General features: G+C 71.0%; 46 protein-coding genes and 4 pseudogenes (1 of these 50 only partly in view). 13 read left to right on the top strand and 37 right to left on the bottom strand.

From position 1 onward, the window contains the following. The 9 genes and pseudogenes from ACFZBB_RS00250 to ACFZBB_RS00210 form a co-directional block, all read right to left on the bottom strand. Positions 1–1259 carry the 5' portion of an FtsK/SpoIIIE domain-containing protein gene (locus ACFZBB_RS00250; RefSeq protein ID WP_391116272.1) on the bottom strand. 1006 nt of this gene lie to the left of the window's left edge, so the window shows 1259 of its 2265 coding nt (coding positions 1–1259); it begins with the start codon at positions 1257–1259; its stop codon lies off the left edge, out of view. A gap of 87 nt (positions 1260–1346) precedes the next feature. Continuing rightward, the gene (locus ACFZBB_RS00245; protein WP_391116270.1) at positions 1347–1544 is read right to left on the bottom strand and encodes a DUF6257 family protein; all 198 of its coding nucleotides are present in this window, start codon (positions 1542–1544) and stop codon (positions 1347–1349) included. Positions 1545–1837: 293 nt separating this feature from the next. Beyond that, positions 1838–2248, bottom strand: a pseudogene (locus tag ACFZBB_RS00240) (NUDIX domain-containing protein); the annotation flags it as partial. A gap of 372 nt (positions 2249–2620) precedes the next feature. Further along, positions 2621–2812, bottom strand: coding sequence for a hypothetical protein (locus tag ACFZBB_RS00235; protein WP_391116268.1), 192 nt, complete (start codon positions 2810–2812; stop codon positions 2621–2623). A gap of 1 nt (position 2813) precedes the next feature. Next, entirely contained in the window at positions 2814–3122 is a 309-nt protein-coding gene (locus tag ACFZBB_RS00230) for a hypothetical protein (protein WP_391116266.1), read from the bottom strand. After that, positions 3119–4030: a protein spdB gene (locus ACFZBB_RS00225; RefSeq protein ID WP_391116264.1), complete on the bottom strand. Its 912-nt coding sequence runs from the start codon at positions 4028–4030 to the stop codon at positions 3119–3121. Before ACFZBB_RS00225 ends, ACFZBB_RS00230 begins: the two co-directional genes overlap by 4 nt. Then, the gene (locus ACFZBB_RS00220) at positions 4027–4299 is read right to left on the bottom strand and encodes a hypothetical protein (protein WP_391116262.1); all 273 of its coding nucleotides are present in this window, start codon (positions 4297–4299) and stop codon (positions 4027–4029) included. The genes ACFZBB_RS00225 and ACFZBB_RS00220 overlap by 4 nt, the downstream gene beginning before the upstream one ends. Continuing rightward, positions 4296–4595 (bottom strand): hypothetical protein, encoded by a 300-nt coding sequence (locus ACFZBB_RS00215; RefSeq protein ID WP_391116260.1) that lies wholly within the window; start codon positions 4593–4595, stop codon positions 4296–4298. The genes ACFZBB_RS00220 and ACFZBB_RS00215 overlap by 4 nt, the downstream gene beginning before the upstream one ends. Positions 4596–4687: 92 nt before the next feature. Further along, positions 4688–5164, bottom strand: coding sequence for a transcriptional regulator (locus ACFZBB_RS00210; RefSeq protein WP_391116257.1), 477 nt, complete (start codon positions 5162–5164; stop codon positions 4688–4690). 769 nt (positions 5165–5933) lie between these two features. On the opposite strand from ACFZBB_RS00210, the gene ACFZBB_RS00205 reads away from it, so the two are divergent. Beyond that, positions 5934–7064, top strand: coding sequence for an XRE family transcriptional regulator (locus ACFZBB_RS00205; protein WP_391116255.1), 1131 nt, complete (start codon positions 5934–5936; stop codon positions 7062–7064). Positions 7065–7068: 4 nt separating this feature from the next. On the opposite strand, the gene ACFZBB_RS00200 is transcribed toward ACFZBB_RS00205, so the two are convergent. Together ACFZBB_RS00200 and ACFZBB_RS00195 are read right to left on the bottom strand one after the other, a co-directional pair. Next, a complete protein-coding gene (locus tag ACFZBB_RS00200; RefSeq protein WP_391116253.1) occupies positions 7069–7836 on the bottom strand; it encodes an NUDIX domain-containing protein in 768 nt (255 codons plus the stop codon). A 115-nt stretch (positions 7837–7951) separates the two neighbouring features. After that, positions 7952–9013, bottom strand: coding sequence for a Shedu anti-phage system protein SduA domain-containing protein (locus tag ACFZBB_RS00195; RefSeq protein WP_391116252.1), 1062 nt, complete (start codon positions 9011–9013; stop codon positions 7952–7954). Between the two features lie 335 nt (positions 9014–9348). Here ACFZBB_RS00195 and ACFZBB_RS00190 point away from each other — a divergent pair. Continuing rightward, positions 9349–9435, top strand: a pseudogene (locus ACFZBB_RS00190) (glutamine synthetase); the annotation flags it as partial. Positions 9436–9468: 33 nt separating this feature from the next. Here ACFZBB_RS00190 and ACFZBB_RS00185 read toward each other — a convergent pair. The 4 genes and pseudogenes from ACFZBB_RS00185 to ACFZBB_RS00170 form a co-directional block, all read right to left on the bottom strand. Next, positions 9469–9606: pseudogene (locus tag ACFZBB_RS00185) on the bottom strand (glycoside hydrolase family 3 N-terminal domain-containing protein); the annotation flags it as partial. A gap of 20 nt (positions 9607–9626) precedes the next feature. Beyond that, a complete protein-coding gene (locus tag ACFZBB_RS00180; protein WP_391117433.1) occupies positions 9627–10646 on the bottom strand; it encodes a TolB family protein in 1020 nt (339 codons plus the stop codon). 20 nt (positions 10647–10666) lie between these two features. Next, a complete protein-coding gene (locus ACFZBB_RS00175) occupies positions 10667–11989 on the bottom strand; it encodes an MFS transporter (protein ID WP_391116250.1) in 1323 nt (440 codons plus the stop codon). Between the two features lie 3 nt (positions 11990–11992). After that, positions 11993–12877 carry an alkaline phosphatase family protein gene (locus tag ACFZBB_RS00170; protein ID WP_391116248.1) on the bottom strand — a complete coding sequence of 295 codons (885 nt, stop codon included), beginning with the start codon at positions 12875–12877 and terminating at the stop codon, positions 11993–11995. Positions 12878–13870: 993 nt separating this feature from the next. Between ACFZBB_RS00170 and ACFZBB_RS00165 the strand changes: the two genes are divergently transcribed. Next, on the top strand, positions 13871–16897 hold the full coding sequence (locus tag ACFZBB_RS00165; RefSeq protein ID WP_391116246.1) for a bifunctional [glutamine synthetase] adenylyltransferase/[glutamine synthetase]-adenylyl-L-tyrosine phosphorylase: 3027 nt from the start codon (positions 13871–13873) through the stop codon (positions 16895–16897). Positions 16898–17542: 645 nt separating this feature from the next. On the opposite strand, the gene ACFZBB_RS00160 is transcribed toward ACFZBB_RS00165, so the two are convergent. Then, the gene (locus tag ACFZBB_RS00160; RefSeq protein WP_391044258.1) at positions 17543–17818 is read right to left on the bottom strand and encodes a winged helix-turn-helix transcriptional regulator; all 276 of its coding nucleotides are present in this window, start codon (positions 17816–17818) and stop codon (positions 17543–17545) included. A gap of 159 nt (positions 17819–17977) precedes the next feature. Here ACFZBB_RS00160 and ACFZBB_RS00155 point away from each other — a divergent pair, with 159 nt between their 5' ends. Beyond that, entirely contained in the window at positions 17978–18817 is an 840-nt protein-coding gene (locus ACFZBB_RS00155; RefSeq protein ID WP_391116244.1) for an acyl-CoA thioesterase domain-containing protein, read from the top strand. Here ACFZBB_RS00155 and ACFZBB_RS00150 read toward each other — a convergent pair. The 6 genes from ACFZBB_RS00150 to ACFZBB_RS00125 form a co-directional block, all read right to left on the bottom strand. Continuing rightward, positions 18805–19701: a phosphatase PAP2 family protein gene (locus tag ACFZBB_RS00150; RefSeq protein ID WP_391116242.1), complete on the bottom strand. Its 897-nt coding sequence runs from the start codon at positions 19699–19701 to the stop codon at positions 18805–18807. The two genes, ACFZBB_RS00155 and ACFZBB_RS00150, sit on opposite strands and share 13 nt — an antisense overlap. Before the next feature lie 37 nt (positions 19702–19738). Then, the gene (locus ACFZBB_RS00145) at positions 19739–20830 is read right to left on the bottom strand and encodes a substrate-binding domain-containing protein (RefSeq protein WP_391116240.1); all 1092 of its coding nucleotides are present in this window, start codon (positions 20828–20830) and stop codon (positions 19739–19741) included. Between the two features lie 34 nt (positions 20831–20864). Further along, complete coding sequence (locus tag ACFZBB_RS00140) at positions 20865–22712, bottom strand: alpha-amylase family glycosyl hydrolase (protein WP_391116238.1); 1848 nt, start codon at positions 22710–22712, stop codon at positions 20865–20867. A 104-nt stretch (positions 22713–22816) separates the two neighbouring features. Continuing rightward, entirely contained in the window at positions 22817–23737 is a 921-nt protein-coding gene (locus ACFZBB_RS00135) for an ABC transporter permease subunit (protein WP_391116236.1), read from the bottom strand. A 13-nt stretch (positions 23738–23750) separates the two neighbouring features. Next, positions 23751–24731 (bottom strand): carbohydrate ABC transporter permease, encoded by a 981-nt coding sequence (locus ACFZBB_RS00130; protein WP_188283291.1) that lies wholly within the window; start codon positions 24729–24731, stop codon positions 23751–23753. Between the two features lie 122 nt (positions 24732–24853). Next, entirely contained in the window at positions 24854–26152 is a 1299-nt protein-coding gene (locus ACFZBB_RS00125; protein ID WP_391116234.1) for an extracellular solute-binding protein, read from the bottom strand. Between the two features lie 450 nt (positions 26153–26602). On the opposite strand from ACFZBB_RS00125, the gene pulA reads away from it, so the two are divergent. Together pulA and ACFZBB_RS00115 are read left to right on the top strand one after the other, a co-directional pair. Then, the gene (gene pulA / locus ACFZBB_RS00120; RefSeq protein ID WP_391116231.1) at positions 26603–32068 is read left to right on the top strand and encodes a pullulanase-type alpha-1,6-glucosidase; all 5466 of its coding nucleotides are present in this window, start codon (positions 26603–26605) and stop codon (positions 32066–32068) included. A gap of 157 nt (positions 32069–32225) precedes the next feature. Further along, on the top strand, positions 32226–32738 hold the full coding sequence (locus ACFZBB_RS00115; RefSeq protein WP_391116229.1) for a GNAT family N-acetyltransferase: 513 nt from the start codon (positions 32226–32228) through the stop codon (positions 32736–32738). An 18-nt stretch (positions 32739–32756) separates the two neighbouring features. Here ACFZBB_RS00115 and ACFZBB_RS00110 read toward each other — a convergent pair whose 3' ends face one another. Both ACFZBB_RS00110 and glnII read right to left on the bottom strand, forming a co-directional pair. Then, the gene (locus tag ACFZBB_RS00110; protein ID WP_391116227.1) at positions 32757–34763 is read right to left on the bottom strand and encodes a hypothetical protein; all 2007 of its coding nucleotides are present in this window, start codon (positions 34761–34763) and stop codon (positions 32757–32759) included. 125 nt (positions 34764–34888) lie between these two features. Beyond that, on the bottom strand, positions 34889–35908 hold the full coding sequence (gene glnII / locus ACFZBB_RS00105; protein WP_391116225.1) for a glutamine synthetase: 1020 nt from the start codon (positions 35906–35908) through the stop codon (positions 34889–34891). 666 nt (positions 35909–36574) lie between these two features. Here glnII and ACFZBB_RS00100 point away from each other — a divergent pair. Further along, positions 36575–37441, top strand: coding sequence for a Gfo/Idh/MocA family oxidoreductase (locus ACFZBB_RS00100; protein WP_391117431.1), 867 nt, complete (start codon positions 36575–36577; stop codon positions 37439–37441). Positions 37442–37480: 39 nt separating this feature from the next. Here ACFZBB_RS00100 and ACFZBB_RS00095 read toward each other — a convergent pair. The 3 genes and pseudogenes from ACFZBB_RS00095 to ACFZBB_RS00085 form a co-directional block, all read right to left on the bottom strand. Beyond that, positions 37481–37794, bottom strand: a pseudogene (locus tag ACFZBB_RS00095) (methyltransferase type 11); the annotation flags it as partial. A gap of 123 nt (positions 37795–37917) precedes the next feature. Beyond that, positions 37918–39144 carry a cytochrome P450 gene (locus ACFZBB_RS00090; RefSeq protein WP_391116223.1) on the bottom strand — a complete coding sequence of 409 codons (1227 nt, stop codon included), beginning with the start codon at positions 39142–39144 and terminating at the stop codon, positions 37918–37920. Between the two features lie 208 nt (positions 39145–39352). Then, on the bottom strand, positions 39353–39826 hold the full coding sequence (locus tag ACFZBB_RS00085) for a group II truncated hemoglobin (RefSeq protein WP_391116221.1): 474 nt from the start codon (positions 39824–39826) through the stop codon (positions 39353–39355). Between the two features lie 235 nt (positions 39827–40061). Between ACFZBB_RS00085 and ACFZBB_RS00080 the strand changes: the two genes are divergently transcribed. After that, on the top strand, positions 40062–41078 hold the full coding sequence (locus ACFZBB_RS00080; protein WP_391116219.1) for a zinc-binding dehydrogenase: 1017 nt from the start codon (positions 40062–40064) through the stop codon (positions 41076–41078). Positions 41079–41295: 217 nt separating this feature from the next. Further along, complete coding sequence (locus ACFZBB_RS00075) at positions 41296–42081, top strand: helix-turn-helix domain-containing protein (protein ID WP_391116217.1); 786 nt, start codon at positions 41296–41298, stop codon at positions 42079–42081. A 21-nt stretch (positions 42082–42102) separates the two neighbouring features. Here ACFZBB_RS00075 and ACFZBB_RS00070 read toward each other — a convergent pair whose 3' ends face one another. Together ACFZBB_RS00070 and ACFZBB_RS00065 are read right to left on the bottom strand one after the other, a co-directional pair. Next, the gene (locus tag ACFZBB_RS00070; RefSeq protein ID WP_391116214.1) at positions 42103–42573 is read right to left on the bottom strand and encodes a Clp protease N-terminal domain-containing protein; all 471 of its coding nucleotides are present in this window, start codon (positions 42571–42573) and stop codon (positions 42103–42105) included. Positions 42574–42581: 8 nt separating this feature from the next. Further along, complete coding sequence (locus ACFZBB_RS00065) at positions 42582–42785, bottom strand: helix-turn-helix domain-containing protein (protein WP_188283279.1); 204 nt, start codon at positions 42783–42785, stop codon at positions 42582–42584. 89 nt (positions 42786–42874) lie between these two features. Between ACFZBB_RS00065 and ACFZBB_RS00060 the strand changes: the two genes are divergently transcribed. Beyond that, positions 42875–43360, top strand: coding sequence for a DUF5990 family protein (locus tag ACFZBB_RS00060; RefSeq protein ID WP_391116212.1), 486 nt, complete (start codon positions 42875–42877; stop codon positions 43358–43360). Positions 43361–43412: 52 nt separating this feature from the next. On the opposite strand, the gene ACFZBB_RS00055 is transcribed toward ACFZBB_RS00060, so the two are convergent. Continuing rightward, positions 43413–44585: a serine hydrolase gene (locus ACFZBB_RS00055; protein ID WP_391116210.1), complete on the bottom strand. Its 1173-nt coding sequence runs from the start codon at positions 44583–44585 to the stop codon at positions 43413–43415. Between the two features lie 294 nt (positions 44586–44879). On the opposite strand from ACFZBB_RS00055, the gene ACFZBB_RS00050 reads away from it, so the two are divergent. Next, positions 44880–46862, top strand: a complete 1983-nt coding sequence (locus ACFZBB_RS00050) for a discoidin domain-containing protein (RefSeq protein ID WP_391116208.1) — start codon at positions 44880–44882, stop codon at positions 46860–46862. Between the two features lie 42 nt (positions 46863–46904). On the opposite strand, the gene ACFZBB_RS00045 is transcribed toward ACFZBB_RS00050, so the two are convergent. From ACFZBB_RS00045 to ACFZBB_RS00015, 7 genes are all read right to left on the bottom strand, one after another. Then, a complete protein-coding gene (locus ACFZBB_RS00045) occupies positions 46905–48149 on the bottom strand; it encodes a serine hydrolase (RefSeq protein WP_391116206.1) in 1245 nt (414 codons plus the stop codon). Positions 48150–48287: 138 nt separating this feature from the next. Further along, the gene (locus ACFZBB_RS00040; RefSeq protein ID WP_391116204.1) at positions 48288–50147 is read right to left on the bottom strand and encodes a hypothetical protein; all 1860 of its coding nucleotides are present in this window, start codon (positions 50145–50147) and stop codon (positions 48288–48290) included. A 300-nt stretch (positions 50148–50447) separates the two neighbouring features. Continuing rightward, positions 50448–51128 (bottom strand): LuxR C-terminal-related transcriptional regulator, encoded by a 681-nt coding sequence (locus ACFZBB_RS00035; protein ID WP_391116201.1) that lies wholly within the window; start codon positions 51126–51128, stop codon positions 50448–50450. Between the two features lie 591 nt (positions 51129–51719). Beyond that, complete coding sequence (locus ACFZBB_RS00030) at positions 51720–52664, bottom strand: DNA-formamidopyrimidine glycosylase family protein (RefSeq protein ID WP_391116199.1); 945 nt, start codon at positions 52662–52664, stop codon at positions 51720–51722. 90 nt (positions 52665–52754) lie between these two features. Continuing rightward, the gene (locus ACFZBB_RS00025) at positions 52755–53546 is read right to left on the bottom strand and encodes a VOC family protein (RefSeq protein ID WP_391116197.1); all 792 of its coding nucleotides are present in this window, start codon (positions 53544–53546) and stop codon (positions 52755–52757) included. 297 nt (positions 53547–53843) lie between these two features. Further along, the gene (locus tag ACFZBB_RS00020) at positions 53844–54467 is read right to left on the bottom strand and encodes an NAD(P)-binding domain-containing protein (RefSeq protein WP_391116195.1); all 624 of its coding nucleotides are present in this window, start codon (positions 54465–54467) and stop codon (positions 53844–53846) included. Between the two features lie 33 nt (positions 54468–54500). Next, positions 54501–55235 carry an SDR family oxidoreductase gene (locus tag ACFZBB_RS00015; RefSeq protein ID WP_391116193.1) on the bottom strand — a complete coding sequence of 245 codons (735 nt, stop codon included), beginning with the start codon at positions 55233–55235 and terminating at the stop codon, positions 54501–54503. Between the two features lie 143 nt (positions 55236–55378). Between ACFZBB_RS00015 and ACFZBB_RS00010 the strand changes: the two genes are divergently transcribed. Beyond that, positions 55379–55972 carry a TetR family transcriptional regulator gene (locus ACFZBB_RS00010; RefSeq protein ID WP_391116191.1) on the top strand — a complete coding sequence of 198 codons (594 nt, stop codon included), beginning with the start codon at positions 55379–55381 and terminating at the stop codon, positions 55970–55972. Positions 55973–56136: 164 nt separating this feature from the next. Continuing rightward, on the top strand, positions 56137–56673 hold the full coding sequence (locus ACFZBB_RS00005; protein ID WP_391116189.1) for a DinB family protein: 537 nt from the start codon (positions 56137–56139) through the stop codon (positions 56671–56673). The last annotated feature ends 453 nt before the right edge of the window (positions 56674–57126 follow it).

The following is a 57126-nucleotide window of genomic DNA, read 5'->3' as shown; positions in this document are numbered from 1 at the left end:
AGGGCCAGCCACAGCGCCAGCGCCCGAAGCGAGGCGGTCTTGCCCTGGTTGGACAGGCCCGTGATGAGCATGTGCTTTTGCCACAGGGAGACCAGCACCGCGTCCCCGCGCAGGTCCACACCCCACGGGGCCCGCCCGTGGCGCATGTCGGCGCCTGTGTCGGGGTCGGTGACCAGCGGGGAGGGGCCGATCGGCTGGTCCAGCGCGCCGGAGTCCGCGATCCAAAGGCGCACGGTCCGCGCGGCCGGCGGGATCGTCATGTGCAGCTCGTGCTCGTGGCGGTTGAGGTTCTCCGCGAGCTTGCGCCGCTTGCCGAGCACTTCCTCGGTGCTCACCCCGGACGGCAAGGTGACATCGACTTCCACCCCGCACCCGGCCAGGGTGATCGGGCCGAGCATCCCGGCCGCGCCCTCGGCCATCTCCTTCACGGCTTTGCGCAGCGCGGAAATGCCCAGGTCGGACAGGGCTTTGACGACAACCGACGGGGTGACCGGCACATCGTCCATGACCCCGGAGGCGGGTCGGGCCCAGGCCGGGGCCGTCTGCTGACGCTGACCGACCCGCCACAGGTGGGACAGCGCGGCCATCAGCGCCACCATCAGGGCCGGGCCCCAGGCGACGCCGACGAACCAGCACAGAGCGCGGATCGCATCGACCGCCGCCAGCGTCGGCACCACCACGTCGTGCACGTGATGGTCATGCACGGCCATGCAGGCACCGAGCAGCAGCAACGCACCTTCGGTGCCCGCGGTGCCGATGGCCGCGGACTTGACCATGTGCGGCACACCCGTGATCAGGTCCATCCGGCGCTTGTGCCGGTCGGCGCGGAACCGGTCGGCCTTCTCCTGCCACTCAGCCGCAAGCTCGTGGTTGCCCGCAGCCACCGCAGCGGCACGCATCTGGTGATGCACCGCAACCGTCCGCCCCTGCCATGCCCGCTTGACCACCACGCCCGCACCGCCCACCACATACGCGCTGTGCCGGGCGACCAGGCGGGCACCGGTCTTGGTGTGCTCATGGGTGATGACGTGCCGCGTCACACTCGCGGCACGCTGCAACCGGGCCGCGTGACGCAGTCCGGCGCGGCCCGCGGCTTCCTTGCCCGCACCGGGGATACCGGAGGGGATGACGACCCCTTCGAGCACCCGCGGCGGCGCGTCCGCGGCGGTGTCGGTGCTAGCGGTCGGGGTGGTGTCGTGTTTGATCAGATCGGGGGCGGGCCGGGCCCGCCGTGTGCTGATGTCGATGATCTCGGTCATGCTGGGGTCTCCTGCTTCCTGCAAGGGGAGTGAAGGGGCCCGGACCGGCCGGCGTCTTGGCGGATAGGCGGCCGGTCCGGGGCGAAGTCACTTACGGGCCGCAGCGGCGGCCTTGTCGGCGCGCTTGCGGGCGCCGTCCAGGATGCGGTCCAACTTGCGCTGCAAATCGGCCTGGTGGACGGCCTCGCCCGCGATGCCGCGTTTGGCCATCCGCGCGATCAGCCACGCGACCTTGGCGGCTTCCGCGCCGGTCAGCGGCGGGTCGTTGGGGTGGGTGCGGATCACCGGAGGCCACCTCGCATCCAGGTGTAGGGCGGGAGGGCGGCGGCGGTCTTGAACACGCGAATGGCGGCGCCTTCGGGGGCGTCGGGCAGGGCGTAGACGCGTGCTCCGGTGAGGGAGGCCAGCATGCGAGCGGCGTGGTGCTCGCAGCCGTCCACCCCGGCTCCCTTGCTGTCCACGACGGTGACCGCGATCGGCCCGCCGCAGCCGGACGGGTCGCCGGGGTGGGCCGCGTGGCACCGCCCACCGCTGGTCTCCAGCTCCACCTGTCGGGCGTAGACGGCGGCGGCCTGGTGGCGCCTCGCGTCGGTAATGATCCTGGCGTGGTCGAACGCCAGGTCACCGCCGGCCGCATCCAGGAGCGCCCAGCACGCGGCGGCAGCATCATCCCCGGCCGTCGCGGTGGTGCCGTCGGGCACGGTCACCGCGTAGGCGACGGTGACGTACCGGCCCCGCGGGTCCCGTCCGGGCGCGTCGTACACGCCGACCATGGCCAGGTCGCCGGGGGCGACACGGACGCCGGTCTCCTCCAGCAACTCGCGGGCCGCGGCGTCGCGAGAGGTCTCTCCGGGGTCCACGTGCCCGCCGGGCAGAGCGAGGCGGCCCTGGTAGGGGGGCCAGCCGCGTTCGATCAGCAGGACACGGCCGTCCGGTGTGGTGGCGACCACGTCGGCGGTGTAGCGGATAGTTTCGATAGTCTCGGTCATGCTGGTGGTTCCTCCGGTTCTTCACGGAAGCGGTGAGCGACCCGGGGCGCTGTTGGACGCGCGCACGCCCGGGTTGCGGATCATGGTTGCCCCAGCTCAAAGGGCCAACAGGCCCTTTCTGAAGGGAAGTTGCATTACTCGTCACGACGCCGGTAGCGTCCGCGGACAAGAGGGTTTCGATCTTGAACGCAAGGGCGTGGCTGAGTGATAGGTGTGAAGACGGCGGTCGCCTGTATGGCGACGGCGGTTGTGCTGGTCGTCGTGATGGCGGGAACGGCGTCCGCGGTGTGCATGCCGATGAAGGGCGACAGCCCGGCGCCGGCCGGACGGAGCGTCAGCGTGACCGGCCCCGCGGCCTTGGCGGTTTCCGGGTCACAGCTTGCGCAGTTCGCTGGTGGCGCATAGGACCGGCCCGATCAGCGGGCCGATGCGGTGGACGGTCCACCGCCCGCCGGTCAGCGCTCCGGGCGGTACCTCGTCAACGATCCGGCCGGTCCTGCCGGCCGCGCGGGGGTCATCCGCACACGACACGATCAGGACCATGTCGCCCGCGTGGAACGGCATGTCAGCGCTTCCGGATGTCGCGGTAGATCCCGTAGACCACCAGTGCCACCAGCGCCACCGCCGCTGAGGCGATCGCGAGGGCGACCGCGGCGAACGCGACGGTGATCATGAGCATGGAGCCGCCGACCGCGATCGCGAGCCACTTGCCCGCGGTGCCGGTCTGCTGGACCACGACGGGTGCCGGCGGCGGGACCGGCTGCTGTGCTTGGACGATCTGCGCGGCCTTGACGGCGGCGAGGATCATCGCGAACTGCTCGCCCTGCCGGGCGGCTTCAACCGCCTCGGCAGAGGCTTTACTGACATCGGTCACGGCTGGATACCTCCGGTCTGCTGGTCGGTGTCGGCGGTGCAGCGCTTCCATGCCGCGCGCAGTCGCATCTCGGCTGCGGTGTGGCCAGCCGTGCGGAAGCGGGAGGCCATCTCGCGGTACGACAGCGGCGGTGTCTGACCGGCCAGGATTGCGGCCACGATCGCGTCAAGTGCGTCGTCGCTGAGCGCTGGCGCGTCCAGGGCCGGGACCGGCTCGACCGGGCCCCACACCGGGAGTTCCCAACGCCCGTGTGACGCGGGTGTGGTGCGGCTGGTCACGCTGGTCAGCGCGTCGGCGGCGCTCTCATTCGCGCGGGCCTTCTCCAGCACCGCCCATGCCTCCGACAGCGCGGCGGCGGTGGCGGCCTGGACGCGGGCGACACGCGAACCAGCGGTGGTCACGGCCAGCAGCCGGGTTTCCTCCGTGGTGGCGTCCGCGTGCAGCCGGGCGCGGGCGACGGCTGCGGTGTCGCGGGCTTCCTGCTGAATGCCCGCGATGGCCTCCAGCGCGGCCGGGGTGAGCGCGGTGCGCTCCCACATGCCATGCACCAGCCACAGCGCCTTGGCGGCGACCGGCAGCCACGCCACGGCCAACCACGCACCCGCGGACGCTTCCGCAAGCATGGCGTGCGCCACCAGAACGCCCGTGGCGACCAGACCGAAGCACCAGCCGACCGCGGTGACGGCGCGGGAGTGGTCGCCCTGCGCGGCAAGACGCCGTTCGTAGGCCAGGGTTGCCAGCCAACCGCCGTCCAACCCGAGACCGACGACCAGAGCGACCGGCCACGGCATCGCCGTACCGAGCCACATCACGACCACGGCCAGCGTGAGCACCATCGACACCAGCGTCATCGCGACGGCGGGTGCGACGGTCAGCAGCCGGCGCAGGTTCCTGCGGGTGCGGTTCATCGCCGCTCACCCCCGGTGGGTGCCTGGTAGTGGGTGTAGGTGGTGGGCGGCTTGGACGCGAGTTGCTTGCGCAGGTAGGCGGTGTTCCACGCGACGCCGATGGCGTCGCTGATCGGTTCAGCCAACGCGGCGCGCAGCGCCAACACGGCGTCCAGCACGCGGTCTTCCAGCAGCCGGGAAAACGCCGGGCCGTCCCCGACGGTGGCGGGCGAGGGAATGTCGATTGCTTCCAGCACCGCTTCCAGCAGTGCGCGCACCTCGGGGTTCATGCCGCGACCCCCTTGCGGCGGGTCCGGCGGCGGGGGAGCGGGATCGGGCGGGGGGCCGGGGCGAGGTTCAGCAGTTCCGGCATGGTGCGGCCGATCGTCTCCACGGCGAGCGCGGTGGTGCGGTCGTAGAGGGTGGGGTCGTCGGCGAGGATGTCGCGCGCCGCGGCGAGCCGCGCGGCCCGCTCGGTGTCGCTCTCGCCGTCCTCGCCAAGCCACAGTTCCAGCGGGGTGCCGAGGGCGAGTTCGAGGAAGTCGGTCGTGGTGGCGGCCCGGTGGGGGCCGATGAAGTCATCCATGGGGTTGCGTCTCCGAACGGAAGCGAAAGGGGCCCGGACCGGCCGGCGTCGTGGCGGATGGACAGCCGGCCCGGGGCAAGAAGGGGTGAGGGTCAGAGCAGGGTGATCAGCAGGGCCGCGACCAGCAGCCACAGATGATGGAAGGACTGGTCCAGCGCGTAGGCGCCGGTCCCCAGATGCGCCGCCGGCGTGCCGTCCACGGTGACCGGATGCGCCGGGTGGGCCGCGGTACCGAGTACGTAGAACTCGGTCTTACCGGTCACCCGCGCCAGCGCGGCCAGCGTGGTGCGCCGGTCGGCCCACCAGTGCGTGACCGCGTCCACGGCCATCCCGGCCAGCAGACCGACCAGCGACAGGCCCAAGCCGAGCAGCGCTGCCACGGGCAGCAGAACGGCGAGCTTGGTGGCGGTCAGCGTGACCACGTGCCGGGTGTCGGCGAGCCGTCCCGGCCAGCCGGGACGGCCCTTGGCCGCCGACTGGGCCGAGGTCTGCACCCAGTGATCACCCACACTGTGGGCGACATACAGCGCCGCGAACACCGCAGCGAACGTGCCGGCCGCGGCGCTCACCGGCCACTTCCGTTCTCAGAACGCTTGTTGGCCTCGCCGACCTTGCGCCACAAATCCTCGCGCTCGACATCGGTCAGGCCGATGATGGTGAACACAGGTTCCTCCCAAGGGTTCCTGTACAGCGGCGTCCGGGAGGCAACCCGGACGCCGCACCTGTTTGTGGCTGGTCGATTCGAGCAGCCACGGACCGGAGCCGCCCCGTCGTGGGACGGCAGCGACGCCGGACCGTGCGCGCTCGACACGCACCCGTGACGCCAGCCGCTATCCGGCCGTTTCGGCATCACGCAATGACGCAAAGGGCCGCGACCGGCAGGTCAGCACCGGTAGCGCCCAAAGGACTTCGCTGGAACATGTGCACCTCGCAGATCAACGAACGGTGCTTGACGTGCTTGTTTGTCTCCTTCAGGACTGCGGCTCCCGTACGAGGTAGAGCCGCCATGGCCTGCTTCAGGCAGAGACGTGACCTTTCGGTCTCGTGCCCTCCGGATGCAAAGGCTCCGGGCGCCTCCCCCCGACCAACGCGGGGCTCCTGCGCTTCAGACACCGACCCACTCGACATCTGGTGCGCACCAGAAGGTTGGCATCTGGTGCGCACCAGAGTCAAGTGATTCTCGCTCGCTGTCTCGCTGCGCAGTTCCAGAAGACCGCTGCGGCGGCGCTCCTGGTAGGCAACAACTCTTAACTCCAGTCCCGTTAACCCCTGTTGACCTGCTCTGTTGTGAGGCATGCTGGTCAGAGTCGGCCAATGCCGAGCAATGGGCGGTGACTTGTGAGTGAAGGACTTCGCACAGCGCGGAAGGCGCGCGGCTGGTCGCAGGAGCGACTGATACGGGAGGTCGAGCGCTACGCGCGGCAGCACCTCACAGACGTTGCATCGACCGCGAGCCTGAAGGTCTATGTGTCCGAGTGGGAGAACGGGAAGCGGCCCATCTCGGAGCGCTACGCGCAAATCCTCCGGGCGCTGCTTGGCGTCACAGACGCAGAACTTCGCGGCGGCTCAACACTGTTGGCTCGGGCGACAACTGATGGGTATGACGATCTGCTCGCCCGAATCGACTCCGCGAGCACCGTCAGCCATTCCATGGTGAAGACACTCAACGATCAGACAGAGTTGCTTCGCACGATGGATCGGCAGATGGGTGCCGTCGGCCTGGTCGATCAGATGACAGGCCATCTCTCTGCCCTCGAAGACGCACTCAACTTTGCAGTGCTTCCGGAGACGCGCCGCCCCGTTGCGCTTGCACTAGCCGGGGCGTCCACGCTCGCAGCCTGGCAAGCGCTTGATACGGGGGCCGTCGAACGAGCCTGGCGTCATTACGAGATGGCGAAACGTGCCGCCCAAGATGCGGATGCGCCCATGTACCTCGCACACGCCATGGCAGAGCAGGCATACGTTCTGTGCGAGGCGGGCCGACCTGCACTCGGAGTGGCCTTGGTGCGCGACGCCCGTAGGACAGTTGGCCGGCGGGCGTCCCCTCGGTTGTTGGCGTGGCTCTACGCGGCCGAAGCGGAATTGTGTGCACAGGCCGGGATGCCTGATGACAGCCGCCGGGCGCTGGAATCGGCTTTGACGAGCATCCCGGATGGACCTGAAGACCGAGACCCGGACATGTTGAGCATCTTCCTCAATGGCAGCCACCTCACCCGATGGCATGGCAATGTCCTGGCCTTGCTCGGTGACGATGAGGCGGTGGGCCGCCTCTACGACGCCCTCGAAGTCGTTGACGTGTCATTTGTCCGCGCGCAGGCAGGACTGCGCTCCGACCTCGCTCATGCTCACCTCTCACGAGGGGAGTACGACCAAGCAAACGCCCACCTACGGCAGGCGCGCCTACTCGCAAACCGCACCGGATCAGCGCGGCAACGTCGCCGTATCGACCTGCTCAGCACACGGTTGTAGCGCTCTACTTTCCCCGATTGGCGAGGATGTGCAGCAGGGCCACCAGGGTGCCGGACCCCATGAGGTCACCGCGCCCCATCAGGCCAGGAATGTCGGCTAGCGGAACCCACTCCACGTGCCCCGCTTCCTCAAGGTCCGTCGGCGAGCCAACCCGTTCAGCGCCGCGACCAACGAAGATCTCGTGAGGCGAATCCACCATGCCGACCATCGGCTGAAAGGTCACGACGTGCTCAAGTGCCGTCGGACGCCAGCCCGTTTCTTCCTCGACTTCACGCAAGGCAGTCGCGTTGCCGTCCTCGCCAGGGTCCACGATGCCACCGGGGAGTTCCCACCCCCACTGCTGAGGAACGAACCGGTACCGCCAAAGCATCAGGACACGATCCTGATCGTCCAGAACGGCCGCGATGGCAACGCGTTGCAGCGTCACGACATGATGCTCGAACCGCTCAATGCCGGGCGGCTCAACATCCCACAGCTCAACCTTCGCCCAAGGGTTGTTGTAGATCTCTCGCTTGCCGTGGATCTGCCAGGGCTCCAGTCCAATCGGCGCCTGGATGCTCACCCCGCCGGGCACGCGGTAGGAACTCCGGCCGTGAACCTCAAGCGCTCCCTCAGCCACCAGTCGCGCCAGGACTTGCCGCAGCGCGGTGCGGCCGATGCTGAGCTTGTCCACCAGTGCTCGTTCAGAGGGAAGCCTGTCGCCGGCCGCTAGCTCGCCGTTGGCGAGCCACTCGCGAATCGTCTCATAGACCTTCGCCGTCTTCGGGCCCATCTACGGCACACACTCCGTTCGCTCGTCGGTGACAACAGGGTATATGGGGTCGGAGTGGACTGGCGAGTTGGGCTGAATGATGTGATCCAAGGCCCCGGATGGCATCGAGCTGAGCCTAACCCAATCTCTCAAGCGATTCCTCTTCGAAGCGCAGATTCATTTCCGCTCGGTCTAGTAAGTCTTCATATGTCAAAACTTGAACTCGACTCAGGTGTGAATTGAACGTTCGGATCGTTTGGTCGACTATTTTCTTGGCGTGATTAGGGACGTGATGAGAGTGGCCAATCACCACGGTCCCGCAGAGTCGACTCATGTCGTATTCTACTCCGTGTTCATTGCGGAAGATCTGTTCCATTGCACTGCCGGATTGGTCTAGCTGCTTGATGTAGTTCATTAGCTGACCGACCGCTGAGTGTACCTCGTTGCCGACTATGAGATGGCTTCGATGCCTCTTTATGAGGTCTCGAACATTTGGCCCTTTTAGTTCAATTATGTGCAGAGCGCCAGAGGATTCGACCAGAGGGATGTCGTATTCGTCTAGCATTACGAGACTGCGACGGTGTGCGATACCCACGTATTGCCCACCGAATATCCAGGTATGTCCTTCGAGAGCCTTCTGCATGACGGTCTCGTTCGATTCTGGTTGCACGGCGAGTTGCTTCAGGAATGTAATCACCCCGCGTCTCCGGGCGATTACGGCCGCCTCAATTGCATTTAGTCCCGACGATGATGCCGTTAATGCCGATAGTACTTCCTTTAGATCCCCGTGCTCCGCTAGGGCCTCTCCTAGTTCTGCGGCATTCACGTCTCCATTATCGAGTAGCGATAGAAGAGTTGCGGATGCGGAAGCCGTGTCCACGAGTCGATATCTGCCCGCCACGTTAAACGAGCCTGAGAGGAATGCTGCAAGTTTCTCAATTTCGACATCCTCGCAGAACCAGTTCTGTTTCGGGTTGTCAAAATCGAAATCGTTCGAGCCGATTTTGCGAGCAAAACTTTTAAGACGCAACTCCTCTTTTTTGATCTCGCCGGTTTCGGGATCTCCAAATCTAGAGAAGGTTGCAGTCTTAAGTACATCCCTTCCTCTCTTTATGTCGATGCTGCGTGTGCCAAAGAGACCGTCTTCCTCTCTGGGGTCCAGTCCCCAAGCCCTTACTTCCTCGGCTCCGTCGACCATGTCGGCCTCCCGACTGCTGAATATGGTGGCTGGGATCATTTCACGGTAAGGAGGGGATGCGCTGGGACTTTGGGTATTCGACATTTTTTCGAACGCTTATCCGATGTGTATTGTGGCGGTTGTGTAGTACTGATTCAGGCGGGGCGTTAGCAGCTCGGTACGTTGCTTCTGCGTGCGGCCGGGATCCGCTTGTCTGGTTGGCGGACGTCTTGGGCCGTCCCGGGGCCGTGCGGGGTCGGCCATCGTGCACCAGCAACGACCATCGCCGACCCCCACAGCGCAGGTGGCCGTAGGGTTCGCCGATGAACGTGCAGGTCAACCCGGCGGGGCTTAAGTTCCTGCGCAACAAGAAGCAGGAGTGGGAGGAGTACCGCTCCGAGGTCACCGCCTTCGAGCTGCGGAAGAACCTCCCCAACCTGTAGCCGAGAGGAGCTGCTCGGCGACGCCGCGATCGCCCGGACCGACGCCTCGGGCAGCCCCGCCACATCGCTGATGCCGCGCATCTCCAGCGCGTCGGTGGTCACGACCCCGTCGTACCCGAGCTCACCGCGCAGCAGACCCGTCAGAACCGCAGGGCTGATCGTCGCGGGCACCGTGTCGAGCACCTCCGGGGTCAGGGCAGCCAGGCGGGGGCCAGGGCTGAGGGGGTGAGGAGGCGGGGGGCGCCGGTGCCGTCGGCGGGGGCGGTGTACAGGTCGGATCCGTAGTCGCCGGGGAGGGAGTAGGCGACGGTCGCGTTGTCGGACCACACGGCCTGGTCGTCGACGCTGCGGGTCTCGGCCAGCGGCCACTCGCGCGAGGTGGCCAGGTCGAGGACGTAGAGGCGCCAGGGGGCGTCGGCGGGCAGGCCGGGCACGCGTTTCTTGAAGGCGATCCGGGTGCCGTCGGGGGAGAGCGACGGGCACTCGACGTTGGTGCGCAGCGTGGTGACGGTACGGGTGGCGATGTCGCCGCGCACGAGGTAGGTGTGGCCGCCGGTGGCGAGCGTGGCGTAGAAGTGTTGGTCGTCGGCGAAGGTGACGCCCCAGAAGTTGACGTCGGCGGCGCGCACGCGATGCCCGTCGCGGGTGACGGCGTAGTCCTCAAGGGACGACTGGAGGGTCCCGGCGCGGGTGTCCAGGATCGAAGTGCGGGTGGAGAAGTCGGTGCCCGCGTACGAGTCGCCGCCGACGAAGACGGTCCAGGCGGCCATCCGCCCGCTGGGCGAGACGCGGGCGCGGGTCGGGATGCCCGCGAGCGGCACACGGCGGGTGGCGCGCAGCGCCGAGTCCAGGACGACCGCGTCGTACGAGTCGTTGACGGCGCCGCGCTTGGCCTGGAGGCAGATGCCGGTGCCGCCCGCCGCGTAGAAGCGCAGGCACTTCACGCCGGACGCGACGCGGGGCCCGTCCGGCGCGGAGGCGGGCACCGAGGCCAACTCGTCGCGGTGCGGCCCCCACGCCATGGAGCGGAAGACGATACGGGGGCCGCCGACGGCCAGCGAGACCGTACCGGCGCGCACGGCGGGGCCGCCCGCCTGCACCTGGTTCCTGCGGTCGGCCCGGTCGGCGGCCCGCCACACCGCGACCCCCGCCACGCACGCCAGCACGGTGATGCTGGCCAGTAGCACGAGCAGCCGGTTGCGCATGCTCATGCCGCCCTCGACCCGCCCGCTCATGCCGTCGCCTCCGGCGCCGTGGGAGTCCGTGACGGCCGCAGCCGGACCGACAGCGCGACGCTCGCCGTCAGTGCCAACGCAGCCCCCGTCAGGGCGGATTGGTCGCCCCACGCGGTCCACGCCGCCCCGAAGGCTAGGGAGCAGAAGAAGCGCGCGGCGGCCTGCCCGGTCTGTACGAGCGCGAGCCCGCTGGAGCGCAGCACCGCCGGTACGGAACCGGCCGCGGCCGCCATCAGCACACCGTCCGTGGCCGCGTAGAAGGCCCCGTGCAACGCCAGTACGGCGTACGGCAGTACGCCCGCCCGCAGGTGGGCGAGGAGCAGCCCGTACGCCAGGAGCAGCGCGAAGTGGCCGCCGACGAAGACCCGCCAGCGGCCGACTCGGTCCGCCCAGCGGCCCAGCGGCACGGCGAGCAGCAGGAAAGCGGCGGCGGTGCCCAGCGGGAGGAGCGCGAACCACCGGTCGGGGACGCCGAGTCGGCGTTGCAGCAGCAGATAGACGAAGGAGTCGCTGACAGTGGCGAGCCCGAGCGCCACCGCGCACAGCGCCAGCCCGCGCAGCTCCCGCCGCCCGAGCAGCCCCACGGCGGCCCGTAAGGACGGCCGGTCAACGTCCTTTTCAGTGAAGGGAGTTGACCGCCGTACGTCCGACGGCACGAACAGCAGCAGCACGACCACACCGACCGCCGCCACACAGAAGCTGACGGTGAAGACCGCGTCGTACCCCTCCGCCGCCTGACGGAGAATCAGAAAGGCGGCCAGCGGCCCGAGCAGCGCCCCGGTGGTGTCCATCGCGCGGTGCACACCGAACGCCCGGCCCCGCGACTCCGGCGGCGCCGACAGCGAGATGAGCGCGTCGCGCGGCGCGGTCCGCAGGCCCTTGCCGGTGCGGTCGACGGCGAGCACCGCGCCGATCAGCGGCAACGTGTGCACGGCCAGCAGCAGCGGCTTGCACAGCGCGGACAGCCCGTACCCGAAGGCGGCCACCGCCTTGTGCCGCCCGCCGCGGTCGGCGAGATGCCCGCCGACCAGCCGTACCACCGCGCTGAATCCGTTGTAGACGCCGTCGAGCAGACCGAAGCCGAGCGGGGAGAGCCCGAGCCCGGTGACCAGGTACAGCGGCAGCACCGCGGTGACCATCTCCGACGACACATCGGTGATGAGGCTGACCGCGCCGAGCGCGAGCACCGTCGAGGTGACCGCGGACGACCGCCCGGGGCGCGGGCCCCGGGCGGTCGTCGGCGCTGTCGGCGGGCTGTCCGCCGCGCTCGTCGGTGCGGGTGTCGCGGGCGTGCTGCCGCGGCTCTCGCTGACGTACATCGGTCAGTTGGTCCAGATACCGGTGATGTCCGCGGCGGACGCGGCGTTGCCCGCGTGCCCCGAGGTACCCGCCAGATCCTCCAGCGTGCGCAGCAGGTTGTAGTGGTTGTAGTTGGTCGCGGACGAACTGCCCGCGGTGACCGGCTGACCGTAGAAGACGGTCGGAATCCGGTTGCCGCTCAGCGAGTTGTCCTCGTCGAAGGTCACGACCAGCACGCTGTTGTGGGTCTTGGCCCATGTCGCGTACGCGCCCAGGTTGTTCTTGATCCAGGTGTCGCCGGTCGCCACCGAGCAGTCGTGCATGTCGCTGCACAGGTTCGGTACGACGAAGGACATCCGCGGCAGCGTCGAGTAGTCCGTCGGGAACTGCGCGAAGGTCTTCGCGGTCGACGTCGGGACATTGCCGAAGCCGAACCACGGGTTGTGCTTCTGCGCGTAGTTGCCGCTCTTGCAGGTCGTCGAACCCTGGCTCGGCAGCGTCTCGTTGTAACTGCCGAAGGTCTTGCCCGCGGCGATCACCTCGGAGCCGAGATTCGCAGCCGAGCTGAAGCCGATCTTCACGCAACTGTCGTCCGTCACGCCCTGCGTGGACCCGGAGAACAGTGCGTAGTAGTTCGGCTGGCTCGGGTGCGTGATCGCGTGGCTCTGCGTGAGATTCGCGCCGCCGGTCGCCAGCGAGTTGATGTACGGCGCGCTCGAACTGCCGATGACCTGGCTGTACGCGTGGTTCTCCATGACCACCACGAGGGTGTGGTCGGGGGTGGGCACAGAACCGGCCGCGTGCGCCGAACCGCCGAGACCGGTCCACAGACCCACGGACGCGGCGGCGAGGCCGATTGCGGACAACAGAGCGGTGCGGCTGCGGCGGGGCAGAGTCCAGCCGTGCACGGCGTACCTCCGGTAGTGGGGGGAAGGACGAGGAACCGCTGTACATGACAATTTTAGGAGCCCGGTCGCGTCAGGGCGAGCGGGCGCCGGGTGAAATGAAGGCGAACACCGAGGTACGGCCTGCCGCCGGCTCCCACGGCCCTCCTGCCGGGGGCACCGCGCCCCTGCCCCCACCGGGCAGCCCGCCGCCACGCGCCAGGTCCAGCGTGTGCCGGGCTCCACGGCCGAGTCCGTGATGTCCCCCCGCGCCGCGGGGGCCTCGGGCCGGGAGGCGGGGTGGTGCGGTCGGTGGGGCGGCGCTGCGCGCGCCGTGCGGTGCGGGTCATGTGGTTGCGCCCACACCGTGCGGGGCCTCGGGCCGGGAGGCCGCGGTGGTGCGGCTGGTGGGACGGCGCTGCGCGCGCCGTACGGTCCGGGCCGCGCCGTGCGGTGCGGTGCGGGCCGTGCGGTTGCGCCCACGGCGCGGGGGCCTCGGGCCGGGAGGCGGGGTGGTGCGGTCGGTGGGGCGGCGCTGCGCGCGCCGCGTGGTGCGAGTCATGCGGATGCGCCTACGCCGTGCGGGTCGTGCGGATGCGCCTACGCCGTGCGGGTCGTGCGGTTGCGCCCACGCCATGCGTGCCGTGCGGTGCGGGTCATGTGGTTGCGCCCACGCCATGCGCGCCATGCGGTCCGGGTCGCGCCGCGTGGTGCGGGTCGTGCGGTTGCGTCCACGCCCGTGCGGGCCTCCTGCCCGCTGGGGCGGGGCGGTGGATCGGGCCCGTGTGCTGGCCCCGGCATCGGGGCCGGGTGGCCTGGCGGCCGCGCTCCGGCTCCCGAGCCCCCCGCAGGGGGTTACGCTCAAACCGAAGCCTTGATCGATCCTGGCTTGCGCGGGACCGTTCCGGGGTACGGGACACGCGCCACGGGTCTCGGTCACGCGCCACGGCGAAGCCAAGCCGAGCCAAGCCAGTCGAGCGTCACCCCGCCACACCACATGACCCGCCGGGAGGGCCGATGCAGGGACGCCGGAGCAGTACGTTCACGCGGCTGCTGCGGCACGGCTTCACGGACCCGGCGGCGGCCGAGCGGCTGCTGGAGCTGCCCGAGCTGTCGACGGTCAGGACGGACCCGGTGCTGCTGGAGGCGCTGGGCGCGACGGCCGACCCCGACCAGGCGCTGATCAGCCTGGTACGCCTGGCGGAGGCGCTGGACCCGGCGGAGCGGCGGACGCTGCTGGACACCGTCATGACGGCGAAGCCGCTGCGCGACCGCCTGCTAGGCATCCTCGGCGCCTCCGAGGCCCTCGGCGACCACCTCGCCCGGCACCCCGCCCACTGGCACGCGCTGGTGATGTACGAGTCCGCCGACCTGCACCCGGGCGTCGCCGACTTCGTCCGGGCCCTCTCGGGCGCCGACACCCCCGACGCGCTGCGCGTCGCCTACCGCCGCTGCCTGCTCGGCATCGCCGCCCGCGACGTGTGCGGCACCAGCGACCTGGTGCGTACCGCCGGAGAACTGGCCGACCTCGCCACCGCCACCCTGCGCGCCGCGCTGGCGATAGCCGCCGCCGAGAGCCCGCAGGACGCCGCCGTCTGCCGGCTGTCCGTCATCGGCATGGGCAAGTGCGGCGGCCACGAGCTGAACTACGTCTCCGACGTCGACGTCGTCTACGTGGCGGAACCGGCCGAGGAGACGGCGGGCCAGGAGGACGCGGAGGGCACGGCCGTACGCGCCGCCACCCGGCTGGCCGCCCGGATGATGCAGATCTGCTCCGACACCACCGCCGAGGGCACGATCTGGCCGGTCGACGCCAATCTGCGGCCCGAGGGCAAGAACGGGCCGCTGGTCCGTACGCTCTCCAGCCACCTCGCCTACTACCGGCGGTGGGCGAAGACCTGGGAGTTCCAGGCGCTGCTCAAGGCCAGGCCGGTCGCCGGGGACGACGCGCTCGGCGGGGAGTACCTGGCCGCGATCCGCCCGCTGGTCTGGCAGGCCGCGGAGCGCGAGAACTTCGTCACCGACGTGCAGCAGATGCGCCGCCGCGTCGTGGAGAACATCCCCGCCGCCCAGATCGACCGCGAGCTGAAGCTCGGCCCCGGCGGCCTGCGCGACGTCGAATTCGCCGTGCAGCTCCTCCAACTCGTGCACGGCCGCACCGATCCGTCGCTGCGCAGCGGCACCACGCTGACCGCGCTCGCCGACCTCGCCGCGGGCGGCTACGTCGGCCGCACCGACGCCGCCGCGCTCGACGACGCCTACCGCTTCCTGCGGCTGATGGAACACCGCATCCAGCTCCAGAAGATGCGCCGCACCCATCTGGTCCCCGACGACCAGGCGGGACTGCGTCGCCTCGGCCGCGGCCTGGGCTTCCGCGCCGACCCGGTCGCCGAGCTGAACCGGGAGTGGAAGCGGCACGCCATGGAGGTACGGCGGCTGCACGAGAAGCTGTTCTACCGGCCGCTGCTGGACGCGGTCGCCCAGCTCGGCGGCGAGGAGACCCGGCTCAGCACCGACGCGGCCCGCCAGCGTCTCCAGGCGCTCGGATACGCCGACCCGGCCGCCGCCGTCCGCCACCTGGAGGCGCTGGCCAGCGGCGTCAGCCGCAAGGCCGCCATCCAGCGCACGCTGCTGCCGGTGCTGCTCGGCTGGTTCGCGGACTCCGCCGACCCCGACGCCGGGCTGCTCGGCTTCCGCAAGGTCTCCGACGCGCTCGGCAAGACCCCGTGGTACCTGCGGCTGCTGCGCGACGAGGGCGCGGCGGCGCAGCGGCTGGCCCGCGTCCTCTCCTCGGGGCGGCTCGCCCCCGACCTGCTGATGCGTGCCCCCGAGGCGGTCGCGCTGCTCGGCGCCGCCGACGGTCTCGTGCCGCGCGACCACACCGCCCTGGAGCAGGAGGTGCTGGCCGCCGTCGGCCGCGCCGACACCCCCGAGCAGGCCATCGCCTCGGTACGGGGAGTACGCCGCCGCGAGCTGTTCCGTACCGCCGCCGCCGACCTCATCGACACCTACGGCGACGACGAGGAGGCCCAGGAGGAGACACCCGAGGAGCCGCCGGACCCCGCCGCGCTGGTCGACCGCGTCGGCACCGCCATCTACGGGCTCACCGCCGCGACGCTCGCGGGCGCCCTGCGCGCCGCCGTCAACCACGTCACCGGCAACGACGCGCATCCGCTGCCCACCCGCTTCGCCGTCATCGGCATGGGCCGCTTCGGCGGCCGGGAGCTGGCCTACGGCTCGGACGCCGACGTGCTCTTCGTCCACGAACCCCTCGACGGCGCGGACGAGGGCGAGGCCACCCGCGCCGCGCTCGCCGTCGCCGACGAGCTGCGCCGCCTGCTCCAGATCCCCACCGCGGACCCGCCCCTGCTGGTCGACGCCGATCTGCGGCCCGAGGGCAAGAGCGGGCCCATGGTCCGCAGCCTCGCGTCGTACGCCGCCTACTACCGGCGCTGGGGGCTGATCTGGGAGAACCAGGCGCTGCTGCGCGCCCTGCCGGTCGCGGGCGACGCGGATCTCGGCGCGCGGTTCACCGCCCTGGTCGACCCGCTGCGGTACCCGGAGAACGGCCTCGAAGAAGAGGCGGTCCGCGAGATACGGCGCCTGAAGGCCCGGATGGAGACCGAGCGGCTGCCGCGCGGCGCCGACCCCACGACGCACGCCAAGCTCGGGCGCGGCGGGCTGTCCGACGTCGAGTGGACGATCCAGCTCGTGCAGCTCCAGCACGCGGGGCGGCTCCCCGCCCTGCGCACCACCGGCACCCGCCCGGCCCTCGCCGCCGCCCGCGAGGCCGGGCTCGTCGACCCCGAGGACGCCGCCGTCCTCGACGACGCCTGGGTGCTCGCCACCCGCGTCCGCAACGCCGTCATGCTCGTCCGCGGCCGCCCCGGCGACACCTTCCCCAGCGACGGCCGCGAACTCGCCGCCGTCGGCCGCTACCTCGGCTACCCGCCCGGCCACGTCGGCGACATGCTGGAGGACTACCGCCGCCGCACCCGCCGCGCCCGCGCCGTCGTCGAACGCCTCTTCTACGCCTACGAGTAGCCCGCCTCGGACCGGCTCGGGTCGGGCCGGCTCGGGTCGTTCGGGGGTCGTGGGTCGGGGGCTGCGGGAGAGGGGTTCGAAATCCGTATATTTACGGCACTTCTGGTACTCCGTATCCGGTGACCTCTCCTGCGCCACAAATATCCGGCAGCATTTCGCCCCCCTCCACCCCCACCCCCTCCACCCCCGCAAGGGGGAGGGGGCGGAACGCGGGGGCGCCCCTGCGGTCTTGACGCCCCCGCAGTCACGGCGGAGGAAGGGCGGAACGCGGGGGCGCCCCTGCGGCCTTGACGCCCCCTCAGTCACGGCGGAGGGAGGCTGGGACGTCGGGGCGCCCTTGGGGTCTTTGAGACCCGAGGAGCGAGGAGCTAGCCCCGGCCCCCCGTAGACCGTCGGGCGCCGAGGCACCCCAGCCCGCCCACCCCCTTCCCCGGAACCCCCCACCGGCAGGCGGACGCCGACGTACCGGAAGGGGACGGGCCGGGGTGCCCCCGCAGAAATACGTCAACAGGAACGGCACCGAATCCCCAGGACCAGGTGAGACGGATTTCGAGGAGGTGCCCCGGCCCGGCACCGACCAGGCACAAGCGGCACCCGCAGACGACAAAACACCCGCACGGGTGGGCGGGCGGGCAAGAAAAACCCCTAGTCGGAAAGCGTCTCCGCCCACGTACGGGACCAGTGGTCCAACGGCGCGATGGCCTCGGCCAGGCCCGCACCGAGAGGCGTGAGCCCGTAGCGCCCCTGATCGCCCTGCGCGAGCAGCCCGGCGGCGGCCAACTCCCGCAACCGCTGATAGAGAACGCTCGGCGACATCGCGTCGCACCGTTCCCGCAGATCGCGGGCCCCGACCGGCCCGTCCCGCAGCTCCCAGAGAATGCGCAGCGCCCAGCGCCGCCCCAGTAGATCGAGCGCGGCCATCAGGGGGCGCCCGGTGCGGGAGCCACGGACCTCGCCGCCCGGCCGGGGGCCACCCGTGCCACCCGCCATCCGACCCTCCTTGACGCTTCTGATTCCGTAATCATACGGTGGTGTCAGGCGTTACGGAATGCGAAACGTGCACGAGCTGGAGGAGCAGGGATGGGCGAACCGACCGCTTTCTACGAGCCCGACCCGGACGGGTCCTTCGTGGCGACGGACGCCACCCAGGGCCCCTGGTCGCCCGACCTCCAGCACGGCGGCCCGCCCAGCGCGCTGCTGGTCCGCGAGTTCGAGGCCCTGATCGCGGCGACGGCACGCGACGGCGACTCCGACGGCGGCCCCGAGGGCCGGCCCGACGGCCACCTCGCGAAAATCGCCATGGACTTCCACGGCCCCGTCCCCGTCGGCCCGGTCCGCGTCCGCGCCTCCGTCCTCAAGCCCGGCAGGCGCGCCCAACTCCTCGCGGGCGAGCTGAGCGTCGACGGCCGGGTCGTCCTGTCGGCCCGCGCCTGGTGGCGCCGCCGCTCACCCGGCCTCGTCCCGGACGTCCCCGTCCAGGCCCCGGCGCTGCCGGACCCCGACGACGTCGTCCCGGCGGACCCGCTCCCCGGCCACTTGGACCATGGCTGGATCGCGTCCATGGACTACCGCTACCTCGCCGGATTCGTCACGACGCCGGGACCGGCCACGGTGTGGGTACGCCCGAAGTTCCCGCTCGTGGCGGGCGAGACGACCTCCGGCACCCAGCGGGCCGTCCTCGTCTCGGACGGCGCCAGCGGCTTCAGCGCCGCGCTGGACTTCCGCACCCACCTGTTCAGCAACCTCGACCTCGTGCTGAGCTTCCTGCGTCCGCCGGTCGGCCCCTGGGTGGCGCTGGACGCCGTGTCAGCCCTGGACGGGGCGGGCGGGGGTACGACCAGCACCCGCCTCGCCGACACCGCCGGTTACCACGGCTTCGCGCTCCAGACGCTGTACGTGGCGCCGCATCATGCCGTCTGAGGGTCCGACGCCCGGGCCGACACCGCGTCCACCGGCTGGCGCGGCATCCGGTACAGCCAGCGCCCGTAGACCAGGTACGAGATTCCGTAACCGACCGCCAGGCACACCACACCGCCGACCGCGTCCAGCCAGAAGTGGTTGCCGGTGGAGATGATGACGGTGAGGGTGAACACCGGGTACAGCGCGCCCAGTGCCTTCGCCCAGGTGTGCTTGGCCAGCATCGCGATGGTGATACCGCACCACAGGGACCAGCCGATGTGCATCGACGGCATGGCCGCGTACTGGTTCGACACATGCGCAAGGTTGCCCGAGGACAGCGAGCCCCAGGTGTGGTGCACCTCGACGGTGTCGATGAAGCCGCCGCCCGTCATCAGCCGGGGCGGCGCCAGCGGGTAGAAGTAGAAGCCGACCAGAGCCATGGCGGTGGTCACGAAGAGCACCAGACGGGCCGGCCCGTACCGCCCCGGATGGCGGCGGTAGAGCCACACCAGCACACCGATGGTGATGATGAAGTGCAGCGTGGCGTAGTAGTAGTTCATGATGACGATCAGCCAGGTCGCCGAATTCACGGCGTGGTTGACGGACCGTTCGATCGCCAGACTGAGGTGGTTCTCGAAGGACCACACCGACGCGGCGTGTCGCAGGGCGACGGTCTTCTGCTCCGGAACCGCGTTCCTGATCAGCGAGTACACCCAGTAACTGACGCCGATCAGCAGGATCTCGAACCAGAGCCGGGGTCTGCGGGGTGTGCGGATGCGCCTGATGAGGGTGTGGCGCGGCTCCGTGCGGGCCACGCCGGTCGCTCCATCCGGGGGAGTGGAACCGGTGGAGCGCGGCGAGGCGGTCGTACGGCCGCCCATAGTCTTCGCAGTCGGTTCCCCCATGGGACACCAGTCTGCCAGATTCGCCCCGTATCGCAGGTCAGCCTTCGGTCGGATCCTGCGTGCCGCCCGTCCCCCTTGAGGAGGGTTTCTGTGCGGGCACGGGCGTGTTCCGCGCGGTCGGCGCGGCGGCTGTTGAACCTCGAACGACCAGCTCGGGCAGGAAGACGAATTCGCTGTGCGGCGCCGGTGTGCCGCCGATCTCCTCCAGCAGCGCGTTCACCGCGGCCTGGCTCATCGCCGCGACCGGCTGCCTGATGGTGGTCAGCGGCGGATCGGTGAAGGCGATCAGCGGCGAGTCGTCGTAACCGACCACCGACACGTCCTCCGGCACCGACAGGCCCTGCTGCCTGGCCGCCCGGATCGCGCCGAGCGCCATCATGTCCGACGCGCAGACGATCGCGGTGCAGCCCGAGGCGATCAGCGCCGTGGCCGCCGCCTGGCCGCCCTCCAGTGTGTACAGCGAGTGCTGGACCAGTGTCTGCGCCTCGTCCTCCGCCAGGCCCAGCACGTCCGCCATGGACGCCGTGAAGCCCTCGATCTTGCGCTGTACGGGGACGTACCGTTTCTGCCCGACGGCCAGGCCGATCCTGCGGTGGCCGAGCGCCGCGAGATGGGTGACGGCCAGTCGGACCGCGTCCCGGTCGTCCGGCGACACGAACGGCGCGTCGACCTTCTCCGAGAAGCCGTTGATCAGCACGAACGGCACGCCCTGGCCCTGGAGCCTGGCGTAGCGCTCCATGTCGGCGGCCGAGTCGGCGTGCAGACCGGAGACGAAGATGATCCCGGCGACCCCCCGCTCGACCAGCATCTCCACCAGCTCGTCCTCGGTGGACCCGCCGGGCGTCTGGGTGGCCAGCACCGGGGTGTACCCCTGGCGGGTCAGCGCCTGTCCGATGATCTGCGCGAACGCGGGGAAGATCGGATTCAGCAGCTCGGGGGTGATCAGCCCGACCAGTCCGGCGCTGCGCTGGCGCAGCCGGACCGGCCGCTCGTACCCCAGGAGGTCGAGCGCGGCCAGTACGGATTCACGGGTGGTCGTGGAGACACCGGGTTTGCCGTTGAGTACCCGGCTGACCGTCGCTTCACTGACCCCCGCCTGGGCTGCGATGTCAGCGAGCCGCGCGGTCACAGCACCGGATGCTAGGGGACGGAACGCCACCACGTCAGATCGCCCACCAAATTGCCGTGTCTGCGGAGATAGTCAGCTCAATGCTGCCATTCTCCGTGTTCGGGACGCCCGCCGTCGAGCCGCCGCTGACATCGCTGTCAGCGCTGACGTCACCGCCGCCGGAGCCGGGGCCGCTGGTGGAGTCGGAGCCGGTGCCGGTGCCAGTGCCCGCGTGAAGGCCGCTGTCGCTGGACAGCAGCATCCGCCCGGGGCCGGGAAGCGTCACCGTCACCGGCTCGCGGGTCAGGTTGACCGCGCAGACGAAGCTCCCGGCGCCGGGCTCGTCCCCGCCGCCCCTGCGGAAGGCCAGTACGCCCTCGGGCGCGTCCAGCCACGTCACCGCGGCGCCCGCACCCAGCGCCGGGTGCTCCCGGCGCACCGCGAGGGCCGCCCGGTACAGCTCGAGAGTCGACGCCGGGTCGCCCGTCTGCGCCTCGACGCTCAGGCCCGCCCAGCTCTTCGGCTGCGGCAGCCAACTCGGCCCGCCCGCCGGACCGAAGCCGTACGGCGCCTCGTCGCCCGACCACGGGATCGGCACCCGGCAGCCGTCGCGGAAGCCGTCCTGCCCGGCCGCGCGGAAGAACGACGGGTCCTGCCGTACCTCGTCCGGCAGGTCCGTCACGTCCGGCAGGCCCAGCTCCTCGCCCTGGTAGAGATACGCCGAACCCGGCAGCGCCAGCATCAGCACGACCGCGGCCCGCGCCCTGCGCAGCCCCAACTCCCGGTCACCCGGCTCACGTTGCTGCGTCCCCAGCTCCGGCGGATTGCCGAAGCGCGTCGCGTGCCGGGTCACGTCGTGGTTGGACAGCACCCACGTGGCGGGCGCACCCACCGCGCTCATCGCGGTCAGCGACTTGTCGATGACCTTGCGCAGCTCCGGCGCGTCCCAAGGGGTGCTCAGATACTCGAAGTTGAACGCCTGGTGCAGCTCGTCGGGGCGCAGGTAGAGCGCGGCCCGCTCGATCGTCGGCGTCCACGCCTCGGCGACCGCGATCCGGTCTCCCGCGTACTCGTCCAGGATGCGGCGCCAGCCGCGGTAGATCTCGTGCACACCGTCCTGGTCGAAGTACGGCATCGCCGCCGTGCCCAGCAGCGTGAGCTGCTCCGCGTGCCCGATGTCCGGCAGGCCCTCGGCCTTCACCAGGCCGTGCGCGACGTCGATCCGGAAGCCGTCGGTGCCCAGGTCCAGCCAGAAGCGCAGCACGGAGCGGAACTCGTCGTGCACCGCCGGGTGGTTCCAGTTGAAGTCGGGCTGCTCGGGCGCGAACAGGTGCAGGTACCACTCGCCGGGCGTGCCGTCCGGGTTGACCGTACGGGTCCAGGCCGGGCCGCCGAAGATGGACTCCCAGTCGTTGGGCGGCAGTTCGCCGTCCGCGCCCTTGCCGGGCAGGAAGTGGAAGCGGTCCCGCAGCGGCGAGCCCGGTCCCTCGTGCAGCGCCCGCTTGAACCACTCGTGCTGGTCCGAGCAGTGGTTGGGCACCAGGTCCACGATGACCTTCAGGTCCAGCGCGTGCGCGGCCCTGATCAGGTCGTCGGCGTCGGTGAGGCTGCCGAACATCGGGTCGACGGCCCGGTAGTCGGCCACGTCGTACCCCGCGTCGGCCTGCGGGGAGGCGTAGAACGGCGACAGCCAAACCGCGTCCACACCCAGCTCGCGCAGGTACGGCAGCCGGGCGGTGATCCCGGGCAGGTCGCCCATGCCGTCGCCGTTGCCGTCGGCGAAGCTGCGCGGGTAGACCTGGTAGATGACCGCGTCGCGCCACCAGTCTCTGCGCTGCGCCCCGGCGTCGCCTGCGGCGTCGGCAGTGGCGGAGCTGGGCGCGTGGGTGAGGTGCTGGCTCATGGCTTCCTTCATTGTTCCGGGCCTTCGGCGGCGGGGGAACGACAACTGGCTTACGTACGTGGTGCGGTGCGGACGGTCGGGCCCTCGCGGGGCCCTCGCGGGCCTCAGCCCTTGGTGCCTCCGGCGGTGAGGCCGGCCACCAGGTGGCGCTGGACGAGCAGGAAGACGATGCCCGCGGGGATCGCGATCACGACCGAGGCGGCGGTCATGCTGCCCCAGTCGGCGCGCTGGTCGGAGGCGAAGGTGCGGATGCCCGCCGCCAGCGTGGAGTGCTTGTTGCTCATGAACTGGCTGGAGTAGGCGACTTCGCCCCACGCGGTGAGGAAGCTGTAGAAGGCGGTGACCGCGAGGCCCGGCCGGGCCAGCGGCACGATCAGCCGCCAGAAGGTGCCGAACGGGGTCAGGCCGTCCACCCGGCCCGCCTCGTCGATGTCGCGCGGGATCGTGTCGAAGTACCCCTTGAGCATCCAGGCGCAGAAGGGCACCGAGATCGTGCAGTAGACCAGGACCAGGCCGAGGTAGGTGTCGATCAGGTCGAGCTGCGCCATCAGGTTGTACAGCGGCACGATCAGCACGGCCACCGGGAACATCTGCGTGATCAGGAAGGTCCACATCAGCGACTTGTGCCCGGGGAACTTCATCCGGGAGATCGCGTATCCGGCGCTGGAGGCGATCAGCACGCCGAGCACCGTGGTGGCCGCGGCCACGATCACCGAGTTGAGGAACCACTTGGGGAAGTTGGTGTGGAAGAGCACGAACCGGTAGTTGCCCAGGCTCAGATGGCGCATGACCTCGCCGGGCTGCTGCCACGAGGTGCTGGGGCCCAGCGAGATGAAGACGATCCACAGCACGGGGAAGACCGCGACGGCGCTCGCCACCAGCAAGGTGGCGTGCAGCGCGAGCGAGGCGCCGCGGCTGCGGGTGCCGCGCGGGCGGTACTTGCGGCGCGCGGCGGACCCGGGGGCCGCGCCGGTACGGGTGGCGGGGGCGGTGGCGGCCGGGCCGCTGTGGGTGGTGGCACTCATGGTGATCCGGCTCCTATGCCTGCTCGGACTTCAACTGGCGGCGGTAGAAGGTGGAGAAGGCCACAAGGATGAGGAGGATGACGATGCCGTAGGCCGCGGCGCCCGAATAGTCGGACACTCCGGTGAACGCCTTCTCGTAGGCGTACGTCACCAGGATGTCGGTGTCCCCTGTGGTGTTGTTGCCGAGCAGCAGGAAGATGATCGGGAACATGTTGAACGTCCACACGGTGCTCAGCAGGATCACCGTGCTGGTGACCGGCCGCAGGCCCGGCAGCGTCACGTTGAGGAACCGCTGCAACGGCGTCGCGCCGTCCATCTCGGCCGCCTCGTACAGCTCGCTGGGTATGGACTGGAGGCCGCCCAGGGTCGCCACCATCATGAACGGCACGCCGCACCAGACGTTGACGATGATGACCGCGATCTTCTGCGCGAAGGGGGTGCCCAGCCAGTCCTGGGCGGGCATTCCCATGTGCGTGATGATGTCGTTGAAGACGCCGTACTGCGAGTTGAACATCAGCCGCCAGGCGAAGACGCCGATGAAGGCGGGGACCGCCCACGGCAGGATCAGCGCGAGCCGGTAGAAGAGGCGGAAGCGCACCGGGCGGTTGAGCAGCATCGCCATGCCGAGGCCGATGGCGTAGGTGATCGCGACGCAGGACACGGTCCAGATGACCGTCCACTGGAGCCGCGGGTAGAAGTCGCCGTCCTTGCCGGAGATGATCTGCCAGTAGTTGTGCAGGCCCACGAAGTCGTACGTGGCGCCGATGTGGACCGGGCCGATGTCCTTGGCGACGTTCATCTCGGTCGCGTTGGTGAGCGACAGGTAGATGCCGTACACCAGCGGGTAGAGGACGAGCACGCCGATGACGATGAGCACCGGGGCGACCATCACCCAGGCGTACCAGTACTTGTCCCAGGACCGCCGCAGCGACGTCCTGAGGCCCGGCCGGGGGGCCTTGCCCCGGGCGGGGGTGTCCATGGTGGCGGTGGTCATCGCTCCTCGGCTCTGTCGGGTCTTGTGGCTGTTCAGGAATGGACCGGACCGGCCGGCCGGGCGCGTGGGCCCCGCCTGTTCAGGTGGCGGGGCCCCGGCCGGCCGGCCCGGAGAAAAGGGGGCTACTGGACGGTGAATCCGGGCAGCAGCTTGCCGAACTCCTTCGCCGCCGTGTCGAGCCCGTCCTTCACGGAGGTCTCACCCTGAAGGATCTTGATGTACTGCTGCTGGAGCGGCGTGAACAGGCTGCCGACCTGGGGCAGCGCCACCCGCGGCCGGGCGGTGTCCATGATCGGCTTGAACCCGGCGATCTGCGGGTTCTTGGTGACCTCGGCGGTGTACGCGGACGTCCGCGTCGGCAGCGTGCCGTTCTTCAGCGCGATCTGCTGCTGGCTGCTGGAGGAGGTCATGAACTGCGTGAACAGGTACGACGCGTCCAGGTTCTTCGAGCCCTGGTAGACCGCCAGGTCGTGACCGCCGGTCGGCGCCAGCGCCTTGCCGGTCGAACCGGCCGGGACCGGCGCGTACCCCAGGTTGCTCTCCTTGCCCTGGAAGGCGCTGCCCGCCAGGTCGTCGCTGACCGACCAGGGGCCCTGGATCAGCATCGCGACCTTGCCGGTCTTGAAGGACGTCTGCATGTTGTCGTACGCGCTCGCGAAGTCGACCTTCAGCGAGGAGGTGTCGTAGACCTCCTTGGCCTTGGTCACCGCCTTGACCGCCTCGGGCGAGTTGATCGTGATCTTCTTGCCCGCCGGGTCCGCCAGGTCGGCGCCCTCGCCGAACAGCAGCGGGAACAGGAAGTACGAGTCAGGGTTCACGTACGTGCCCGCGACCCCCGGCACCTTCTCCTTGATCTTCTTGGAGTCCGCGATCAGCTCGTCCCACGTCTTCGGCGGCGCGGTGATCCCCGCCTTCGCGAAGATGTCCTTGTTGTAGAGCAGCCCGAGGGTGTCCGTCACCGACGGCACCCCGTAGGTCTTCCCGTCGTACTTCGTCGTGTTCAGCGGCCCCGCCAGGAAGTCGCCGGTGTCCGTCAGCGCGGCCGTGCCGTCCAGCGGCGCGATGTAGTGCAGCGACGCGTACTCCGGGATCAGGCCGACGTCCGCCCTGATCACGTCCGGCGCGCCCTTGCCGCTCTGCGCCGCCGCCTTGAACTTCTGCTCCACCGTGGTGAAGTCCACGTTCTGGTAGTTCACCTTGATCTTCGGGTACTTCGCCTCGAAGTCCGCGATCAGCGCCTTGTACGTCGGAGCCTCGTTCTTCGCGTCCGAGGTGTCCCAGTACGTGATCGACCCGGTCACCGCCGCCGGGTCCTTCGCCGCCGACGCCTTGTCATCCTTGCTGTCACTGCTACCGCCACAGGCGGTCACCCCGAGAACGATGGCCGCGGCCATCGCCACGGCGGATATGCCGCGTCGCATACCTGACTCCTTGAAGAGGGAAGTGCCCGTTCGCCCAGATCCGACTGGCTCCACTGCTCGGGCTGGGCAGGAACGTAACAGCGATGCAATCCCTTGCGAAAGTCCTTGCAAGCAACTTTCTGCAAGAACCCTTCCAATGTGACGAACGCGTTACCACCGTGCGACGCCCGCTCGGGGAGGCGGAACGCGGTGCGGGCCGTGGACGGCCGGGGGATGCCGGACGGCGGGAAGACCTGTACGGAAGGGGAGTTGGGGAGCGTTACCCGGCGGATCGCGGGCTGGAATCCCTTACAAGGCCTTGCTGTAAGCAGCCCTACGGGGATACGGTCCCGGTCAAGTTCGTTCCGGCGCCGATGCCGGAGCTGCACCGGGTTTTCATGCGCGTGGGGCCCCGGCGCGAGGCTGTCCCCTGTCCGCCGTCAGGCGGAGTAGTCGCAAGGAGAACCGCCCGTGGCCCTGCCGTTCAGGCTGCCCGCGTACCGGTCGCGGACCGGTAGACGTATCAGAAGCACCGCCGTCGCCACGGCGCTGGCCGCGCTCGTGGCGCTGGCCGTACCGGCCGCGTCCGCACACGGCGTGCCCGCCCCGCCACCACCGCCGTCGGACAAGGCGCTCGCCGGGCAGGCCGCGCGGCACGACGCCACGCGTGAGCAGTTCTACTTCGTGATGCCGGACCGCTTCGCCGACGGGGACAAGGCCAATGACAAGGGCGGTCTGACCGGCGGCAGGCTGACCACCGGGTACGACCCCACGGACAAGGGGTTCTACCAGGGCGGTGACCTCAAGGGCCTGACGCAGAAGCTGGATTACATCAAGGGCCTGGGCACCACCGCGATCTGGATGGCGCCGATCTTCAAGAACCGGCCGGTGCAGGGCACGGGCACGGACGCCAGCGCCGGGTACCACGGCTACTGGATCACGGACTTCACCCAGGTGGACCCGCACTTCGGGACCAACGACGACCTGCGCAGGCTGATCACCGCGGCGCACGCCAAGGGCATGAAGATCTTCTTCGACGTGATCACCAACCACACGGCCGACGTCATCGGCAACGCGGAGAACACGTACACCTACCTGTCCAAGGGCGCGTTCCCGTACCTCGCCGCGGACGGCACCCCCTTCGACGACAGCACCTACGCCGACGGCGGGAACGGGGCCGGGAAGGCGACGTTCCCCAAGGTCACGACCGCGTCGTTCCCGCGCACGCCCACCGTGCCCGCGGACCAGAGGAACGCGAAGGTGCCGGCCTGGCTCAACGACCCGACGATGTACCACAACCGCGGCGATTCGACCTTCGCGGGCGAGAGCGCGGACCAGGGCGACTTCAGCGGCCTGGACGACCTGTGGACGGAACGGCCCGAGGTCGTCAGCGGCATGGAGCGGATCTACGAGAAGTGGGTCAAGGACTTCGCGATCGACGGCTTCCGGATCGACACGGTCAAGAACGTCGACCTGCCGTTCTGGACGCAGTGGGCGACCGCGCTGGACGACTACGCGGCCAAGCACGGCCGGCCGAACTTCTTCATGTTCGGCGAGACGTACTCCGCCGACCCGGCGATCACCTCGCCGTACGTCACACGGGGCCGCCTCGACGCGACGCTCGACTTCCCCTTCCAGGACGCGGCCCGCGCCTACGCCTCGCAGGGCGCGGCGCCCGCGAAGCTCGCCGGGGTCTACGGCCAGGACTACCGCTACACGACGGACAAGGCCAACGCGTACGAGCAGGTCACCTTCCTCGGCAACCACGACATGGGCCGGATCGGCTCCTTCCTGAAGCAGGACAACCCGGCGGCGGACGACGCCGAGCTGGTGCGACGGGACCGGCTGGCCAATGAGTTGATGTTCCTCGGCCGGGGCAACCCCGTCGTCTACTACGGCGACGAGCAGGGCTTCACGGGCGCGGGCGGCGACAAGGACGCCCGGCAGACGATGTTCGCCTCCCAGGTCGCGGACTACCTCGACGACGACGAGATCGGTACGGTGCGCACGCACGCCAGCGACGCGTACGACCCGACGCACCCGCTCTACCGCGCCATCGCCGCGCTGTCGAAGCTCACCAAGGACCACCCGGCGCTGCGCGACGGTGTCCAGACCGAGCGGTACGCGGAGCCCGGCACGGCGGCCGGTGTCTACGCGTACTCCCGCACGGACGCGAAGACCCGTGACGACTACCTGGTCGCGGTCAACAACGCGACGGCCGCGAAGACGGTCACGATCCCGGCGGCCGGCGCGGCGAAGGCCGCGTACCGGGCGCTGTACGGGACGACCGGGACGCTCACCACGGGCGCGGACGGTTCGCTCAAGGTGACGGTGCCCGCGCTGAGTTCGGTGGTCTACCAGGCCGCGAAGCCGCTGCCCGCGCCCACCGCGAAGCCGACGATCACGCTGGCCGCACCCGAGGCGGGCGCCACCGGCACCGTCGAGCTGACGGCCGACGTCAGCGGCGGCGGCCTCAACCGGGTGGTCTTCGCCGCCCAGACCGGCAACGCCACGTGGCAGGTGCTCGGTTCTGCCGACCACGCCCCGTACAAGGTGACGCAGACGATCGACCCGAAGACGGCGGCCGGAACGCCCGTACGCTACAAGGCCGTTGTGGTGGACGCCGCCGGACGTACGGCCGCGGCCACCGCCGCGACCAGCACCGGTACGACCCCGGTCACCCCGCCGCCCACCGCGATCAGCCACGACTACGCGGTGGTCCACTACCAGCGGACCGACGGCGACTACGCGGACTGGGGCCTGTACACCTGGGGCGACATCGCCGACGGCGAGGCCACCACGTACCCGGCGGGCCACGCCTTCACCGGCCGTGACGCGTACGGCGCCTTCGCCTATGTGAAGCTCAAGTCCGGCGCGTCCAATGTCGGCTTCATCGTCGTGAACAAGGACGGCGTCAAGGACACCGACGGCGACCGCGCGATCGACCTCACCGCGACCGGCGAGGTGTGGATCAAGCAGGGCAGCCCGGACGTGGCCACGACCGCGCCGGACGGCGCCTACCCGCCGCAGGACACCGGCAAGGCCGTCCTGCACTACCACCGCGCGGACGGCGACTACACCGGCTGGGGCCTGCACGTCTGGACCGGCGCGGCCACCCCCACCGACTGGTCGTCGCCCGTCAGGCCGGCCCGGACCGACTCCTACGGCGCGGTGTACGAGGTCCCGCTGGCCGCGGGCGCCACCTCGCTCAGCTACATCCTGCACAACGGCGACGCGAAGGACCTGCCCAGCGACCAGTCGCTCGACCTGACCGGGACCGGCCACGAGGTGTGGCTGCTCGGCGGCACGGAAAAGTATCTGCTGCCGCAACCCCAGGGATCAGGAGCTGACTTGGACCTCACCAAGTCGCAGGCCCAGTGGATCGACCGTGACACCGTCGCCTGGCGGACCTCCGCCGCGGCGGCGTCCCAGCAGCTCGTCTACGCGCCCGACGGCGGCATCACCGTCAAGGACGGCGCGCTGTCGAGCGAGGGCAAGTGGCTGCGGCTGACGAAGGTCGCGACCGGTCTCACCGACGCCCAGCTTGCCAAGTACCCGCAGCTCAAGGGGTATTCGGCCTTCACGATCGACCCGCGCGACCGGCCCCGCGCCACCGACGCGCTCAGCGGCCAGATCATCGCCACCCAACGCGCCGCCAACGGAGCCCTGTTGGCCGCGACGGGTGTCCAGACCCAGGGCGTGCTCGACGCGGTCTACGGCGCCGCCGCCGCGAAGGACACCCTCGGCCCGGTCTTCACGCACGGCACCCCGCGGCTGTCGCTGTGGGCGCCGACCGCGCACCGGGTGAGCGTGGAGATCGACGGCAGGACCGTACCGATGCGGCGGGACAAGGCCAGCGGCGTCTGGTCGGTGACCGGCAGCCGGTCGTGGACCGGGAAGACGTATCTGTACGACGTCACCGTCTGGGCGCCCAGCGTCCAAAAGCTCGTGGTCAACAAGGTCACCGACCCCTACTCGGTCGCGCTGACCACCGACTCCAAGCGCAGCCTGCTGGTCGACCTGGACGACCCGAAGCTCGCCCCCAAGGGCTGGGAGCGGCAGGCCAAACCGGCCGCGGCGCCGATCGGCCGGGCGCAGATCCAGGAGCTGCACATCCGCGACTTCTCGGTGGCCGACAGCACCGTCCCGGCCGCCGACCGCGGGAAATACGCCGCCTTCACCGACACCTCGTCCGCGGGCATGACCCACCTCAAGGCGCTCGCCGCGGCAGGCGTCAACTACGTCCACCTGCTGCCCGCCTTCGACTTCTCGACGGTGCCCGAACGCGAGCGGGACCAGGCGAAGCCCGCCTGCGACCTGGCCTCGTACGCGCCCGACAGCGAGCGGCAGCAGGCGTGCGTGACCGCGGCGGCAGCGAAGGACGCCTACAACTGGGGTTACGACCCCTACCACTTCACCGTGCCCGAGGGCTCCTACGCCAAGAACCCCGACGGGCCGCAGCGCACCACGGAATTCCGGCAGATGGTGCAGGGCCTCAACAACGCGGGCCTGCGCGTGGTCATGGACGTCGTCTACAACCACACCTCGGCGGCGGGCCAGGCCGACACCTCCGTCCTCGACAAGATCGTGCCCGGTTACTACCAGCGGCTGATGCCGGACGGCTCGGTCGCCACCTCCACCTGCTGCGCCAACACCGCGCCCGAGAACACCATGATGGGCAAGCTCGTCGTGGACTCGATCGTCACGTGGGCCAAGGAGTACAAGGTCGACGGCTTCCGCTTCGACCTGATGGGCCACCACCCCAAGGCGAACATCCTCGCCGTCCGCAAGGCGCTGGACGCGCTGACGCCCGGTCACGACGGCGTGGACGGGAAGAAGATCATCCTCTACGGGGAGGGCTGGAACTTCGGCGAGGTCGCCGACGACGCCCGCTTCGTCCAGGCCACCCAGGCCAACATGGCGGGCACCGGTATCGCGACCTTCTCCGACCGGGCACGCGACGCCGTACGCGGCGGCAGTCCGTTCGACGAGGACCCCGGCGTGCAGGGCTTCGCCTCCGGCCTCTACACCGACCCCAACTCCTCCGTGAACAACGGCACTCCGGCCGAGCAGAAGGCCCGGCTGCTGCACTACCAGGACCTCATCAAGGTCGGACTCACTGGCAATCTCAAGGAGTTCGGCTTCACCGACTCGGCGGGCAAGCGGGTCACCGGAGCCGAGATCGACTACAACGGCGCACCCGCCGGATACGCCGACGCGCCGGGCGACGCCCTCGCCTATGTCGACGCCCACGACAACGAATCCCTCTACGACGCCCTCGCCTTCAAGCTCCCCGTCGGCACCTCGGCCGCCGACCGGGCCCGTATGCAGGTCGTCGCCGAGGCGACCGCCGCGCTCTCCCAGGGCCCCGCGCTCTACCAGGCGGGCTCGGACCTGCTGCGCTCCAAGTCCCTCGACCGCAACTCCTTCGACTCCGGGGACTGGTTCAACGCGATCCATTGGCAGTGCGCCGACGGCACCGGCTTCGGCCGGGGACTTCCCCCCGCGGCCGACAACCAGGCCAAGTGGCCTTACGCCAAGCCGCTGTTGACGCAGCCCCAGCTCAGCCCCGGCTGCGCGCAGATCACCGCGGCCTCCGCCGCGTACCAGGATCTGCTGCGGATCCGCACCGCCGAGCCCGCTTTCCGGCTCGGCACCGCGGCCCAGGTCCAACAGCAGGTCTCCTTCCCGCTGTCGGGCCCCGACGAGACGCCGGGCGTCATCACCATGAAGGCCGGTGACCTGGTGATCGTCTTCAACGCGACGCCGACGACGCAGAAGCAGCGGGTGGAGGCGGCGCGCGGAACCTCGTACGCCCTGCACCCGGTGCAGGCGGCCGGGACCGACCCGGTCGTCAGGACCTCGACGTACGCGGCGGGGACCGGGACCTTCACCGTGCCGGGGCGGACGGTGGCGGTGTTCAGAACCGGTCGCTGAGGACCGTCGGGCGCCCGTGAGGGGAGCCCCCGATCCGGCCGTTTCCGCACTGAATCGCGGACGGCGGGAACCGCGGGCTCCCCTTGGCGCGTCAAGTTTTACGGCCGGGTCGTACGCCGGAGGGAACCAATGTTGCCCTGGATGCGTCCACGCCCACATGAGCTCCCCGCACATCAGGGTCCGCCCTGCCACGCCCGAAGACCTGAGCGCGATATCGGACATCCACGCCCGCGCCCGCGCCAGCTACTACGCGGGCCACCTCCCGGCCGAGGAGTACAGCGGTCCCGCGGAGTTGGAACGACAGCGCGTGGGTACGGCCAGGGCCATCTCCTCGGACGACCGGACCGTGCTGTGCGCGGTCAGGGACGACCGGGTGGTCGGCTTCGCCGTGCTCGCCGCCCGGCACGACGAGAACACCCTCTTCCACTTCCACATCGACCCCTCCGTCTGGCGCACCGGCACCGGCACCGCCCTGCACCGCGCCTGCGTCGCGGTCTGGCAGGCCGCGGGCCTCACCACCGCCCGCCTCGAAGTCTTCGCCCCCAACGCCCGTGCCCGCGCCTTCTACACCCACCAGGGCTGGCAGGAAGACGGCCGCACCGGCGACCACGTCCGCATGCGCCTCACCGTCCCCACCCCAGCCCCCACCCCCCAACCGGCCCACGAATAGCCCCGGTGGACGCGGGCGTTACGAGGCGGGCAGGGGGGTCAGGGTGGCGCCGGTGGTGAGGTGGGCGGTGAGGGTGGCGCGGGTGCCGCGGGGGGCGCGGGTGGAGAGGTAGGGGCCGTCGGCGGAGGCGTGGACGCCCGCCGTGGCGGTGATCCGGGTGACATCGCGGCTGCCCGCGGCGACGAGGTACCAGTGGGAGCGGGGGGACTGCCACATGACGCCCGCCATGACGTGCTGGCCGAAGCGGCTGCACGCGTTGCCGTCGGTCTGCCGGCCGGCGACGGTGCCGGGCGCGGCGGCGGGGGAGGACGGCGGGACGAAGGTCACGGTGGCCTGCCCCGGGCCGCGCCAGGTGTCGGCGCGGGCGCAGGTCCAGGACGCCTCGCCGCCGCCCTCGGGCAGCGGGGTACGGGCGAACTCCCAGTTGTTGACGGCCTTCACGCCCTGCCCGCGCAACTCGCCCAGATAGCAGGCGTTGTGCGCCCAACTGACCAGTGCCTGAGCCCCGGTGGCCTCACGCGGCTGCCGCGCCGGGACACCGTCGCCCGGAGGCGGGGTGTACGTGAGGTGGACCGGCGACAGGTCGCCGAGGTCGGTCAGCAGGAAGGTGTGGCTCTCCACGATCCTCGAGGACGACGTGAGCTGCACCACCGGCCAGGCGCTGCCGCACGCACCCGCGGCGGCCCCCGCGCCCGGCATCCGTACCGGATCGGTCACCCCGTCCGCGTCGCGGTGCAGCGGTGCGCCGAGGACGTTGGGCCGCATCAGATCGCGGGTCTGCGCGTCCGCGATCCACGGGGCGGTCAGAAAACGGGTGTTGCCGTCCACCCGGTCGACCACGACCGCCGCCGCCGTCGTCACATCGGCGTCCTGCACCTGCGCGAAGTCCAGCGCGGCGCGCCCCGAACCGCTGCGCGGCTGCGCGTAACGGACGATCCGCAGACCGTCGTAGAAGATCACCACCGCCGCCGCGTCGACATTCCCCGCGAAGAGCAACTGCGGTGGCTGGGCAGGGGCGTTGCGCGGAGTGCCGGGCGTCGAGGAGACGTCCACGTCCGCGCCGGGGTGCGCCCACACCGCGAGCGCCCGGCCGAGCAGCGCCTTGTCGTCGGCCCGGCCGCCGCGCGCGGGCCACGCCGTGAAGTCCATCCGCGCGGTCGACGCCCACAGCGCCGCGTCCGGCCGTACGAGAGCGGCCGGATCGAGCGCGCGGGCGTCCCCGGCACCGGATGCGGGAGAGCCCGGCGCCGCGTACGACGCCGTACCCCCGTCGCCGCCGCTGCCCCACACCGCCCAGCCGGACACCAGCACGGCGGCCACCGCGACGGCCGCCCCGGTCACCAGACCCGCGCGCCTGCGCTGCCTGCGCCGCAGCAGGTCGGTCGGCCCCACCTGGAGCGTGCAGGGATCGAACTCACCGCCCGTCAGCAGGTGTTGGCCGCCCTTGACGGCCGCCGCCGCCCGCATCGCGCCGCGCGGATCGGCCGCGCCCGCGGCCCTCAGCACGGCCAGCACCTCGGCGTCGGCCAACTCCTCGACCCCGCGCAGCGCGAACGCCGCCCGCGCCTCGGGCGCCAACTCCGCCAGCGCCCGGTCCAGCGCCAACTCCTCGCTGCCGCCCGCCCGCGGATGCAGCCGCAAGCCGACGACCTGCGGCAGCGCCGTACCACCGGCGGCGGCCGTACGCACACGCTCCCGCCGGCCCCCACGCCCGCCGCAGTGCCGCCCGTAGGCCAGCGCCTCGCGCAATACCTCGTGCCGCAGCAGCGCGTACGCCTCACCGCGCGGCCCGTCCGTCGCGCCCGCCGTCTGCGGCGGATACCGCCGGTCGCGCGGCAACGACCGCTGCACCAGGCGGTGCGCGGTCAGCACTCTGCGATGCGTGCCGAGCGCGGTGGGCAGCGCCAGATACGCCAGCCGTACCAGGCGCGGGTAGTGCTCGACGAGCGCCGCCTCCGCCTCTTCCACAGCGACCGGGCCGGGCTCGTCATCGGCGGAATCGCTTTCTGCTGAGCGCGTGTTCACGCCCCGTCAAACGAGTGGATCATCCGATGGTCACGAGATACCGCTCCGCGCGCGGCGGTCCCGCCGCGCGTGGGCGCCCGTCACCTGACCGTGACGGGCGCCCTGTACAACGGAGTTGACGCAGTTCAGACCAGTCCGGCCTTCTCCAGCGCCGTACCGCACGTGTCCACCATGAGCCGCGTCACCACGTACGGGTCCATGTTCGCGTTCGGGCGGCGGTCCTCGATGTAGCCCTTCTGGTCCACCTCGACCTGCCACGGGATACGCACCGACGCGCCGCGGTTGGAGACGCCGTAGCTGTACTCGTTCCACGGAGCCGTCTCGTGCGCGCCGGTCAGCCGCGCCTCGACGCCGACGCCGTAGTTCTTGATGTGCTCCAGCGGCTTGTCGTCGCGGCCCAGCGACTCGGCGGCCTCAATGATCGCCTCGTAGCCCTCGCGCATCGCCTTGGTCGAGAAGTTCGTGTGCGCGCCCGCGCCGTTCCAGTCGCCCTTGGCGGGCTTCGGGTCCAGCGTCGCCGAGACACCGAAGTCCTCCGCCGTGCGGTACAGCAGCCAGCGCGCCATCCACAGGTGGTCGGAGACCTCCAGCGGGCTCAGCGGCCCGACCTGGAACTCCCACTGCCCCGGCATGACCTCGGCGTTGATCCCCGAGATGCCCAGGCCCGCGGCCAGGCAGTTCTCCAGGTGCTTCTCGACCACCGGACGGCCGAAGATCTCGTCCGCGCCGACCCCGCAGTAGTAGCCGCCCTGCGGCGCCGGGTACCCGCCCTCGGGGAACCCGAGCGGACGCGAGCCCTGGAAGAACGTGTACTCCTGCTCGATGCCGAACAGCGACTCCTGCGCCGCGAACTTCTCCGCCACCTCGCGCAGCGCGGCCCGCGTGTTGGACTCGTGCGGCGTCCCGTCGATGTTGAAGACCTCGCACATCACCAGGACGTCGTCCCCGCCGCGGATCGGGTCGGGGAACGAGGAGACCGGCTTGAGTACGCGGTCGGACGCGTGGCCCTCCGCCTGGTTGGTGCTGGAACCGTCGAAGCCCCAGATCGGGAGCTCGGCGCCGTCGGCCAGGATGCGCGTCTTGGAACGCAGCTTCGCGGTCGGCAGGGTGCCGTCTATCCAGATGTACTCAGCCTTGTAGGTCACGGGACGCCATCCTTAACGAACAGTCTTCGCGGGTGCTGGCCGAGCTGCGCTGATCGAGCCACCCGCAGCGTCGCAAAATCCCTTTTCCCGACTGTTGCCCACGTGTTAACCCACTGTGAACGCCCCCACGTGACCAGCGGCAACGCCCCAGGAGCCCCGCCTGTCACCGCTGCGCGGTGGGGTTCACCGCTGGGGGGCGTTTTGCACGAGGGGCTGCGCCCCTGCGGCACCGCTGCGCGGTGGGGTTGGCCGCTGGGGTGTGTTTGTGCGTGGGGCTGCGCCCCTGCGGAACGGCTGCGCGAGGTGGGTTCGCCGGTAGCCGGCGAGCCGAAGGGCGCGCCGGTGTTGAAAGGGAGAACGCGCACAGAGAGCGAGGAACGAGCGAACGAGCACGATCGACCGTCGACACCGGATCTAAGCGCCCGGAGGCGAGAGGGCGGCAAAAAAAAGGGCATCGCGGTGAGCTGACGCAAGGCGGCTCCCACGCACGTTCAGCCGCGAGGGTGAGCCGGCGCGGGAGGGTGCCCACCCAAGGTGAGCCACCGGCGAACCCCACCGCGCAGCGGTGCCGCAGGGGCGCAGCCCCTCGCGCGCACTCCCCCCCCCGGCGAACCCCACCGCGTAGCCGTGACCGGGCGGGACGCCGGTAGGCTCGCCGTCATGACCATGCGCTTCGGACTTCTCGGCACCGGCCCCTGGGCCCGGCTCGCCCATGGACCCGCTCTCGCCGCCCATCCGGAGGTGGAATTCGTCGGGGTCTGGGGCCGGAGGCCGGAGGCGGCGGCTGAGGTGGCGGCGCAGTTCGGTGCGCGGGCGTACGGGGACGCGGAGGCGCTGATCGCGGATGTGGACGCGGTGGCGGTCGCGCTGCCGCCGCATTTGCAGGCGCCGTTGGCGGTGGCGGCGGCCCGCGCGGGCCGTCACGTGCTGCTGGACAAGCCGGTGGCGACGACCGTGGAGGACGCGAAGGCGGTGGCCGAGGCCGTCACGGCGGCCGGAGTCGGGTCGGTGGTCTTCTTCACCCTGCGCTTCGACCCGGCGACAGCCGGGTGGATCGAGGAGCAGGCGGCGCGCGGCGAGTGGTACACCGGCCGCGCGGACTGGTACAGCGCCGTCTTCACCGGAGACGAGAACCCCTTCGCGGACTCGCCGTGGCGGCGCGAGAAGGGCGGCCTGTGGGACGTCGGCCCGCACGCGCTGTCCGTCCTGCTGCCCGTACTCGGGGACGTCACCGCCGTCACCGCGGCCAACGGCCCGGGCGACACCGTACATTTGACGCTCCGTCACGACTCCGGTGCCTCCAGCACCTCCACCCTGACGCTGACCGCGCCGCCCGCCGCCGCGGGCGTGGTCATCGAACTGCGCGGGGACCAGGGCGTCGTGACCTACCCCGACGGCGTCGCGGGCGAGGCGACGGCTTCCCTGGCCCACGCCATCACCGCGCTCACCTCCGGCGCTCCGCACGCCTGCGACGCCCGCTTCGGCCTGCGCGTCACCGAGATCCTGGCGGCGGCGGAGTCGGCCCTGGCCTAGGACCTGTCCAGCGGATCACTCGGCTCCGCCGCCGGACGGTCACCGCGGCCGGTAGGCGGTGGCCAGGACGGAGACGGTCACGTGTCCTGGCAGCGGGCCGCTCCCGACGTCCGCGCGGCTCACGTGGCGGGCGCTCGGTGACATGCCCACCAGGTCCAGGGCGTCGGACCGGTGAGCGGGGCGAGGTAGTCGACCCGCTCGGTCCTGGCGGCCATGAAGTGGGGGTCGACGGCGTGGTGCAGGCGCTGTTCCTTGGCGGGGTCGACGGTGACCATGGCCCGTACGCGGTGCCGCAGTTCGGCCAGGTGCCGGTCGGTCGGACGGACGACGATCAGGCGGCCCGTCGGGCGCAGTTACGGCCTATTCGCCGGAGTCGGAGCCGGAGCCGGAGCCGGAGCCGGAGCTGGAACCAGAACCAGAACCAGAACCCGACCCGGAGCCGGAACCCGAGCCGCTCCCGGAGTTGCGTACCTGAGTTAAGAACCCGAGCCCGAACCGGAAACCCACAGTTCGCTGGCGCTGTTGATGATGAACGACTGCACCGGGCACCCCGACGGCCGTGACAACCGCAGTTTCGGGAAGTGCTCGAACAGGACGCTCAACGCGATCTCGCCCTCCAGCCGCGCCAGTCCGGCGCCAATGCAGAAGTGCTGGCCGTTTCCGAAGGAGAGCTGGCGGGAATTGGGGCGCGCGACGTCGAAGCTGTCGGCGTCGGGGAACTGCTGGTCGTCACGGCCGGCCGCGGCGTAGGAGGCGAGCATGGCCTCGCCGCGCCGGATCACCACGTCGCCGACCGGGATGTCCTCAAGGGCGTAGCGCAGCGGGAAGTGGCCGACCGGGCAGTCGTAGCGCACGACTTCCTCGATGACGGAGCCCCAGGAGACCTCGTCGGACCGGGCCCGTGCCAGTTGTCCCGGGTTGGCGAGCAGCGCCCTGACCGCGTTGGTGATCAGGTTGACGGTGGTCTCGTGGCCGCCCACCAGCACGGTGAGCATGATGACCACGACCTCGTCCTCGCTCAGCCGGTCGCCTTCCTCGCCGGCGGCGATCAACGCGCTGGTCAGGTCGTCGCCGGGGCTCTCGCGCTTGGCCTGTGCCGCCTCGGCGAGCAGGACCAGGAGCTGGTCCTGGGCCTCCTGCGTCTGGTTGCCCTTGGCCGCGGGGTGGCTGCTGAGCACGGCGTCGGAGAGCGTACGCAGCCGCTCGCCGTCCATCGGCGGCAGGCCCAGCAGTTCGGCGATCACCTTGACCGGCAGCGGGAGCGCGTAATCCTCGCGCAGGTCGAACTCGTCGCCGCGCGCGGCCGCTTCGTCCAGCAGGCGGTGGGCCAGCTCCTCGATCCGCGGGCGCAGCGCGGCCGTTCGGCGGGGCGTCATCGCCTGACCCGCGAGCGCGCGCAGCCGCCGGTGCTCGGCGCCGTCGCGCGTGAGTATCCCGGGGAGGCTGACGAAGTTCAGCAGGGGCCAGTCCTCGGGCAGCCGCCCTTCGGTGTTGCGGGGCCACTGTCGCGGGTCCTTCGACACCCGCGGGTCGACCAGCAGTTGCCGCAGCGTCTCGTGGTGCGTGACGGTCCAGGCCGGCACCCCGCCGGGCAGTTCCACCAGCGCCACCGGGCCGAGCGCGCGCAGCTTGACGTTCTCCTCGTGCTGGTTCTGGCCGAAATGATCGAGCAGTAACGGTGTCAGCGTTTCGGAGGTTTTCATGCCCGGCACCATAACAAGCGCGCTCGCCGGACGAACAGCTGCCCAAAAGGGCTACGACTCCGAACTCGACCGTCCCGTAAAGGGGTTGAGCGGTGAATGCGGAAACGTCCACCTGCCGATTCCCGTCGGAGAGAATTTCGGACGGGGTTACTTCGAATATTCCCGCCGGGGCCGTTGGCGACGAATTTTTGCTTACGGAATACCCGGGCTACCGCGCCAGCCCGTCCCAGCCCCAGTGCGGTACGGGACCGGGGTCGCCGAGATCGGAACTCTCCTGGTTGGAGACCGACATGGCGATCCGCGTGCCCCACTCGATGTACTCGGCGAAGCGCTGCCGCAGCAACGCGTCGGCGGGCAGCTCCTTCACGGCGGTCGCGAGCATCAACTCCACCCAGCGCGCCCGCTGTTCCTCGGTGATCCGCAGGCCCAGGTGCTGGGAGAGCAGGGCCTGGTGGCCGCCGAGGCGGGCGGTGTACTCGGCGGGGCCGCCGAAGACCTCCGTGAGCCAGACGACGACATGGTCGATGTGGGCCCGGGTGAAGTGCACGAAGACCGGGGCGAGGAGCGGATCGACGAGGACCTGCTCATAGAAGCTGTCGATGAGGCGGCGCAGGGCGTCACTGCCGCCGACCGCTTCGTAGAAGGTGCCGGTGCGGTCGACGGGGGAATCCGGAGTGGTCATGGGCGCTCCAGGTCGTGCCGGTGGTCGCGGCCAGGGACGTCCCGGCCGCGTCATGTTCGCGGCCAGGGGCAGCCCGGCCGGTGGTTCCGGCCAGAGTCGGCCTGGCCGGTGCTTTGCGGCCAAGGATCACCCGGCCGCCCGGCGGGCACCGGGATTTACGCGGCGGGCGGATCAAATGGAGCAGTGGATTCCGGCCACGGGGAAGAAACGGGCGGGCACGTCACTTGTACGCGGTATGAAGGCGATCACTTACACCAGCAACGGCGGCCCCGACGTCCTCACGCTCACCGAGCGCCCGGTCCCGGAGCCGGGGCCGGGCGAGGTACGGGTCCGCGTCCATGTCTCCGGCGTCAACCCGACGGACTGGAAGTCGCGGCGCAGCACCGCCCCCGCCTCGGCGCAGGTGCCGAACCAGGACGGCTCCGGCGTCGTCGACGCGGTCGGTTCCGGCGTCCCCGAGACGCGGATCGGCGAGCGCGTCTGGATCTGGGAGGCCGCGTACGGCCGCGCGGACGGCACCGCGCAGGAGTACGTGGCGCTGCCCGCGGGCCAGGCCGTCGCCCTGCCCGACCACGCCTCCTTCGACCTCGGCGCGAGCCTCGGCATCCCCGCCCTCACCGCGCACCGCGCCCTCACCGTCGCGGACGGCGGCCCCGAGCGGCTCGCCCCCGGCGCCCTCGACGGACGTACGGTCCTGGTCGCGGGCGGCGCGGGCGCCGTCGGCAACGCCGCGATCCAGCTCGCCCGCTGGGCCGGGGCCACCGTCGTCAGCACGGTCAGCGGACCCGCCAAGGGCGACCTCGCGCGGGCCGCGGGAGCCCATCACGTCGTGGCCTACCGCGCCCAGGACGCCGCCGCCGAGATCCGCCGGATCGCCCCGGACGGCGTCGACATCGTGGTCGAGGTCGCCCCGGCCGCCAACGCCGCCCTCGACCGGGCCGTCGCCGCCCCCGACGCCGTCATCGCCTTCTACGCCGACGACGACGCCTCGGCCACCGTGCCGGTCCGCCCGTCCATGGCGCTCAACCTCCGCTGGCAGGGTGTCCTGGTCTATACGGTCCCGCCCGCCGCCAAGGCCCACGCCGTCGCGGCGGTCACGGCCGCCGTCGCAGACGACGCCCTCCACGCGGGCCCCGACGCCGGGCTGCCCTTCCACCGTTTCTCCCTTGCCGAGACCGCCCAAGCCCACCAGGCGGTTGAGGACAGCGTCATCGGCAAGGTGCTCATCGACGTGGCCGCGCCCACCGACTGACGCCTCGTCACACGAGCAGCCGGTCCAACCGGCCCGGGCCCGCCGTCCGTTGCGCGGGTCCGGGCTCGGGGCCGAAGGACGGTTCCCGCCGACGGTCGAACCCGTACCGACGCCCGTCTCCGTACCGACGCCCGTCCCCGTACCGCCTCGGACCCCGCGCCCTCCCGCCCCCGACCTTTCGGTGGCCGCCGAAACGTCGCGGGGCGAGGATGGGGGCATGACCGCCCGCACCAGGACCCCGGGGGCGCCGAGGACCGGCGACCCCCGTACCCCCGCGCTCGCCGACCCCGCCGTCCCCCGGCTCGCGGCCCTCGCCGCGCTCCTGGCCGACGAGACCAGGGCCGCGGTCTGCCTGGTGCTGCTGGACCAGCGCGCCTGGACCAGCGGGGAACTGGCCCGGCACTGCGGGGTCGCGCCGTCCACCATGAGCGAGCACCTGACCCGCCTGGTCGACGGCGGACTGCTGGCCCGCGAACACCAGGGGCGGCACCGTTACGTACGCCTGGCCGGCCCCGAAGCGGCCCGATTCGTCGAGGACATGGCGGAACGGGTGGCCGTCGCCGTACCCCGGACCACCGGCGCCGGGCTGCGGGCGCACAGCGCGGGCCGGGCGATGGCGCGCGGCCGTACGTGCTACGACCACCTCGCAGGTCGGCTGGGCGTGGCCCTCACCGACGCGCTGACCGGCAACGGCCTGCTCCGGCAGGACACCGGCTTCGCCCTCACCGACGACGGCGTGGCCTGGTTCACCGACCTCGGCGCGGATCTGTCCGGGTCGCCCTCGTCCCGCCGTCCGCTGGCGCGCCCCTGCCTCGACTGGACCGAGCGGCGCCCCCACCTGGGCGGCACCGCGGGCGCCGAACTCTGCCGCCTCGTCCTCACCCGCGCCTGGGCCACCCGTATCGGCACCGGCCGCGCGGTGAAGGTCACGGCGCTCGGCGAGCGCGAACTCCACCGGGTCCTGGGCATCGAGCCGCACGATCTGGCTCCGGCGGAGGCGTAGGACCGCCCGGCGGGGGTGGGCTCAGCAGCCCGCCAGGCGTTCGCGGACGGTGGCGGGGTCGAGGTCCAGGGCGCTGAGCAGCGTCGCGGCGGGGTCCGGGTGCGGGGCGGGCAGGAGCGCGAGCAGCAGATGGCGGGGCTCGATACGGCGTCCGCGCCGCTCCCGCTCGGCCTCGTGCTTGGCGGCGACGACGGTCGCGCGGGCGGCCGAATTGAGGGTGATACGGCGCCGGCCGCGGACCGGCGGCGGGGCGAGGGGGATGTCGAGGTGGATGCCGAGCGAGCCGAGGGCGGCCCGGTCGAGGGCTTCGAGGGCGGCGTGCCCCTGGGCGAGGGTGACGCCGAGGGCGCGGGCGGGCTGGGCGGACTCGTCGCGGAGCAGCGCGAGCAGCAGGTGATCGGTGCCGATCCGGCGGTCGCCGCGCCGGGCGGCCTCCTCGCCCGCCTGCTCCATGACGAGCTTGAACCGGGCGTGAGCGGTGTTCTCCGGCATCGGGCGCCTCACTTTCCGTACTTCGCGTGCACCGACTGACGCGACACCCCGAGGGCGTCGCCGATCTGCTCCCACGACCAGCCCTGCCTGCGGGCCAGCGCCACATGCGCGGCCTCGACCTGTTCGGCGAGCCGGTGCAGCGCGCCGACGGCCCGCAGGCCGACCGCGGGGTCGTCCGAGTTCACGGCCGCGGAGACACTGTTGGTATCCATGGATGTCAGGCTAGGCTGACACGCGGTATCGCGTCAATCCAAACTGACAAACCCGTCCGGCCGGACGCGCGCGGTGCCAGAATGACCGCATGGCCCCAGCGACGCCCGGCACCTCCACGCCCGTCACGCTCCGCATCGAAGGCACCGGCCTTCCCGGTCGCGCGTGCGCCGCGGCCCCCGGCTTCCCCGGATACACGGACATCCACGTCGCCGTTCAACGGCGCGCGAAACCAGGGGAGTTGCTCGACCCGACGCCCGGCGACGCGGACCGCGCCGTATGGACGCTGGAGTGCGTCGCGCGGACGGTCGAGGACGGCACCGAGCTGACCGGCCCGTGGGTGCAGGGCGGGCCGGGCGGGCGCTTCGTCTATCTGTCCTGGGGCGCGGTCGGCGCGGACGGGACCTTCGCGATGTTCCGTCGCGCCAAGCTGCTGCTCGAAGCCGTCGAGCCGGACGTGCTCGCCGCCGCCGTACGGTCCGGGCGGCTCACCGGGCGCCTCGGCCTCACCGACGCCAAGGGGCACCCGCTGTGCGCCCGCGTCGTACCGCCGGTCATCGCCTGGTCGGCGGGCTGAGCGCCGGAGTCCTGGGCACCCCTGGGCGGCTTCCTGCGGGACGGCCTTCTTCCTACGTCACGGCCTTCGCCGCCGCCTGCGCGACCCGCTCCACCAGCGCGATCCCGTCCTGCTCCGACACATGGCCGCCGGACAGCACCGCGACCAGCAGCGTATGGGCGTCGTGCTCGACCTTCCCGATGCTGTTGACGTCCCACAGGCCGGTGGCGCTCCGCGGCAGCCAGCCGTTCTTGAGCGCGTAGTCGCCGCCGCCGGAGTCGGCCGCCGACACGCCCCACCGTTGGTCGGCGGTGACCGCGTGCATCAGGTCCGAGATGTAGTCACGTGAGGCGGCGCTGAGCGGGGAGTCGTCGCCGTCGCCGTAGACCGCGCGCAGCAGGGTGATCTGGTCGGCGGCGGTGGTCTGGGTCAGGCCCCACAATTCGCCGCTGCCGGGGGTGGTGTGGCTCAGGCCGAGCGAGGCGTTGGCGGACGCCAGCCCCGGGCCGCTGCCGATGGCCTTCCACAGGGCGAGCGCCGCGTCGTTGTCGCTCTGCTCGATCATGTCGGTGGCCAAGTCGCGCTGCTCGGACGTCAGTTGGGTACCCGCGTGCTGATGCCGGAGCAGCAGCGCCGCCAGGATGTCGACCTTGACGATGCTCGCGGTGTCGTACGTCGTGGTGTCGCCGCTGTCGTACGTGGCGACCGTACTGCCGCTGTCGTCGCTGTCCCCGCCCAACTCGGTCACGGCGACCGAGAAGTGCCCGGAGCCGGTGTCGGACAGGGCCTTGATCGCCGCGCCCAGTTCGGCCTGGGCGTCCCGCGCGGGCGTGGCCGTCGTCTTCTGCGGGGGAGCGGCCGAGGGGGAGGGCGGCGTGGTGGTCGGAGGCGTGGTGGTCGGAGGCGTGGTGGTCGAGGGCGCCTGCGCCGGGGTGAAGGGCTTCGCGGTGGCGGGGGAGGGGGAGGGGGACGCCCCGCCCGTCGCGCCGCTGGCCGCCTTCCCGTCCGCCCCGGCCCGCGCGGACGGCGACTGGATGACGGTGGCCAGCGTCAGCACCGCGATCACCGTGAGTGTCGTGGTGGACACCACGAGGGGCCGCCGGGTCCACCAGTGCGCGGCGGCCCCGCTCCCCGTCTCGTTCCCGGCATCGTCCCAGGCTGTGTCCGCGGGCGCGTCTCCCGCCACGCCTCCGGCCCCGCTCCCGGCTTCACCCCCAGCTCCGCCGGACGTCTGTTCGTCATCCATGCGGAGGACCGTATGAATCGTTTCTTGGATTCCGCTGAGATCCCGGTTTCCATCTTGTGAACCTTTGCGCCCATCCCGCGCGGCACCACCGAAAACCACGACAGAACGGTTCTTGCGTCATCTCTGTCAAGTATTTCGCCTGCGGCACGATCTATTGCGCTCGCGTAACCCTGTCGTTACGATCCCCCGCACCAGACTTCCGGCCCTTACCGCAGAGCACTCGCCCGAGCACTCACCCGAGTGCCCGACGGCCGCGCGGGCGGCGGGAGTTGACAGCCGATCGGAGGAGTCCAGATGGGTGTCACACGCCGGGTCTTCCTGCAAGCCGCCATAGCGGCCACTGCGGCAGGAACCCTAGGTGTCGCGGAGACCGCCGCCGCGGGCAGCGCGACAGCGGCCAGCGGGCCGGGAGACGTGGTCGGGAAGGTCACGGTCGGCTATCAGGGCTGGTTCGCCTGCATCGGCGACGGCGCCCCGATCAACGGCTGGTGGCACTGGACGCAGAACTGGGGCCAGACCCCGTCACCGTCCAACACCGGCATCAGTAGCTGGCCGGACATGCGCGAGTACACCCACACCTACCAGACGGGATACGCCGCCCTCGGCAACGGCCAGCCCGCGACGCTCTTCTCGTCCTACGACCAGCAGACCGTCGAAACGCACTTCCAGTGGATGCAGCAGTACGGCATCGACACCGCCGCGCTCCAGCGCTTCAACCCCACCGGCGGCGAAGGCCCGACGCGCGACGCGATGGCCACCAAGGTGCGCAGCGCGGCGGAGTCGCACAGCCGGAAGTTCTACATCATGTACGACGTCACCGGCTGGACGAACATGCAGTCCGAGATCAAGACGGACTGGACCAACAAGATGAAGGCCCACACGGCCTCCTCGGCGTACGCGACGCAGAACGGCAAGCCGGTCGTCTGCATCTGGGGCTTCGGCTTCAACGACAACAACCACCCGTTCAGCACCGACGCCTGCATCGACGTCATCAACTGGTTCAAGGGACAGGGCTGTTACGTCATCGGCGGGGTGCCGCGCGAGTGGCGCACCGGCGGCGCGGGCACCCGTACCGGCTACTCGGACGTCTACCACGCGTTCAACATGATCTCGCCGTGGATGGTCGGCGCGATCGGCAACGCGGGCGACTCCGACAACGCCTACAACACCTACACCGTCGGCGACGAGGCCGACTGCGCCGCGCACGGCATCGACTACCAGCCGTGCGTCCTGCCCGGTGACGTCTCCGGACGGCAGCGCGCGCACGGCGACTTCATGTGGCGGCAGTTCTACAACGTCTGCCGGGCCGGGGTGCAGGGCATCTACATCTCGATGTTCGACGAGTACAACGAGGGCAACCAGATCGCCAAGACCGCCGAGTCCCAGGCGTGGACGCCCACCAACTCCGGCTTCCTGGCGCTGGACGAGGACGGCACGGCCTGCTCCTCGGACTACTACCTGCGGCTGACCGGCGACGGCGGCAGGATGCTCAAGGGCCAGATCGCCCTCACCGCGGTCCGCCCCACCCCGCCGCTGGTCTCCGGCGGCGGCGACACCGTACCGCCGACCGCGCCCGGCACGCTGCACGTCACCGGGCACACCGACACCACCGCCGCGCTGGCCTGGACCGCCTCGACCGACAACGTCGGCGTCACCGGTTACCGGGTCATGCGGGTCACCGGCTCCACCAGCACCCAGGCGGGCAGCGCGGCGGGCAACGCCACGACCGCCACCGTCACCGGGCTCAGCCCGTCCACCGCCTACACCTTCACCGTCCAGGCCCTCGACGCGGCGGGCAACGTGTCCCCCGCGTCCAACCAGGTCAGCGTCACCACCGACGCGACGACCGTGCCGCCGGGCACCAACCTCGCCCTGGGCAAGGCCACTTCGGAGAGCAGCCACACCCAGGTCTACGGCTCGGGCAACGTGGTCGACGGCGACCCCAACTCGTACTGGGAGAGCAACAACAACGCCTTCCCGCAGTGGATCCAGGTCGACCTCGGCCTCACCACCACCGTCAAGCGGCTGGTGCTCAAGCTGCCGCCGCCCACCGCCTGGAGCACCCGCTCCCAGACCATCTCCGTACAGGCCGGCCCCAGCGTCCCGCTGACCACCCAGATCCCCGCGCAGAACTACACGTTCAACCCCGCGTCGGGGAACTCCGTGACGATCAACCTGCCGTCGGCGGTCACCGCGCGCTACGTGCGGCTGAACTTCACCGCCAACACCGGCTGGCCCGCCGGGCAGCTCTCCGAACTGGAGGTCTACAGCGCCTGACCGGAGTGTGACCCGCGCCGTTCGTGTTGCCGTCGGCGCGGGTCACGGCGCATGACGGTCGCACAGCGCGTCGTCGGTGAGCGCCTCCACCGCGCGATTGACCTTGTCCTGGTCGATCAGCGCGGTGGTGGTGGTCACCGACACCGTCACCGCGCGGCGGCCGTCGGCGCTCACGGCGGGCCGGGTGTACACGCCGAAACCGTCGCCCTCGTGCTGGTAGTAGACGCCGCCGCAGCTCAGCGGGACCACGCGCAGTCCGAGCCCGTAACCGCCCTGCCTGCCGGACGGCGGCACCGGCAGATCGTCGTACGGCACCGTCTCGCGCATCTCCCGCCACTGCTCGGCGGGCAGCAGCTCGCCGGTCGCGAGCGCCCGGAAGAAGGTGTTGAGGTCGCCCGGCGTGCTCACCACTCCGGAGTCCGCCGTGTGCTGGAAGCTCAGCTCGGTCGCGTCGAGCACCCCGCCGTCGGGAGTGTCCACGGTCACCCGCTCGTGCGGCCCGACCAGGAACGGATTGTCGCCGGGGATGTACGTGTGCCGCAGCCCCAGCTTCGCGATGACGCGGTGCTCGACCAACTCCCGCCAGGTGGCGCCCGATCCGCCCGCCTTCCGCTCCGCCCTGTCGTTCGCCCTCTCCGCGATCATCGCGGCCAGCAGGTAGTTGGTGTTGGAGTACGCCCACTGCCGGGCCGTACCCGCAGGTCCCGGTGTGAACAGCGGCGGGTGGCTCATCGCGATGGCGACGAGTTGCGGGGCCGGAGTGACGTCGTAGCGGTTCTCGTCGAAGTGGTGGAAGAGCCGGTCCTGGACGGACGGGTCGGCCACGTAGTCGTAGAGCCCGCTGGTCTGTCGCAGCAGGTCCCGCACCGTGATCCGCGAGCCGTCGTTGCCGTGGCCGCGCACCACGCCGGGCAGCCAGTGCTCGACGGTGTCATCCAGCGACAGCCTGCCCTCGGCGGCCAGTTGGAGCACCACGACCGCCGTGAAGGTCTTGGTGGTGCTCGCCGCGCGGAACTCCGGCTCCCACGGGACGGGCTCCTTGGAGCCGCGTCCCGCCGTGCCGAACCGCGCCCGCAGCGGCCCGTCCGGGGTGTCGACCCGCGCCACGACATTGACCTGGCCGTCCCCCGCGGCCCGCACCGCGGCGAGGTCGCCGCGCAAGTCCCCCTGCCCGTAGCGGTGTTGGCCGCCCGAGCCGTGCGCGGGCACCGCCGCCAGCGCGGATGCGGCCAGGGCCACCGACCACGCCGCCACGATCGTGCGCTTCCCCGACAACGACACCTTCATGACGGCTCCCCGTTGGACGACCCAGGCCCGCCCCGTGCGGACTCCGTCCATCCAACCCGCGCCGCGCACCATGATCGATGGAGCTGTCACCCGAACGCCGGGTGGGGACAACCCCCGGTCCGGGCCGCCGACAGCGGGTCAGCGGCGCGGGCAGATCACCAAGTGGTAGGCGGGCAGGGCGGCGACGGGCCGGTGGCAGTCGAACCGGCCGCGAATCGTGTCCGCCGCCTCGGGCGCGACCTGGCCCAGCGGGAACCAGAACGTGTCGAGCACGGCGTAGCGCGAGGCGGGGTCGCTCAGGCAGCGCAGATTCTCGCGGTAGCTGACCTGACGGGTGATCGACCGGTCGTAGCGCGTGCGTTGGAGGAAGTCGGGCGTCGGGTAGCGGCAGTGCGTCGGGTTGCCGAGCAGATAGCCGATGTCGCCGAACGCCAGGTACGTGACGGGGGTGTCCGCGCCGATACGGTGCCGGACGCCGGCCAGCCACTGGGTCAACTCGTGCCGGGTGTCGGCGCGTTCGAACGAGGTGAAGGTCGAGTGCCGGGTGTCGTACGAGTACGGCGTCGTCGGCCACACCGGGATCGCCAGCGCGAGGAGCAGGGCGAGGGCGGGGACGGAGCGGAGGAGGAGGCCGGGAGAGGGTGCGGGTACCGGCACCTGTCCGCGTACCTGTCCGCGTACCTGTACTCGTACCCGTGCTCGCCCGCGCAGCGAGGCCGTGAGCAGCGTCGCCACGACGACCGCCGAGACCAGCGTGTACGCGGCCGTCTCGTGCGCGTGCCGCCAGTTCCAGGACTGCCCGGCGATCAGGGGGACGGCGACGCCGAGCAGCAGGGCGCCGGCGAGCAGCGGCGGGTCGGGGCGGCGGGCGACGGCGAGACCGCACAGGGCGGCGGCCAGCACCGGAAGCGCGGCCAGGTGGTACTGGAACCACTGCCCCTGCACCACCAGCGCGGCCAGCACGCCCGCGACCCCGGCCGCCGTCAGCAGCGGCCACGCCCAGCGGGCGGCGCGGGACGCGCTCCCGCGCGCGAGCAGCACCACGGCGGCGGGCAGCAGCGCCACCACCGGATTCATCAGCGCCTCGGTGCCGACCGTGGTGATCAGCGCGTGCACGTCGGCGGAGTGCAGGCCGTTCTGCAAAGGGGTGTTGGGGTTCAGCGCGGACAGTTCGTTGAACCACCGCCACTCGCGCGGCTGCACGAGGATCGCCAGCGCGAAGCCCGCGGGGGCGGCGACGGCGGCGGCCGCCGTGGTCAGCCAGCCGCGCCTCCGGTCCAGGACGAGGAGTGCGCCCAGCGGCAGCAGCGCCGTGGGCGCGGTCGTGTACTTCACCAGCACCGCGAGCGCGACCAGCACGCCGCCGAGGCCGACGGCCACCCAGGTGCGGCGCGGCGCGAGCGCGGCGGCGAGACCGGCCACCGCGCACAGCACGGCCACCCACTCCGGCTGGAGGAAGTCCCAGGCGGGCGCGAAGAGCAGCGCGAGCCCCACGGCTCCCGCCACCGCGTTCGCCTCGCGGCGCGGCAGGTGGCGGGCGAGGCCCTGGCGCAGCCACCACACGACGGCCGCCGCGACGACGATCACCAGCAGCCGTATCGACGCCTCACGCACGGCGACCGGCCCGGCGGTGAGGTGGTCGAGCCACGACAGCGGCCAGCGGTACGCGAGCGGCCGGTGCACGAAGGTGCCGGACGCCGGAATCCCGCCGCGCCCGCTCGCCCGCATGCCGCCGAGGACGTACCGCACGTCGTGGTTGAGCCCGCTCCAGCACATGGCGGCGACGGCGGCGAGGCCGAGGAGGGCCGCGGCGAGGCGCACGGGGAGGGGGTACGGGGTGGTCGTGCGGTCGGGGCCGCCGTCGCGGTCGCCTTCGTCGGGGCCCCGGGGCGTCGGGACCGCTTCCGGGCGGGCGTCCCGGCCCGGCGCCCGGTCGGTTCCGGGGGCCGGCCGCGCGGAGATCCCGGCGCCGTCGTCGATGTCGGGAACGGAGGTCACGGCCGCTGACACTAGCCGCGCGCCCGCGCGGTACGGCGGGGTTGGCCGCCTCGTACGCCGAATGTTCAACGGAATTTACGCGGGTGTTCGCGGCGGGCGCGTGATGTGAGCCGTTGGGGCCTGCGGCCGGGCGACGTGGGCGCGTACGGTCACCGCTCGTACGGCTGGTGCTGGTGCTGGTGCCGGTGCCGTCTCCGCTCGTACGGCCCGCGCCCGCGCCGCCCGTGGCCGGAGCGCCGCCCTGAGCCCGTACGGCCCCTGTCCGTACGGGCTCACGCCTCACGCGGGCGGGCGCAGCCGTCAGTTCGCGGTGTCCGCCAGCGTCGCCTCGTCGACCAGCCCCATCCTGATCGCCTTGACGACGGCGCTGGTCCGGTTCGTGGCGTCGAGCTTCAGCAGGACGCTGCTCACCAGCCGTTTGGCGCCGTGCTCGGAGATCAACAGGCGCCTGCCGATCTGCTTGTTGCTCAGGCCGCGCACCAGCAGCACCAGCGTCTCGTTCTCACGTGACGTCAGCGCCCCGCGCCGTTTCACCGGGGCCGCTGCCGCTGCCTGTTGGATGAGGCTGCGGCCCAGCTCCACGGGAATCGCCATCTCCCCGGCCGCCAACTGGTCGAGAGCGCGGGCCATTCCGGCCGCCGACAGGTCCTGCCGGATCAGATAACCGTCGGCGGGCAGCCCCGCCAGGTCCCCCGTCTGATGCTGCTCGATCACCAACAGCAGCCGTGGTGAGGGGTTCTCACCCCCGGCGCCCCCGGCGCCCCCGACGGTCCCGACCCTTCCGGTCTCCCCGGTGCTCCCGGCTTCCCCGACGACCTTCCACAGCCGCCGGTTGGTAGCGGTCAACACCGCCACATCGGGGGCGTGTTCGCGCACCTTGCCGATGAAGTCGAACTCGTTCGCCGCGAAGTACGTCTCCACGCCGGTCGCGAGACCCGACATGATCGCCTGCACCCCGAGGCGCAGGATCTGGTCCTCCATGAACAACACCACGCGGAGCCGCGCGGGAAACGGCATGCGACGCGAATGGTGGAGAATTTCCGAAGTCATAAGTCCGCCCGTGTCTCTTCCGAGTAAGAACCACATCGGCGGCCTGCCCCCGAGCGGGCGCCTTTCCACAACGCGACGCCACCCCGACCGGCCGAAAATGGCCAACGAGGGCGACTGCGGGAGCACTTACGGGCCTGAGCGTTCCCCATCGCGTTCGATCACACCTGGTACTCCCCTGGTATCCACCTGGCATGGCAGGAGCCCACGCCCGGTAGCAGGTGATCACATTTTTGCCTCATTACGCTACCAACGGTTAACGTCACCGGTCAACCAACTCGGAACCCCGGCGTCCGCCGAACCGGAGCGGGGCGTACCGCACTTGAGCGGGCGAGACCTCGACGCGGGCCCGTGCGGCACCAGTTGACCGGCCGCTTGGGCAGTCGCGCGAGCAAGCGCCTGAGCGTCTGCCTGAGTGACTGCCTGAGCCACTGCCTGAGCCACTGCCTGAGCGACTGCCTGAGCGACTGCCTGAGCGACTGCTTGAGCGACTGCTTGAGTGATCGCGCGAGCTCACGTGTGCGCCTACTTGAGCAGCCGGGACATCCGCCGGTCCGCCAGCGGCTTGCCGCCCGTCTGGCACGTCGGGCAATACTGCATCGCCGAGTTGCTGAAGGACACCTCGCGGATCGTGTCCCCGCACACCGGACACGGCTCGCCCTTGCGCCCGTGCACCCGCAGTCCGCTCTTCTTCTCCGACTTCAGATCGCGCAGCGGCAGCCCGCGCGACCGCTCGACGGCGTCGGCCAGCGTCGTACCGACCGCGTCGTAGAGCGTGGCCACCTCGTCCTCGGTGAGCGTGGCGGCCAGCTTGTACGGCGACATGCGCGCCGCGTGCAGGATCTCGTCGGAGTACGCGTTCCCGATCCCGGCGATCACGCTCTGGTCGCGCAGCACGCCCTTGATCTGGCTGCGCTTGCCCGCCAGCAGTTCGGTGAAGGCCGTGAGGGTGAAGTCGGCGGCGAAGGGGTCGGGGCCGAGGCGCGCGACGCCCGGAACGTCCAGCGGGTCCCGTACGACGTAGACCGCGAGGCCCTTCTGGGTGCCGGCCTCGGTGACGTCGAAGCCGGTTCCCTCGCCGCCGGTCGTTCCGGCCCTGCTTCCGGCTTCGTCTCCGGCCCCGTTTCCGGCGTCGGTTTCGGTGTCGCTTCCCGCTGCCGGGGTGAGCCGTACGCGCAGTGCCAGCGGTCCCTTGCCGGGGCGCGGCGGCGCGTCCGCCATCTTCTCCGTCCACCGCACCCACCCGGCCCGCGCCAGGTGGATCACGAGGTGCAGCTCCCCGGCCGTGAGATCGAGGAATTTCCCGTGCCGCCCCACGGCGTCGAAGGTCCGCCCCTCCAGCGCTCCGATCGGCGGGTCGTACGTCTTGAGCGCGTGCACGGCGACCGGGTACACCCGCTCGACCGTACGGCCGACCAGCTGCTCGGCCAGGAACCTGCTCAGGGACTCGACCTCCGGCAATTCAGGCATACCCCCAGTCTGCCCTGCCGCCGCCCGACCCGCCCCGGACAGACCGCCGCCCCGGGGTGTACGGCCCCGGGGCGGCGCGGGACAGCCGGATCAGGCGGGCTGGAGTACGGCGAAGGTCGCGCCCGAGGGGTCGGCGAACCAGGCGATCCGGCCGATGCCCGGCACGTCCACGGTCGGCACCAGCACCGTCCCGCCCGCGCCCTGGACGCGGGTGACGATGTCGTCCGCGTCCGCCACGTCGAAGTACGGCACCCAGCGCGGGCTCACACCCTCCTGCGCGGCCGTGATGCCGCCGAAGGCCGTGTTCCCCTGGTCACCCTCGGAGGTCGAGACGAACGTGTACGGCGCGTCACCCACCTGTGTGTCCGCCCCCCGCCAGCCGAACAGCCCGCGGTAGAACTCCAGCGCCGCGGCCGGGTCCGCCGTCTGGAGCTCGACCCACCCCAGCGACCCGTACACCGACGTGGTCTCCAGCCCCTTCAGTGCCTTCGGCTGGAAGAGCGCGAATTCCGCCCCGCCCGGATCGGTGACCGCCGCCATCCGCGCCGCGTCCCGCGCGTCGAACGGCTCGGCCCGCACCGCCCCACCGGCCTGCGCGACCGCCTTCGCGGTGGCCTCCACGTCCGGCGTCTCGAAGTACACCGTCCACGCCGGGGTCGCCCCCTCGTCCACCAGCGGCCCCAGCGCCGCCACGATCTTCCCGTCCTTCTGCAAGGTTCCGTAACTCCCCGCGTCAGGCCCCGCCGGGTGGAACGTCCAGTCGAACACCGCCCCGTAGAACCCTGCCGCGGCCACCGTGTCCTTCGCCGCGATGTCGACCCATGTGGCCGATCCGAGAATGGAATCCGTGGTGAGCATGCTGACGTGCCTGCCTTCCGTCATCAGTTCAAACCCATGGGCCAGAAGCCCCACCCCATCGTATACACGGTATACACCCCCTCGCCCCCGCTCACCCAAACCCCATCCCGTCGGAGGGGTGGCTCAGGCCATTGGTGACGTGCGGGTCGGCGCCGGTGGGCGAGTACGGGGGCGCCGGGCGTTCGTGGATCCGGAATCGGGCTCGCGCAGTGTCTTGGGCGCGATAAGTGCGCGCCGTGATTTCGCCGCGCCCGCCACCCTCGGCCGTCTGCTCGGACGGGGAGTTCAGACGGGAGTTCAGACGGGAGTTCAGACGGGAGTTCAGACGGAGAGTTCGGTGATGCTGAGGGCGAAGTCCAGGTTCCCCACCCCGTGGTTGGCGAGGCCCACCGTGATCACGCCCGCTCCTTCCAGCCAGTGGGCCATTCTCAGGCCGCCGACGTCCAGCGGGCGCAGTCCGAGGCTCTCGACGAACGCCTCCACGCGTGCCTTGGCCTGCGGATCGTCGCCGGCGAGGAAGACGTCGGGCCGGCCCTTCTCCAGGACGTGACGGAAGACGGTGTTGAACGCCTTCACCACGCTGGCGCCGGCCGGGGCCGCCTTGGCGACTTCCCGCGCGATCGAGGTCTCCTCGCGGTGGGCCAGCCCGTCGAACGTGGAGTTGAAGGGATTGCTGATGTCGACGATGACCTTGCCCGCGAGAGCGTCTCCGTACTGGGTGACGACCGGCACGACGCCGTCGTGCAACAGGGCCACGATGACGATGTCCCCGGCCGGGGCGGTGCCCCATTCCCCCGTCGTGGCGCCGCCGCCGAGAGCCTTGGCCAGGTCGGCCGCCTTGGACTGATCGCGGCCCATGACCTCGACGGTGTTGCCGCCCGCGATCGCGCGCGTACCGATCGTGCGGGCCATGTTCCCTGTGCCGATGATGCTGATGCTGCTCATGAGATGTCCTGCCCTGGTGGGTTGTTGTCCGGTTCAAACGGCGGTGGTGCCGCCGTCGGCGACGAGTTCCATGCCGTTGACGTAGCTGGAGTCGTCGGAGGCGAGGAAGAGGGCGGCGGTGGCGATTTCGGCGGGGCTGCCCATCTGGCCGCGGGGGATGAGGGACTCGAACTGGCGCTTGGTGGCCTCGTCGAAGAGTTCGGCCTGCTTGGCGGTGGCGACCTGCCCGGGGGTCAGGACGTTGACGCGGATGCGGCGGTCCTTGAGCTCGTTGAGCCAGACGCGGGCCCATGCCTGCTGGACGGCCTTGCTGCCGGCGTAGACGCTCCAGCCGGGGAAGCCGCCGAGGGAGGCATTGGAACCGGTCATGAGGATGGAGCCGCCGTCGTTGAGGAGCGGAAGGGCCTTCTGGACGGTGAAGAGGGTGCCGCGGGCGTTGAGCCCGAACCAGGTGTCGAACTGGGCCTCGGTGATCTCGCCGAGCGGGGCGGGCTCGCCCCCGCCGGCGCTGGCCCACAGCACGTCGAGGCTGCCCTTCTCCCGCTTGACGATGTCGTACAGGCGGTCCAGGTCGTCCAGGTCGGCGGCGTCGCCCTGGACTCCGGTGACGTTGCGGCCGATCTGCTTCACGGCCTCGTCCAGGGCGTCCTGGCGGCGCCCGGTGATGAAGACGTGCGCTCCCTCGTCGACGAACAGCTTCGCGCCGGCCAGTGCCATGCCGGTGGTGCCGCCGGTGATGACCGCCACCTTGCCGTCGAGCTTTCCCATAGCCGCTCCCTTGAGTCGGTGGTGCCGTGTGTGCCTGGGGCGACGGCGTTAAGTACACCGTCTTGTGTTCTTAACGTACGGGGCGGGCGGCCGGGGCGCAACTATGTACACCGTTCGTTACCTAGCTGCGGTACGGTGGACCCATGACGGAGTTGGAGAAGGGCCCCACGGGCCGCCGCCGCGGCCGGGGCGCCCGCGAGCGCATCCTCGGCGCGTCCCAGCAGCTGTTCCGCGAGCAGGGCATCAACCGCACCGGCATGAACGAGCTCTGCGCGGCGGCCGAGGTGTCCAAGCGCACGGCCTACCAGCACTTCGCCGGCAAGGACGAACTCGTCGCCGAGTACCTGCGCCGGTTCGACCCCACCGTTCTGTCCGGCGTGTTCGACCGCACCGACCTCACACCCCGCGAACGGCTCCTCGCCGCCTTCGACGTGCCCCCCACCACCCCCCTGTGCCCCTACATCGCCGCCGCCGTCGAACTCCACGACCCCGAGCACCCCGCGTCCCAGTACGCGCGCGACTACAAGAAGGCCGTCGCCGCGCGGCTCGCCGACACCGCCCGCGAAGCCGGCGCCGCCCACCCCGAACAGCTCGGCGAGCAGCTCGCGCTGCTCATCGACGGCGCCGCGGCCCGCACCCGGGTCCTCAACGCCGACGCCTTTCCCACCGCCGCCGCCATCGCCGCCGTCCTCATCGACAACGCCATCCCCGCCACGGCCGGCGATGACCGGCGATAACCGGCGACGGGACGACGTGCCGAGGTGACTCCGCACACGCGACACCAGCCGTGCCGGCCGGACCGGACCCCGAATCGCGGGCCGGCGATGAGTTCCGGCACGCGGTGAGGTCTTCCTGGGGACGTACGAACTCGGCCGAGCACGACCGGTAGGGAGACCCCAGCGTGAGCGACATCGTGGTGCAGAACATCGTCCGGCCCGACCGCGTGCTGTCGGGCTCCTGGCTTGAGGTGATCGCCTCGAATCTCGACTACCACCGGGCGACCTTCTTGTGGAAGTGCGAGGGCCTCTCGGACGCCCAACTGCGTCAACGCCCTCTCGGCTCCTCGGCGTTGACCCTCCTGGGGCTCATGCGCCACCTGCAAGGGGTCGAACGTGCCTGGTTCCAGCGGACCTTGGCCGAAATGGCGCCTCGCTTCTTCCCCTACCGGACCTACACCACCGCCGACGGCGACGAGTGGTACGACGAGTCGGACGCCACGTCCGCCGAGGACGTCTACGAGGACTACCTGGCGTCGTGCGAGGAGTCGCGACAGCTCTTCACGAAGGTGACCGCCGACCTCGCCCGCACCGTGCCGAACCCGGAATTCGGCGCCACCGACGTGCGCTTCGTCCTTGAGCACGTGATCGAGGAGTACGCCCGCCACCTCGGCCACGCCGATCTCCTCCGCGAGGCCATCGACGGCGCCACCGGCGAATAACCGACGCCCCCCACGGCACACCATCAGCAGAAGCCGCCCGGCCGACCACGGCCAGGGGCAGCGCGACCCGACGCCCACGCGAGCGTCATCCTCGCAGCCAGCCGGCCTTCTCCGGCCTCGCGGGAGCTGTCCTGGGGATCGAAGCCCGCCGCCGAGCAGTGACCAGCAGCAGGGTGCCCAGATGTCGCCGTCGCCGTTGTGGATAAGGACCGACGCGTTCAACGGGCCGGGACCTCCGTCCAACTCGGCGAATTGCCGTGCAGGCGGCCAGAGACGTCGTCGTGTGCCGCTGTCCAATTCGCAGCCGTCATGCCGAGCGGCCGGGCGGCCGGGGGGGGGGGGGGGGCCCCCCCCCCCCCCGGGGGGGGGGGGCGGGGGGGGGGGGGCCCCCGGGCCGGGCCGCGCCCCCCCCGCCCGCCCCCGGGGGGGGGCGGCCACCCCCCCCACCACCCA

It is taken from the genome of Streptomyces sp. NPDC008139, assembly GCF_042957025.1.
Lineage (GTDB): Bacteria > Actinomycetota > Actinomycetes > Streptomycetales > Streptomycetaceae > Actinacidiphila.
The sequence above is the reverse complement of the archived record's forward strand: the minus strand, read 5'-3'. Positions and strand labels throughout refer to the sequence as shown.

Excerpts from the sequence above, each read along its gene's own strand:
- ACFZBB_RS00015 (WP_391116193.1), bottom strand. The coding sequence starts at position 55,235 with ATGGGAAAGCTCGACGGCAAGGTGGCGGTCATCACCGGCGGCACCACC.
- ACFZBB_RS00020 (WP_391116195.1), bottom strand. The coding sequence starts at position 54,467 with ATGAGCAGCATCAGCATCATCGGCACAGGGAACATGGCCCGCACGATC.
- ACFZBB_RS00045 (WP_391116206.1), bottom strand. The coding sequence starts at position 48,149 with ATGAAGGTGTCGTTGTCGGGGAAGCGCACGATCGTGGCGGCGTGGTCG.
- ACFZBB_RS00035 (WP_391116201.1), bottom strand. The coding sequence starts at position 51,128 with ATGGAGGACCAGATCCTGCGCCTCGGGGTGCAGGCGATCATGTCGGGT.
- ACFZBB_RS00025 (WP_391116197.1), bottom strand. The coding sequence starts at position 53,546 with ATGACGGAAGGCAGGCACGTCAGCATGCTCACCACGGATTCCATTCTC.
- ACFZBB_RS00055 (WP_391116210.1), bottom strand. The coding sequence starts at position 44,585 with ATGGATGACGAACAGACGTCCGGCGGAGCTGGGGGTGAAGCCGGGAGC.
- ACFZBB_RS00235 (WP_391116268.1), bottom strand. The coding sequence starts at position 2,812 with ATGCCGTTCCACGCGGGCGACATGGTCCTGATCGTGTCGTGTGCGGAT.
- ACFZBB_RS00010 (WP_391116191.1), top strand. The coding sequence starts at position 55,379 with ATGACGGAGTTGGAGAAGGGCCCCACGGGCCGCCGCCGCGGCCGGGGC.
- ACFZBB_RS00135 (WP_391116236.1), bottom strand. The coding sequence starts at position 23,737 with ATGAGTGCCACCACCCACAGCGGCCCGGCCGCCACCGCCCCCGCCACC.
- ACFZBB_RS00090 (WP_391116223.1), bottom strand. The coding sequence starts at position 39,144 with ATGAAAACCTCCGAAACGCTGACACCGTTACTGCTCGATCATTTCGGC.
- ACFZBB_RS00180 (WP_391117433.1), bottom strand. The coding sequence starts at position 10,646 with ATGAGCATGCGCAACCGGCTGCTCGTGCTACTGGCCAGCATCACCGTG.
- ACFZBB_RS00070 (WP_391116214.1), bottom strand. The coding sequence starts at position 42,573 with ATGCCGGAGAACACCGCTCACGCCCGGTTCAAGCTCGTCATGGAGCAG.
- ACFZBB_RS00130 (WP_188283291.1), bottom strand. The coding sequence starts at position 24,731 with ATGACCACCGCCACCATGGACACCCCCGCCCGGGGCAAGGCCCCCCGG.
- ACFZBB_RS00155 (WP_391116244.1), top strand. The coding sequence starts at position 17,978 with ATGGGCGAACCGACCGCTTTCTACGAGCCCGACCCGGACGGGTCCTTC.
- ACFZBB_RS00115 (WP_391116229.1), top strand. The coding sequence starts at position 32,226 with ATGAGCTCCCCGCACATCAGGGTCCGCCCTGCCACGCCCGAAGACCTG.
- ACFZBB_RS00200 (WP_391116253.1), bottom strand. The coding sequence starts at position 7,836 with ATGGGCCCGAAGACGGCGAAGGTCTATGAGACGATTCGCGAGTGGCTC.
- ACFZBB_RS00150 (WP_391116242.1), bottom strand. The coding sequence starts at position 19,701 with ATGGGGGAACCGACTGCGAAGACTATGGGCGGCCGTACGACCGCCTCG.
- ACFZBB_RS00220 (WP_391116262.1), bottom strand. The coding sequence starts at position 4,299 with ATGAACCCCGAGGTGCGCGCACTGCTGGAAGCGGTGCTGGAAGCAATC.
- ACFZBB_RS00080 (WP_391116219.1), top strand. The coding sequence starts at position 40,062 with ATGAAGGCGATCACTTACACCAGCAACGGCGGCCCCGACGTCCTCACG.
- ACFZBB_RS00215 (WP_391116260.1), bottom strand. The coding sequence starts at position 4,595 with ATGGATGACTTCATCGGCCCCCACCGGGCCGCCACCACGACCGACTTC.
- ACFZBB_RS00075 (WP_391116217.1), top strand. The coding sequence starts at position 41,296 with ATGACCGCCCGCACCAGGACCCCGGGGGCGCCGAGGACCGGCGACCCC.
- ACFZBB_RS00195 (WP_391116252.1), bottom strand. The coding sequence starts at position 9,013 with ATGGTCGACGGAGCCGAGGAAGTAAGGGCTTGGGGACTGGACCCCAGA.
- ACFZBB_RS00100 (WP_391117431.1), top strand. The coding sequence starts at position 36,575 with ATGCGCTTCGGACTTCTCGGCACCGGCCCCTGGGCCCGGCTCGCCCAT.
- ACFZBB_RS00125 (WP_391116234.1), bottom strand. The coding sequence starts at position 26,152 with ATGCGACGCGGCATATCCGCCGTGGCGATGGCCGCGGCCATCGTTCTC.
- ACFZBB_RS00060 (WP_391116212.1), top strand. The coding sequence starts at position 42,875 with ATGGCCCCAGCGACGCCCGGCACCTCCACGCCCGTCACGCTCCGCATC.
- ACFZBB_RS00030 (WP_391116199.1), bottom strand. The coding sequence starts at position 52,664 with ATGCCTGAATTGCCGGAGGTCGAGTCCCTGAGCAGGTTCCTGGCCGAG.
- ACFZBB_RS00140 (WP_391116238.1), bottom strand. The coding sequence starts at position 22,712 with ATGAGCCAGCACCTCACCCACGCGCCCAGCTCCGCCACTGCCGACGCC.
- ACFZBB_RS00065 (WP_188283279.1), bottom strand. The coding sequence starts at position 42,785 with ATGGATACCAACAGTGTCTCCGCGGCCGTGAACTCGGACGACCCCGCG.
- ACFZBB_RS00225 (WP_391116264.1), bottom strand. The coding sequence starts at position 4,030 with ATGAACCGCACCCGCAGGAACCTGCGCCGGCTGCTGACCGTCGCACCC.
- ACFZBB_RS00085 (WP_391116221.1), bottom strand. The coding sequence starts at position 39,826 with ATGACCACTCCGGATTCCCCCGTCGACCGCACCGGCACCTTCTACGAA.
- ACFZBB_RS00160 (WP_391044258.1), bottom strand. The coding sequence starts at position 17,818 with ATGGCCGCGCTCGATCTACTGGGGCGGCGCTGGGCGCTGCGCATTCTC.
- ACFZBB_RS00175 (WP_391116250.1), bottom strand. The coding sequence starts at position 11,989 with ATGTACGTCAGCGAGAGCCGCGGCAGCACGCCCGCGACACCCGCACCG.
- ACFZBB_RS00050 (WP_391116208.1), top strand. The coding sequence starts at position 44,880 with ATGGGTGTCACACGCCGGGTCTTCCTGCAAGCCGCCATAGCGGCCACT.
- ACFZBB_RS00165 (WP_391116246.1), top strand. The coding sequence starts at position 13,871 with ATGCAGGGACGCCGGAGCAGTACGTTCACGCGGCTGCTGCGGCACGGC.